The organism is Streptomyces sp. NPDC041713, from assembly GCF_055591085.1.
Genome location: NZ_JBVIZY010000005.1, coordinates 405,373 through 462,862, shown reverse-complemented (window position 1 = coordinate 462,862; position 57,490 = coordinate 405,373). Strand labels below are relative to the sequence as shown.

Genomic DNA, 57,490 nt, shown 5'->3' with positions numbered 1-57,490 from the left:
ACGCCTCCAACTACCGCCGGATCCCCGCCGCGGTGGTCGCCCCGCGCGACGCGGATGACGTGGCGGCGGCCCTCGCGGTCTGCCGGGAGCACGACGTGCCGCTCGTGCCGCGCGGCGCCGGCACATCGATCGCCGGGCAGGCCACCGGCACCGGCGTCGTCCTCGACTGCACCCGGCACCTGAACCGCATCGCGTCCCTCGACCCCGAGGCGCGCACGGCCGTCGTCCAGCCGGGCGTCGTCCTGGACGACCTGCGCGCGGCCGCCGCCCCGCACGGCCTCACCTTCGGCCCCGACCCCTCCACCCACAGCCGCTGCACCCTCGGCGGCATGATCGGCAACAACTCCTGCGGCTCGCACTCGGTGGCCTGGGGCACGACCGCCGACAACGTCCACTCCCTCACCGTGACGGACGGCCGCGGCACGCCCCGCCGCCTCGCCCGAGGCTGGGACGGCGCCCCCGACGGCCTGCGGGCGCTGGTCGACGCCGACCTGGCGCTGCTGCGCACCGGCTTCCCCCAACTCCCGCGCCGCATCTCCGGATACGCGCTCGACGCGCTGCTCCCCGAACGCGGCCCCGACCTCGCCCGCGCCTTCTGCGGCTCCGAGGGCACCCTCGGCGTCCTCACCGAAGCCGTCGTACGACTCGTCGAGGCTCCCCGCGCCCGCGCGCTCGCCGTGCTCGGGTACGCCGACGAGAGCGCGGCGGCCGAGGCCGCGGCCGGACTGCTCCCGTACGGGCCGCTCACCGTCGAGGGCATGGCGGCCGACCTGGTCAAGGGCGCGAACGGGCTGCCCAGGGGCGGCGCCTGGCTGTTCGCCGAGACCGGCGGCGCGAGCCAGGCCGAGGCCCGCGCGCACGCCGAAACCCTGGTGCGGGCCGCCGCCGGGGAGACGGTGGACGCACTGGTCGTGGACGACCCGGCGGGGCAGCGGGCGCTGTGGCGGGTGCGCGAGGACGCCAGCGGTACGGCGACCCGGATGCCGGACGGCTCGGAGGCCTGGCCCGGCTGGGAGGACTGCGCGGTGCCGCCGGCCCGACTGGGCGGCTACCTCAGGGACTTCAGGGCGCTGCTCGCCGACCACGGTCTGCGGGGCACCCCGTACGGGCACTTCGGGGACGGCTGCATCCACGTCCGCATCGACTTCGACCTGCTCACCGGCGACGGCATCGCCCGCTTCCGCCGCTTCTCCGAGGAGCTCGCCGACGTCGTCGTCGCGCACGGCGGCTCCCTCTCCGGCGAGCACGGCGACGGGCAGGCCCGCGCGGAACTCCTGCCGAAGATGTACGGGCCCGAACTCGTCGGCCTCTTCGAGCGCGTGAAGGACCTTTGGGACCCGGCGGGCCTGCTCAACCCGGGCATACTGGTGCGGCCCGCCCCGCTCGACGCGAACCTGCGCTTCGCCCCGCTGCCCCGCGAGCCGGTCGACGTCGCCTTCGGCTATCCGCACGACGGCGGCGACTTCTCGGCGGCGGTCCGCAGATGTGTGGGCGTTGCCAAGTGCCGTACCGCCACGCCCACTTCACCCACGGCCGTGATGTGCCCGTCCTTCCGCGTCACCGGCGAGGAGGCGCACTCCACGCGGGGGCGGGCCCGGCTGCTGCACGAGATGCTCGCCGGCGAGGTGGTCACGGACGGCTGGCGCTCCACGGAGGTCAAGGACGCGCTCGACCTCTGCCTCTCCTGCAAGGGCTGCCGCTCGGACTGCCCGGTGGGCGTCGACATGGCCACGTACAAGGCGGAGTTCCTGCACCACCACTACCGGGGCCGCCGCAGGCCTGCCGCGCACTACGCCATGGGGTGGCTGCCGCGCTGGCTGCGGGCGGTGGCGGCGACGCGCACGGCCCGCCTCGTGAACGCCCTGGCCCGGGTGGGCCCGTTGGCCGCCCTCGGCAAGCGGATCGGGGGGATCGCCCCGGAGCGTGCGGTCCCGGAGGTGGCGCCGCGCACGTTCCGCCGGTGGTGGCGCGGAAGGGCGCGCGCGGGGGGCCCGGGCGCCGGGGGCCCGCCCGATGTCGTGCTCTGGCCCGACACCTTCACGGACCACCTCTCGCCGTCGGTGGGCAGGGCCGCGGTGGCGGTCCTGGAGGCCGCCGGACTCACGGTGACGGTGCCGCAGGGCCGGGTGTGCTGCGGCCTGACGTACATCTCGACGGGCCAACTCGACCGAGCCCGTACGGTCCTCGGCGCCACCCTGGACCGCATGGAACCGCTCCTGGACGCCGGTACGCCGGTCGTCGTCCTGGAGCCGAGCTGCGCCGCGACCCTGCGTTCGGACCTGGCGGAACTTCTCGGCGACGACCCGCGGGCGGCCCGCCTCGCGGCCTCCGTCCGCACCTTCGCCGAGGCCCTGGAGGAACTGGCCCCCGACTGGCAGCCACCGCACATCGACCGCCCCGCGACCGGCCAGACCCACTGCCACCAGCACGCGGTACTGGGCGACGCGGCGGAGCGCCGACTGCGCGAAAAGGCGGGCTTGACAGGGGAGTTAGCGGGAGGCTGCTGCGGCTTGGCGGGCAACTTCGGCTTCGAAACCGGCCACTACGAGGTATCGAAGGCGTGCGCGGAGGAACAACTGCTGCCGTCGGTGAGGTCGGCGTCCGCCGAGGACACGGTAATCCTGGCCGACGGCTTCTCCTGCCGCACCCAACTCCACCAACTGGCCGGAGTACGGGGCCGCCACCTGGCAGAGGTACTGGCGGAGGCGCTGGAACGGTAGGGACGTGGCCGGCTGAGCCACGGGTGCGTCAGGCCCGCGGGAACGCGGGGAGGGTCCAGGCGTCCCACCCAGGGGCGCGGGGAACCGCGCAATCACCCCGGCTCCGGTGAGCGACGCGGGGGAGCGTCCAGGTGTCTGACTCAGGGGCGCGGGGAACTGCGCAAACACCCCGGTTCCGGAGGCCGACGCGGGGAAGATCCAGGTGTCCCACCCCAGGGGCGCGGGGAACTGCGCAATCGCCCCGGTTCCGGTGAGCGACGAGGGGAAGGTCCGGGTGGCCCACTCCAGGGGCGCGGGGAACTGCGCGAACGCCCCGGTTCCGGTGAGCGACGCGGGGAACGTCCAGATGGCCCACCCCCAGGGGCGCGGGGAACTGCGCAATCCCCCCGGGTTCCCGAGCCGGACGGGGGGCGGTCCGTCACATGCCGCCCGTCTCCGACATGACCTCGTGGGCCAGCGCCACCAGCGCCCCCGCCGCCGGATGGCGCGCGGAGACATCACGCCAGGCCAGAACCACCGGCAGGGGTGGCGCGTCAAGGAGAGGCCGATAGGCGACCGCAGGGTGCGGGTGCATGCCGGGGGTCGCCGTCGTCGTGACACCCACCGCACGGTCCGCGGCGATCGCGGCCAGCCAGTCGTCGGTATTGGCGACGGTGATCGTGGACGTGGGCCGCGCGTCCACGGGCCACAGCTCCAGCGTGGTCGTGCCGGAGACCGCGTTGAGCGCGATGGTGTGCGGCGCCAGGTCCGCGAGGACCAAGGTCGTACGTTCCGCGAGCGGACCGTCGGCCGGGACCGCCGCCACCCGGTGCTCGACGTGCAGCAGCTCGGTGACCAGCCCCGGCACGTCCACCGGACCACGCAGCAGCGCCACGTCGACCGCGCCGCGGGCCAGCCCGGCGGTGCGGTCGTCGATGCGCAGGAGCTCCAGCGGTACGTCGGGGTGCGCCGCGCGCCAGCGCCGCAGCAGCGGAGTGGTGGCGGGCCCCGCCGCCGCCCACGCGTGCCCGAGCCGCAGCGGCCGCCGCACCGAGCGCCCCGCGTCCAGCGCGTCCTCGAACGCGGCGACGGCGACCGCCGCCCGGTCCCGGAAGGCGTGCCCCGCAGCGGTGAGCGTGAGGTGGTGCGTGGAGCGGTCCACGAGCCGCGTGCCCAGCGCGTCCTCCAGGGCGGCGAGGGTGCGGGACGCGGCGGGCTGGGTGATGCGCAGCCGCGCGGCGGCCCGGGTGACGCTGCCCTCCTCGGCGACGGCGAGGAAGCACCGCAGGTGGCGCAGTTCGACGGGTGGATCAGTCATGTCCGCGGAGCATAACGACAGCGCAATCGGCATTTCACAAGCCGTGCCGGGCGCCGTAGCTTCGATATGTGGACGTGGGTTGCGTACAGCAGTGAACGGGCCCCACAATCCTGTCTTAGTGCACTGTCATGGACGGTGCAGTCCAGGAAACTGAACCCTTGACCCCGGCTCCTCCGGCTCCTCCCGGGAACCCGGGAAGTGCGGACCCGCACACGCACACCAGGAAAGGCTCGCCCGTGAACGTCTCCCGCAGCGACCAGGCAGCACCCGTCGCGGCATCCGCGGAAGCACCCGCGGCAGCCCCTGTGGCGGCGGCGGCCGAGAGCGGGCTGCGCGGCCGGCTGGGTCACCTCGGACCCGTCGGGCTCGTCCTCGCGGGCGGGATCTCCGTCCAGTTCGGCGGCGCCGTCGCCGTGAGCGTGATGCCGAGGGTCGGCGCGATCGGCATCGTCACGCTGCGCCTCGTCTTCGCCGCGCTCGTGCTGCTCGTCGTGTGCCGCCCCAAGGTCCGCGGCCACTCGCGCGCCGACTGGGGCACGGTCGTCGCGTTCGGCGTCGCCATGGCCGGCATGAACGGCCTCTTCTACCAGGCCGTCGCCCGTATCCCCATGGGCCCTGCGGTCACGCTCGAAGTCCTCGGCCCGCTCGCGCTCTCCGTCCTCGCCTCGCGCCGCGCGGTGAACCTGATCTGGGCCGGACTCGCCCTCGGCGGCGTCTTCCTGCTCGGCGGCGGGGGCGGCCTCGACGGTCTGGATCCGGCCGGCATCGCCTACGCCCTCGGCGCGGGCGCGATGTGGGCGACGTACATCCTCTTCAGCGCCCGCACCGGACGCCGCTTCCCGCAGGCCGACGGTCTGGCCCTGGCGATGGCGGTCGCGGCGGTGCTGTTCCTGCCGCTCGGGATCGTCGAGACCGGCTCGCGGCTGGTCCGGCCGGACGCGCTGGCGCTGGGCGCGGCCGTCGCGGTGATGTCGTCCGTGCTGCCGTACACCCTCGAACTCCTCGCGCTGCGGCGGCTGCCCGCGCACACCTTCGCCATCCTGATGAGCCTGGAACCGGCCATCGCGTCCGTCGCCGGGTTCCTCGTCCTGAGCCAGGCCCTGTCCGTCACGGAGGCCCTCGCCATCGCCCTGGTCATCGCGGCGAGCATGGGTGCGGTGCGGACGCAGGTGGGGCGGCGCGGGGCGGAGGTGGCGGGATCGGTGGCCGCAGGGCCTGCGGCGGTGGACGTCGGCGCACACGCGGAGGCCCGCACGGAACCCCTCCCGGAGCCGTCCGAGCGCCTTCCGTAGCGGTCCGAGCCCCTCCCCGAGGGGGCCCGAACCCCTCCCCCGAGCCGTCCGAAAAGTAATGCAAGCACGCTTGATTGTTTCTTCGCGCGCTGCCATGCTCCCAGGCATATCGCCCTGCCCCGAGGGGAGCGTTCCGTGCCCGATGCCCTGTCCGTGCTCGACGACCTGCGCGGCGAGAGCGAGGAACTCGACCGCCTGGTAGCGGAGTTGAGCCGGGAGCGCTGGTCCCTCGCGACCCCCGCGCCCGGCTGGACCGTCGCCCACCAGATCGCGCATCTGGCCTGGACGGACCGGGCGGCCGTGCTCGCCGCCACCGACCCGGACGCCTTCGCCGTGGAGGTCGAGAAGGCGGCGGCCGCCCCCGGCTCGTTCGTGGACGAGGGCGCCGAGGAGGGCGCCGCGCTGCCGCCCGCCGAGCTGCTCGCGCGCTGGCGCGCGGGGCGCGAGGAACTGTCGCGGATCCTGCGTGCGGCGCCCGCCGGCACCCGCCTTCCCTGGTACGGGCCGCCGATGGCCGTGCCGTCCATGGCGAGCGCGCGGCTCATGGAGACCTGGGCGCACGGCCAGGACGTGGCCGACGCGCTCGGCGTGCGGCGGCCCGCGACCGACCGGCTCCGGCACGTGGCGCGGATCGGGGTGCGCACCCGCGACTTCTCCTTCGCGGTACGGGGGCTGAGCGCGCCCGGCGAGGAGTTCCGGGTCGAGCTGACCGCGCCGGAGTCGGGGGAGGTGTGGGCGTACGGGCCCGAGGGCGCCGCCCAGCGGGTGACCGGGCCCGGACTCGACTTCTGCCTGCTCGTGACGCAGCGCGCCCACCGCGCCGACCTCGCCCTGCGGGCGGAGGGGCCGGACGCGGACCGGTGGCTGGACATCGCGCAGGCGTTCGCGGGGCCGGCGGGCGCGGGGCGCGCCCCTGCCCGTACCCCTGAGGGGGACGCCCGGTGACCCCGCCCGCGAGTGCCACCCCGACCCCGACCCCGGGTGTGAACCCGACCCCGACCCCGAGTGCGACCCCGCCCCCGGGTGCGACCCCGCCCCCGGGTGCGACCCCGAGCCCGGGTGCGAGCCCGAGCCCGACCCCGAGTGTGAACCCCAGCCCGGCCCCGACCCCGACCCCACCCCCGCGCCCCGCCCCGCCCCTGCGCATCGGCAACGCATCCGGCTTCTACGGTGACCGGTTCGGCGCCATGCGCGAGATGCTCACCGGTGGCCCGCTCGACGTCCTCACCGGTGACTATCTCGCCGAGCTGACCCTGCTCATCCTCGGCCGCGACCGGCTCAAGGACCCCGCCCGCGGCTACGCCAAGACCTTCCTGCGCCAACTGGAGGAGTGCCTCGGGCTCGCCCGGGAGCGGGGCGTGCGCATCGTCGCCAACGCGGGCGGGCTCAACCCGGCCGGACTCGCCGACGCCGTACGGGAGTTGGCCCGCCGGCTCGGGCTCGGCGAGGTGCGGGTCGCGCACGTCGAGGGCGACGACCTCGGGGCCCGCTTCCCCGGCGCCCTCACCGCCAACGCCTACCTCGGCGGCGCCGGCATCGCCGCCTGCCTGGAGGCCGGGGCCGACGTCGTCGTCACCGGCCGCGTCACCGACGCCGCCCTGGTCACCGGGCCCGCCGCCGCGCACTTCGGGTGGGGCCCGACGGAGTACGACAAGCTCGCGGGCGCCGTCGTCGCCGGGCATGTCCTGGAGTGCGGCGCGCAGGCCACCGGCGGCAACTACGCCTTCTTCGCCGAGCACGAGAAGGGTCTGGACGCCCTGCGCCACCCCGGCTTCCCGCTCGCCGAGATCCACGAGGACGGCTCGTCCGTCATCACCAAGCACGACGGCACCGGCGGCTTCGTCGACGTCGGCACCGTCACCGCGCAGCTCCTCTACGAGACCCAAGGCGCCCGGTACCTCGGCCCGGACGTCACCGCCCGCCTCGACACGGTCGCGCTCACCCAGGACGGACCCGACCGCGTCCGCGTCGACGGCGTGCGCGGCGAGGCGCCGCCCCCCACGCTCAAGGCGGGCCTCAACCGGCTCGGCGGCTTCCGCAACGAGGTCGTCTTCGTCCTCACCGGCCTCGACATCGACGCCAAGGCCGGCCTCGTCCGCGCCCAGCTGGAGGACGCCCTCGACCGCGCCCCGGCCCGCCCCGCCGACGTGCGCTGGGAGCTGGCCCGCACCGACCGCCCCGACGCGCCCACCGAGGAGGGCGCCAGCGCCCTGCTGCGCCTCGTCGTACGGGACGCCGACGCGGACACCGTGGGCCGCACCCTCAGCGGCGCCGCCATCGAGCTGGCCCTCGCCGGCTACCCCGGCTTCCACGTGACGGCGCCGCCCGGGAAGGGCTCCCCGTACGGGGTCTTCGAGGCGGCGTACGTCGAGCGCGCCCGCGTCGACCACGTCGCCGTCCTGCCCGGCGGCAAGCGCGTCGCCGTCCCGCCGGGCGACGACACCCGCGTACCGGAGGACCTCCCGGCACCCCCGCTGCCCGCACCGCTCCCGCCGGGACCCACCCGCCGCGCCCCCCTCGGCCTGGTCGCCGGGGCCCGCAGCGGCGACAAGGGCGGCGACGCCAACGTCGGCGTGTGGGCGCGCACGGACGACGCGTGGCGCTGGCTCGCCCACGAACTGACCGTCGACCGCTTCCGCCAACTCCTTCCGGAAACCGCGGACTTGACCGTCGTACGCCATGACCTGCCGAACCTGCGCGCCCTGAACTTCGTCGTCGAGGGACTGCTCGGCGAGGGCGTCGCCGCCCAGGCCCGCTTCGACCCGCAGGCCAAGGGCCTCGGCGAGTGGCTGCGCGCCCGCCACCTGGACATACCGGAGGTACTGCTGTGACCGTCCTCGCCTCCGCGCTCGACCCCGCGAGCGCCGAGTACGCCGAGCACCGCAGGGCCATGCTGGACCGGCTCGCCGCGCTCGACACCGAGCAGGCCAAGGCGCTCGAAGGGGGCGGCGAGAAGTACGTCCAACGGCACCGCGAACGCGGCAAGTTGCTCGCCCGGGAGCGGATCGAACTGCTCCTCGACCCGGACACGCCCTTCCTCGAACTGTCGCCGCTCGCCGCCTGGGGCAGCGACTACCCCGTCGGCGCCTCCATGGTCACCGGCATCGGCGTCGTCGAGGGCGTCGAGTGCCTGATCACCGCCAACGACCCGACGGTCAGGGGCGGCGCGTCCAACCCCTGGACGCTGAAGAAGGCCTTCCGCGCCCACGAGATCGGGCACGCCAACCGGCTGCCGTCGATCCATCTGGTGGAGTCGGGCGGCGCGGACCTCCCGTCCCAGAAGGAGATCTTCATCCCGGGCGGCGCCCTCTTCAAGCACCTCACGCAGTCCTCCGCGGCCGGGATCCCCACCATCGCCGTCGTCTTCGGCAACTCCACGGCGGGCGGCGCCTACGTCCCCGGCATGAGCGACCACGTCATCATGGTCAAGGAGCGCGCGAAGGTCTTCCTCGGCGGCCCGCCCCTGGTGAAGATGGCGACCGGCGAGGAGAGCGACGACGAGTCGCTCGGCGGCGCCGAGATGCACGCCCGCACCTCGGGTCTCGCCGACCACCTCGCCGAGGACGAGCGCGACGCGCTCAGGCAGGCCAGGCGGGTCGTGAAGCGGCTCAACTGGCGCAAGGCGTACGCCGATCCGGACCCGGCCGCCGTCGAGCCGCCCCGGTACGACGAGGACGAGCTCCTCGGCGTCGTCCCCGACGACCTGAAGAAGCCCTTCGACCCGCGCGAGGTCATCGCCCGCGTCGTCGACGGCTCCGACTTCGACGAGTTCAAGCCGCTGTACGGGAGTTCGCTCGTCACCGGGTGGGCCACCCTGCACGGCTACCCGGTCGGCATCCTCGCCAACGCGCAGGGCGTGCTGTTCAGTGCGGAGTCCCAGAAGGCCGCCCAGTTCATCCAGCTGGCCAATCAGCGCGACATCCCGCTGCTCTTCCTGCACAACACCACCGGCTACATGGTCGGCAAGGAGTACGAGCAGGGCGGCATCATCAAACACGGCGCGATGATGATCAACGCCGTCTCCAACTCGCGGGTGCCGCACCTCAGCGTCCTGATGGGCGCCTCGTACGGCGCCGGGCACTACGGCATGTGCGGGCGCGCCTACGACCCCCGCTTCCTCTTCGCCTGGCCCAGCGCCAAGTCCGCGGTCATGGGCCCGCAGCAGCTCGCGGGCGTCCTGTCGATCGTCGCCCGTGCCTCCGCCGCGGCGAAGGGGCAGCCCTACGACGACGAGGCGGACGCCGGGCTGCGCGCCATGGTCGAGCAGCAGATCGAGTCCGAGTCGCTGCCGATGTTCCTGTCCGGGCGGCTCTACGACGACGGGGTCATCGACCCGCGCGACACCCGCACCGTCCTCGGCCTCTGCCTCTCCGCGATCCACACCGCCCCCTACGAGGGCGCGCGCGGCGGCTTCGGCGTCTTCCGGATGTGAGGAAACCCTTCATGATCAGCTCCATCCTTGTGGCCAACCGCGGCGAGATCGCCTGCCGCGTCTTCCGCACCTGCCGCGAGCTCGGCATCGCCACCGTCGCCGTGCACTCCGACGCCGACACGGACGCCCTGCACGTACGCGAGGCCGACACGGCGGTACGGCTGCCGGGTGCGGCGCCCTCCGACACGTATCTGCGCGGCGACCTCGTCGTGAAGGCCGCGCTCGCCGCGGGCGCGGACGCGATCCACCCCGGCTACGGCTTCCTCTCCGAGAACGCCGGCTTCGCGCGCGCCGTCCTGGACGCGGGCCTGGTCTGGATCGGGCCGCCCCCCGAGGCGATCGAGGCGATGGCGTCCAAGACCCGCGCCAAGGAGCTGATGGGCGTCGCACCGCTCGGCGAGGTCACCGAGGCCGACCTGCCCGTCCTGGTGAAGGCGGCGGCCGGGGGCGGCGGGCGCGGCATGCGCGTCGTACGAGAACTGGCTTCGCTGGACGGCGAGTTGGCGGCCGCGCGGGCCGAGGCGGCGAGCGCCTTCGGCGACGGGGAGGTGTTCGTCGAGCCGTACCTGGCGGCGGGGCGGCACGTCGAGGTGCAGATCATGGCGGACGCGCACGGCACCGTGTGGCCGCTCGGCACCCGCGACTGCTCACTGCAGCGCCGCCACCAGAAGGTCGTCGAGGAGGCCCCGGCACCCGGGCTCGCCCCGGAACTCGTCGCCGACCTGCACGCGCAGGCCGTGCGCGCCGCCCGCGTCACCGACTACCGGGGCGCCGGCACCGTCGAGTTCCTGGTGGCCGACGGGCGGGCGCACTTCCTGGAGATGAACACCCGCCTCCAGGTCGAACACCCCGTCACCGAGGCCGTGTTCGGCATCGACCTCGTGGCCCTGCAGATCCGGATCGCCGAGGGCCACGCCCTGGCGGAGGACCCGCCGGCCGCGCACGGCCACGCCGTCGAGGCCCGCCTCTACGCCGAGGACCCGGCGGCCGGCTGGGCGCCGCAGACCGGCACCCTGCACCGCCTCGACGTGCCCGGCGACGTCCGTCTGGACACCGGCTACACCGCGGGCGACACCATCGGCGTGCACTACGACGCGATGCTCGCCAAAGCCATCGCCCACGCCCCCACCCGCGCCGAGGCCGTGCGGAAACTGGCCGGGGCCCTGGAGCGAGCCGCCGTGCACGGCCCGGTCACCAACCGCGACCTGCTCGTACGCTCCCTGCGCCACCCCGAGTTCACCGCCGCCCGGATGGACACCGGCTTCTACGACCGGCACGCCGCAACCCTCACCGCGCCCGCCCCCGACCCACACGCCCCGCTGGCCGCCGCGCTCGCCGACGCGCACGGCCGCTCCCGCTTCGGCCTCGGCGGCTGGCGCAACCTGCGCTCCCAGCCCCACCTCAAGCGCTACCGCACCGAGCCCGACGGCACCGAGCACGAGGTCCGTTACGACCATACCCGGCAGGGCCCGGCCGCCGACGGCGTGAGCGTCGTGAGCGTGACCGCAGGGCGCGTCGTGCTCGAAGCCGAGGGCGTGCGCCACACGTACACGGTCGCGCGGTACGGCGGCCGCGTGCACGTCACCACCCCCCGGGGCGACACCGCCCTCACCCCGCTGCCCCTGCTGCCCGAACCCGCCGCCCACCGCGCGCCCGGCTCGCTGCTCGCCCCGATGCCCGGCACCGTCGTGCGCGTCGCCGAGGGCGTCACCGAGGGGGCGCCGGTCACGGCCGGGCAGCCCCTCGTCTGGCTGGAGGCCATGAAGATGGAGCACCGCATCTGTGCTCCCGCCTCCGGCACGCTCACCGCCCTGCACGCCGTACCCGGCCGCCAGGTCGAGGTCGGCGCCCTGCTCGCAGTCGTACAAGAGGGAGAGCCGTCATGAGCACCGTCCTCGAAACCGAAGAGCACCAGGCCCTGCGCGCCGCCGTCGCCGCCCTCGGCCGCCGGTACGGCCGCGACTACCTCGCCCGCGTCGCCGCCGACGGCGGCCACCCCGACGAGCTGTGGGCGGACGCCGCCAAGCTCGGCTACCTGGGCGTGAACCTGCCCGAGGAGTACGGGGGAGGGGGCGGCGGGATGGCCGAACTCTCCATCGTGCTCGAAGAGTTGGGCGCGGCCGGCTGCCCCCTGCTCATGATGGTCGTCTCGCCCGCGATCTGCGGCACGGTCATCGCCCGCTTCGGCACCGAGGAGCAGAAGCGGGCCTGGCTGCCCGGTCTCGCCGACGGCTCGCGCACCATGGCCTTCGGGATCACCGAACCCGACGCGGGCTCCAACTCCCACCGCATCACCACCACCGCCCGCCGCGACCCGGACTCCGACTCCGGCGGCTGGCTGCTGAGCGGCCGCAAGGTCTTCATCTCCGGCGTCGACATCGCCGACGCGACGCTCGTCGTCGGCCGCACGTCCGACGCGCGCACCGGCAACCTCAAGCCGTGCCTGTTCATCGTCCCGCGCGACGCCCCGGGCTTCGAGCGGCGGCAGATCGACATGGAACTCCAGGCGGCCGAGAAGCAGTTCGAGCTCGTCCTCGACGACGTACGGCTGCCCGCCGACGCGTTGGTCGGCGACCAGGACGCGGGCCTCCTCCAGCTCTTCGCCGGCCTCAACCCCGAACGCATCATGACGGCCGCGTTCGCGCTCGGCATGGGCCGGTACGCGCTGTCCCGCGCCGTCGAGTACGCCAAGGAACGCAGCGTGTGGAAGGCCCCGATCGGCGCCCACCAGGCCATCGCACACCCGCTGGCCCAGTCACACGTCGAGATCGAACTGGCCCGCCTGATGATGCAGAAGGCCGCCCGCCTCTACGACGAGGGCGACGACATCGGCGCCGGGGAGGCCGCCAACATGGCCAAGCTCGCCGCCGCCGACGCGTGCGTGAAGGCCGTCGACCAGTCCGTGCACACCCTCGGCGGCAACGGCCTCACCAAGGAGTTCGGCCTCGCCTCGCTGATCGTCGCGTCCCGCGTGGCCCGGATCGCCCCCGTCAGCCGGGAGATGATCCTCAACTACGTCTCCCACCAGACGCTGGGCCTGCCCAAGTCCTACTAGCCCGAGGAGCGACCTTCCCATGAGCCTCGTCGTCTCCGCACCGGACCGCGGCGTCACCACCGTCACCCTGGACTTCCCCGATCGCCGCAACGCGCTCTCCGCGGAGCTGGTCGGCGCCCTCGCCCAGGCGCTCGACAGCCTCGGCAAGGACCCCGACGCCCGGGCGGTGCTGCTCACCCACCCCGGCACGACGTTCTGCTCGGGCGCCGACCTGAAGGCGCCGCCGGACCCGCTCGACTTCGTACGGCTGCTGCGTCAACTCGTCGAGCTCCCCAAGCCGGTCCTCGCCCGGGTGGACGGGCACGTACGGGCGGGCGGCCTCGGGCTGCTCGGCGCCTGCGACCTGGCGGTGGCGGGCCCGGCCGCGTCCTTCGCGTTCACCGAGGTGCACATCGGCGTGGCGCCCGCGGTGATCTCGCTGCCCCTGCTGCCCCGCCTCGACCCGAGCGCGGCGTCGCGCTACTACCTCACCGGGGAGCGGTTCGACGCGGCGGAGGCGGCACGGATCGGCCTGATCACGGCGTACGGGCAGGACGTGGACGTGGTCCTCGCGCCGCTGCTCGACGGGGTCAGGGCGGCGGCGCCGGGTGCCCTGGCCGAGACGAAGAAGCTGCTCACGGCTAGGGTGCTCGACGCATTCGACGACCACTCGGACGCTCTGACCGCCCTGTCCGCCCGCCTCTTCGCCTCCGCGGAGGCGCGCGAGGGCATGACGGCGTTCCTCGAACGACGGGAGCGCCCATGGGTGCTGTGACCGCCGCGGACCGGGGCGTTCCGGCCCGCTCGCCCAAGCAGGACCGCAGCCGCGTGACCCGCCAGAAACTCCTGGAGGCCGCGGTGTCCTGCCTCGCCGAACACGGCTGGGCGGGGTCGACGGTCTCGGTGGTCGCCGAGCGGGCGGGTGTCTCGCGGGGCGCGGCGCAGCACCACTTCCCGACGCGGGAGGACCTCTTCACGGCGGCCGTCGAGTACGTCGCCGAGCAACGCTCCACCGCGCTGCGCGCCCTCCCGGCGCAGGACCGCGCCTCGGTGGTCGCGGCCCTGGTCGACCTCTACACGGGCCCGCTGTTCCGCGCGGCGCTGCACCTGTGGGTCGCCGCGTCGAACGAGCCGCAGCTGGGCTCCCGCGTCACGGAACTGGAGTCCCGAGTGGGCCGCGAGACCCACCGCATCGCGGTGGAACTCCTGAACGCGGACGAGTCCCGCCCCGGCACCCGCGAAACGATCCAGGGCCTCCTGGACATGGCGCGCGGCCTGGGCCTGGCGAATCTCCTGACGGATGACGGGGGGAGGCGGGAGCGGGTGGTGGCGCAGTGGACGGTACTGGTGGAGGGGGCGCTGGGTTAGGGGGCGAGGTCTTTTCTTTCCCTCGGCACCTCCGGCGGCCCGGCGCCTTCGATTCGTACCGGGGCCGCCCGGGGTTTTGCGGAGTGTGGCGGCTCCGGACCGGAAGTAAAGGGCGCCCTTCGGGCGTCGGCTCCGCCGATTCCGCTCCGCTCCACCCTTGACTCCCGCCCCTCCACCGCGACGTGACCTTTGACCCGGACGGCCAGGGGTGAGGCGGCGGACGACGCTGGGATGGGTCATCACCTATCGCTGCCGGGTGCGGACCGGCCCATCGTGCGTCGACGCCCCGGTGCGGGCTCGGCCAGCCGCCCGGCATCGCCGCTCGGGCCATCACCTTTCGCTGCCGGGTGCGGCCCGGCTCATCGTGCGCGGGCGCCACTGTGCGCGCTCGGCCAGCCCGGCGGTCTCGCCGCTCGGGTCATCGCCTCGCGCTGCCGGGTGCGGTCCGGCCCATCGTCGGCAGGTGTCACCTTCGAGGCGCTGCCCGGGAACAGGGGGCTGGGCTCTGGGGGTCGGGCACCTACTTTGGGAAAGTTGCGAATGAATATGCCGCACGCCCCCCGTGCCACACCCCAAGCGCCCCCGGAATCGTCCAGTCGGCTGAGGGGGATGGGGCGGATGGGTGCCCTGCGGGAGGTGGGGTTAGTGGGACGGGCGGGATCTGATGCCGCACGAGACCCATGGGACGAATGAGTTCAGTGGGGCCACCAGGCACGGCGGAGAGGCAGAACCCACTCACCGGCCACCCGCCGGACGGCGCGCGGGGCGTGGCAGGGGGGCGCGCGAGGATCCAATTCGCAACTTTCCCAAAGTAGGTAAGCGAGGGGGAGGGACGGGATGGAGACGGGCCTGACGCCAGAGGACGGGCTTACGTCGCCGGGGCGCATCCGATCTGGCGAGGGGGGCGCGGCGTCTCAATTCGCAACTTTGCCGAAGTAGGTGCCCGACCGCGAGAGCCGACGCCCCGACCGGGAAGACGGCATCGGCCCACGATGAACCGGACCGCACCCGGCAGCGCGGACCAAGCACCCGAGCAGCGAAGCCGGCCGGCAGGCCGAGCCCAGCCCCCCCTGGCACCCACCCACGATGATCCGGACCGCACCCGGCCACGCGAGCCGATGCCCCGAGCGTCGAAGCCCCCGCGCTGGCCGAGCGCGCACCGTGGCGCCCGTCCACAAGGGGTCGGTCCGCACTCGGCGTCGAGAGGTGATGGCTCGAGCGTCGAGGCCGCCGGGCTGGCCGAGCGCGCACCGTGGCATCGGCCCACGATGGACCGGACCGCACTTGGCAGCGCGGACCGAGGGCCCGAGCAGTGAAGCCGGGCGGCAGGCCGAGCCCAGCCCGGGGCACCCGCCCACGATGGGCCGGACCGCACCCGGCCACGCGAGCCGATGCCCCGAGCGTCGAGGCCCCCGCGCTGGCCGAGCCCGCACCGTGGCGTCGGCGCACGATGGACCGGTCCGCACCCGGCAGCGAAAGCCGATGACCCAGGCAACGAGGTCGCGCGGCGGGCCCGCACCGTGGCATCAGCTCACGATGGGCCGCTCCCGCACCCGGCCACGCGAGCGGGGATGACCCGACCGGGCGGGTCGTGGGCCGAGCGCGCACCGTGGCCCGTACCCGCGATGGGCCGGTCCGCACCCGGCCATGAAAGCCGATGACCCGGCCAGACCGGCCGTGGGCCGAGCCCGCACCGTGGCGTCGGCCCACGATGGGCCGGGCCGCACCCGGCAGCGAAAGCCGATGAACCATCCCAGCAGAGCCCGCCGCCTCAACCCCTGGCCGTCCGGGTCGAAGGTCAACGTGCGGTGGAGGGGCGGGAGTCAAGGGTGGAGCGGAGCGGAATCGGCGAAGCCGACGCGTAGCGCAGCGGAGCGCCCTTTACTGCCGGCCCGGAACCGCCACACTCCGCAAAACCCCGGGCGGCCCCGGCCACCGGCAAAGGCGCCGGTCCAGCGAAGGGTGACCTCCGGGCCGAGCCCTGACCGTGGCCCCCGCCCACGATGGGCCGGTCCGCGCTCGGCAGCGCGAGGGGATGACCCGAGCGTCGAGGCCGCCGGGGTGGCCGAGCGCGCACCGGGGCTTCGGCCCACGATGGGCCGGGCCGCACCCGGCGGTGAAAGGTGATGACCCATCCCAGCGTCGCCCGTCGGCCCCACCTCTGGCCGTCCGGGTCGGAGGTCACGTCGCGGTGGAGGGGCGGGAGTCAAGGGTGGAGCGGAGCGGAATCGGCGGAGCCGACGCCCGTAGGGCGCCCTTTACTGCCGGCCCGGAGGCGCCACACTCCGCTCACACCCGGGCGGCCCCGGTAGGAATCGAAGGCACCGGCCCACCGAAGCGTGACCTCCGGACCGAGCCCCGGCCCCGCGCGCAGTGCGTCCCGGCGCCGGGTCGCCGAAGTCCCCGTATCGGAGACTCTCAGCCCGCGAGCTCCCCGTACCCGCTGATCTCCTGAGGAGAGCGGCTCGGAGGGCCCACGTAGCGGGCCGAGGGGCGGACCAGCCGCCCCGTCCGCTTCTGTTCGAGAATGTGCGCCGACCACCCCGCCGTCCTCGCACACGTGAACATCGACGTGAACATGTGCGCCGGCACCTCCGCGAAGTCCAGGACGATCGCCGCCCAGAACTCCACGTTCGTGGCGAGCACCCGGTCCGGGCGGCGGGCGTGCAGCTCGTCGAGGGCCGCCTTCTCCAGCGCCTCCGCGACCTCGAAGCGCGGCGCGCCGAGCTCCCGCGCCGTGCGCCGCAGCACCCGCGCGCGCGGGTCCTCGGCCCGGTACACCCGGTGCCCGAAGCCCATCAGCCGCTCACCCTTGTCCAGCGCCTGCTTCACGTACGCGACCGCGTCACCCGTCCGCTCGATCTCCTCGATCATGCCGAGGACCCGGGACGGGGCGCCGCCGTGCAGCGGACCGGACATCGCGCCCACCGCGCCGCTGAGCGCCGCCGCCACATCCGCGCCGGTGGAGGCGATGACCCGCGCCGTGAACGTGGACGCGTTCATGCCGTGCTCGGCGGCCGACGTCCAGTACGCGTCGACGGCCTGGACGTGCTTGGGGTCCGGCTCGCCGCGCCACCGCTTCATGAACCGCTCGACGACCGTCTCGGCCGTGTCGATCTCCCGCTGCGGCACCATCGGCAGGCCCTGCCCACGGGCCGACTGGGCGACGTAGGAGAGGGCCATGACGGCGGCGCGCGCCAGATCCTCGCGGGCCCGCTCCTCGCTGATGTCGAGCAGCGGCCGCAGGCCCCAGACGGGGGCGAGCATGGCCAGCGCGGACTGGACGTCGACGCGGATGTCGCCGGAGTGCACCGGGATCGGGAAGGGCTCGGCGGGCGGAAGGCCGGGATCGAAGGCGCCGTCGACGAGCAGGCCCCACACGTTCCCGAAGGAGACGTGGCCGACCAGGTCCTCGATGTCGACGCCGCGGTAGCGCAGCGCGCCACCTTCCTTGTCCGGTTCGGCGATCTCCGTCTCGAACGCGACGACTCCTTCGAGACCAGGTACGAAGTCGGACATCAGGCGGCTCCTCGTGATGGGTTCGACATGATGGTTGTCGAGTGCGGCAAGCGATCAGCTCATGACCATCGGTCAAACTCGTGACCATCGGTCAAAACTGGGCGAACACGGTCCGGTTACGCGGTCCAATCCGCCCAAGTGTGGCGAATACGTCGACTCGCGGTCCGGAACGTTCTTCCCGGTGATGCCCAGTGGGGCACGCGGTCACCCCACCGATCCGGCAGCAGGACGATATCCCTTGGTGCCACCTTTCGCGATGCCATGCGGCACTCAGTGCCACACGTCACCCCCGCGTTCCCGCGCTCCACCCCTCCGGCGTGCGGCATACGGCAGGATGACTGTGTGACCGACGCCAGCGCCGCCTTTCCCGAACCCCCGCCCGAGCCGGCCGCCATGCGGGAGCAGTACGTCACTCGGGGGCTCGCCGAGGACGAGCTGCCCGCGGACCCGATGGACCAGTTCGCGCTCTGGTTCAAGGAGGCGGCCGCCGACCGGGACGCCGTCCACGAACCGAACGCCATGGTCGTCTCCACGGCCGACGCCACGGGCCGCCCCAGCTCCCGCACGGTGCTCCTGAAGGGCTTCGACGAGCGCGGCTTCGTCTTCTTCACCAACTACGGCTCCCGCAAGGCCCGCGAGCTCGCCGCCACCCCGTACGTCTCGCTGCTGTTCCCCTGGCACGCGGTGGCCCGCCAGGTGATCGTCTCCGGTCTCGCGGAGCGCGTCGGCCGCGAGGAGACGGTGGCCTACTTCCGCACCCGCCCGCACGGCTCCCAGCTCGGCGCCTGGGCGAGCGCCCAGTCCTCCGTGCTCGCCTCGCGCGCGGAACTGGACCGCGCGTACGCCGACTTGGCGGCCCGCTACCCCGAGGGCGAACAGGTCCCGGTCCCCCCGGACTGGGGCGGCTTCCGGGTGCGCCCGCTGACGGTGGAGTTCTGGCAGGGCAGAGCGGACCGTTTGCACGACCGCCTGCGGTACGTACGCCCGGAAGCCCCTGAAGCGGGGGCCGCGTGGCGAGTGGAACGCCTGAGCCCGTGAGTGAGACCGGTGCGGCGGAGCGGCCCGCATGGGCGGGATTCAGCCCGTCCGGCGCTTGAGGACGAGTAGGCCGAAGGCCACGACAAACGGCGCCCGACGTCCCGCGGGGCCACCCCTCACCCCGTCAGGACCCCGTCCAGAAACGGTTCGATCGCGGCCCGCCACGCCGCCGGCTGGTCGTAGTGCACGAGGTGCCCCGCGTCGGCCACCTCCGCGTACTCCCCGCGCGGCAGGACGCGGACCATCTCCTGGGACTCCGCCCGGCCGAGCTCGCCGTCCTGGCCGCGCACGACCAGCGCGGGGCAGCGGACCTGGATCAGCTCCTCCCAGTGCGCGTCGTGCACCCACGTCTCGCGGGACTCCAGCATCTGGGCGCGGTCGAAGACGGGCCGCCAGCCGTCCGTGCCCTCCCGCATCACCTCGGCGAAGAACTCGCCGCGCGCCGGGTTGGGCCGCTCCACCCAGGGGTCGTCCTCGCCGAACCACTTGCGGACGTCGGCGAGCGTCGCGAACGGCACCGGCCAGGACTTGAACCAGTCCTCCCACTCGCGCTGCGAGGCCGCCCCGAGCGCGGAGGCCCGCATGTCACAGATGATCAGGCCCCGGACCAGGTCGGGGCGGCGCGCGGCGAGCTGCCAGGCGGTGAGGGCGCCCATGGAGTGGCCGATGAGGACGGCTGGCGCGAGGCCCAGCTGGACCAGGGCGGCCTCGGCGTCGTCCACGTAGGCGTCCCGGCTGAAGGGGCCCGCGGCGGGCTTCTCGCTCCTGCCGTGGCCGCGCTGGTCGAGGGCGACGGCGCGGTGCCGCTCGGCCAGCCAGCGCGCGGTGCCCGCCCAGTGCGAGGCGCGGCCCATCAGGCCGTGCAGCAACAGCACCCCGCCCGGCGCCGCCTCGGCCTCCCGCAGCTTGGGAGGGTCGGCGTACTCCCAGGCGGCGAGGCGTACGCCGTCCGTTCCCGTCACGTCGATGCGCCGCACCATGATTGCTGGCACCCCCCTGGGTTTCACTCGGGATCCACGCCTGGCCCTGCTCCACGCCCCCGCACGCTATCGAACCCTCGTTCGAAAGCGGCCGCTTCGCCGATAACACCCCTCATTCGAGTGACCGCACTCAAGGATTGACCGGCGCGGCCGAGGGGAGATCTTCAACGGGAGGCGGACCGCTCGGGGAAACCGGTCCGAGGGGAATGACCCTGAGAGCTCGGGGCTCCGGGTCAGCACAGGGGAGGACAGGCCCCGGCGCTTCAGGGCGCCGGGGCCCTCGCCGTGTCCTCGCCGGCGGCGGGGCGCGCGCAGGCGCTCGCCGGGCGGGCGTTCGCGCTCACCAGACGGGCACATCTACAGCCCCCTCTCCGGCCGTGCGGCCAGACCCGGCGCCGACACGGTCAAGAGCCCTCAGGTCATATGCCTCTCGCGACAGCCTTGCACGCAAAACGCTCGGGCGCTGCGATTCCGCACACTGAATCTTGGACTCCACAAGATCTCGTGGAGATCGTGGAGCCCGGTCAACCACCCCTTCGGCAACGGGAGTTGACCACAGGCCTCCGGCGGAACCCGCATGCCCCCACCGGCGGACCCGCATGCCCCGGCGAGACCGCCGGAGCGCGGCGTCAGTGCTTACGGCGCCGACGCCCGGCCTCGCGGCGTCAGCGCTTGGCGACGAAGACGTGCGAGGCGACCTCCGCGGTGAGCTCCGCGGCCTCGCCGCTGCTGCCCACCAGGACACCGCCCGCCGACTCCGTCACGCTCACCACGGAGCCCGGCTGCACGCCGGCCCGCCGCAGCGTGTACATCAGCTGGGCGTCCGTCTGGATCGGCTCGCCGATGCGGCGCACCACGACCGTCTTGCCCTCGGAGCCCGGGTCGAGCTCCGTCAGGGAGACCATGCCTTCGTCCAGGAACGGGTCCGCGCCGTCCTTCTCGCCGAGCTCCTCGAGGCCCGGGATCGGGTTGCCGTACGGAGACTCGGTGGGGTGGCGGAGCAGCTCGAGGACGCGGCGCTCCACCGCCTCGCTCATCACGTGCTCCCAGCGGCACGCCTCGGCGTGCACCTGCTCCCATTCGAGCCCGATCACGTCGACGAGCAGGCACTCCGCGAGGCGGTGCTTGCGCATCACGCGGGTCGCCAGACGGCGGCCCTCCTCGGTGAGCTCCAGGTGCCGGTCGCTGGCGACCGCCACCAGGCCGTCGCGCTCCATGCGCGCCACGGTCTGGCTCACCGTCGGCCCGCTCTGGTCGAGCCGCTCGGCGATCCGGGCGCGCATGGGGACGACACCTTCCTCCTCGAGCTCGAGGATGGTGCGCAAATACATCTCAGTGGTGTCAATCAGCCCCGACATGGGTGCCCCTCAGAATTCGCTCGTGCGCTGGCCCTGCCCTCAATTCTGACGCATACCACTGACAACCGTGCCGCGCCGGTGGAATTCCCGCCCGTGACCGGGCAGGACGGGCCTGCGACGGTGTTGACACGGTGCTGGTCCAGACCGCAACGTGATGCGAATGAGCTCGAAGAGCGAGGGCAAGATGGCAGGTCAGTATTTCGACGCCGCGATCGACCTGCTGCGGCGGGTCCGCGACGAGGAGTCCGGGAACGTCGCGGAGGCGGGCACGCTGCTCGCCGACGCGGTCGAGGCCGGCGGCCGCCTCTTCGCCTTCGGCGCCGGGCACTCCTCCCTCGCCGCGCAGGACGTCGTCTACCGCGCGGGCGGCCTCGCCGTGGTCAACCTCCTCGCCGTCCCCGGAGTGGTCGGCATCGACGTCATGCCGGCCACGCTGGGCTCCGCCCTGGAGCGGGTCGACGGGCTCGCGGGCGCCGTCCTCGACTCCTCGCCGGCCCGCCCCGGCGACGTCCTCGTGATCATCTCGCTCTCCGGGCGGAACTCCCTGCCGGTGGAGATGGCCATGAACGCCCGCGCCCTGGGCCTCAAGGTCATCGGCGTGACCTCGGTGGCGTACGCGAGCGAGACCAGGTCCCGGCACGTGTCCGGCACCTTCCTGAAGGACCACTGCGACGTGGTGGTCGACTCCAAGATCGCGGTCGGCGACGCCGAGCTCACCCTCGACGGCGTCGACGCGCCCTTCGGGCCCGCCTCCAGCGTCGTCACGAACGCGCTGATGCAGGCCATGGTCGCCTCCGCCGTCGAGCGGCTCGCCGCGCGCGGCATCCAGCCGCCGCTGCTGCGTTCGGGGAACGTGGACGGCGGACACGACTGGAACGGGCGGGTCCTCCAGGAGTACGGCGACCGGATCTTCTACCGGCACTGAAGCTCTTGCCGGCACTGAACCGCTGCCGGCACTGAATCCTCTGGCGGCACCGAATCCGCTGCCGGTACCGACCTCACCGGCTCCGCTCCGCCCCGGTCGCGAACCGCACCCGTACCGTCAGCCCGCCGCCCGTCCCGTTCGCCTCCGCCGTGACCTCCGCGTCGTGCGCCCGCGCGATCGCCGCCACGATGGACAACCCGAGCCCGGCGCCCTCCCCGCGCGCGTGCGTGCGCTCGTGCAGTCGCCGGAAGGGCTCGAAGAGGTGCGGGACGGTGTCCGGCGGTACCTCGGGCCCCGTATTCGCCACCTCCAGCGCGCCGTAGCCGTCACCGTCACCGCCGCCGTTACCGCCGACCACGACGTCCACCCGGCCCCCGGGTGCGTTGTACCGCACCGCGTTCGCCACCAGGTTGTGGACGAGCCGGTCCAGCAGGACGCCGTCGCCCTCCACGGTCAGCGGGTCCGCGCGTACGGACACCGTGACGTCCCGCGCGGCCGCCTCCTCGCCCAGCCCCTCCGCCACGGCGTGCGCGAGCACGTCCACCGCGACCGGCTCACGCCGCTCCAGACCCTGCTCCGACGCGGCGAGCAGCAGCAGGCCCTCGATGAGGTGCTCGCTGTCGTCGGCGACCGAGATGAGCTTCGTACGGATCCTCGCCACCCGCTCCGGATCCGGCTCCCCGGCGAGACCGATCTCCGCCGCCGCCCGCTGCACCGCCAGCGGGGTGCGCAGCTCGTGCGCCGCGTTGGCCGCGAACCGCTGTTGCGCCCCGACCAGGCGTTCTATCCGGTCCAGCATCTCGTCGAAGGTGTCGGCGAGGTGCTTCAGCTCGCCCTGCGGCGCGTCCAGCGCGATCCGCTCGTGCAGATTGGCCGCCGAGAGCCGCCGCGCGGTCCCGGCGATCACCGACACCGGGCGGAGCACCCGGCCCGCCATCCACCAGGCCAGGGCGATCGACAGGACCGCGTACACGGTGAGGACGATCACCGAGACCGTCAGGAGCCGGTTGAGCGCCGCCTCCCCGGCGAGGTCGCTGATCTGCGTGACGGCGAGGCCCTTGTCGGTGTCGACCGGCGTCCCCTCGACCCGCCGGGCGGGCGCCGCGGACGCCATCGTCGTCGGCACGGTGTTCCACGGCGGGACCGGCCCGCGCGGCACGGCCGTCGTCACCGCCGTACTGATCGACGTGTACAGGCCCTGCTGCACCAGCAGGTACACCAGGCCCGTCAGCAGCGCCCCGGCCAGCACCAGGAGCCCCCCGTACAGCGCGGTCAGTCGGGACCTCTCGCTGCTCATCCGTACCCGTACGAGCGGTCGGCGGGCCCGCGCCGCGAACGCCCCGCGGGCCTTCACAGCGAGCGCCCCGTGATCCGGTACCCGGCGCCCGGCACCGTCTCCACCACCGGCGGTTCGCCCAGCTTGGCGCGGAGCTTGGAGAGGGTGACCCGGACCGCGTTGGTGCGGTAGCTGGTGTCCTCCTCCCACACCTGCTCGATCAGGTCCTCGCCGCTGACCACCGCGCCGTCCGCCCGCAGCAGCGCCTCCAGGACCGCGAACTCCTTGCGGGACAGCGACAGATGGCGCCCGTCCCTGCTGGCCTGGCGCCGCGCGGTGTCCAGGACCAGACCCGCCCGTTCGATCACCGGTGGCAGCGCGGGCCGGGCCCGGCGGCCGAGCGCCAGCACGCGGGCGAGCAGCTCGTCGTACGCGAACGGCTTGGTGAGGTAGTCGTCCGCGCCGAGCCCCAGACCGGCCACCCGGTCACGCACCGTGCCCGACGCCGTCAGCATCAGGACCCGGGTCAGCAGCCGCTGCTCGACGACGCGGCGGCACACCTCGTCGCCGTGCACGCCCGGCAGGTCGCGGTCGAGGATCAGCACGTCGTACTCGCCGAGCTGCAGTTTTCGCAGCGCGCTCAGTCCGTCGGCCGCGACGTCGACGGCGAGCGCGGCACGGCGCAGCCCGTCGGCGATCATCTCGGCCAGGAATTCCTCGTCCTCCACCAGCAGTACGCGCATGGGGCCCTGTGTACCCGAGAGTGACCTTTCGCCGGTGTAAGCGTCCCCGTTGAGAGAAACGAAACCCCGCTCCCCGCCAGCCTGTGCGCGTCAGTCACGCCACATGTAAGGGGAAGCCGCATGAGGACCGCCCGCACCGTCCGTACCACTCGTACCGGCCGTACCGGCCGTACCGCCCGTACCCGCTCGGTGGCCGCCGCGTCGGCCTTCGCCGCACTCGCCCTGTTCGCCGGGGCCTGCTCGAACGACTCCGGCTCCGGTTCCGGCTCCGACAAGGGCTCGTCCGACAGCGCCGACGGCGGCAAGGGCGCCGACGCCGACAAGGCGTTCAAGGAGCGCGAGTGCCTGCGCAAGCACGGTCTGAAGGTCGCCGAGCCCAAGTCCGGCGAGGACGTCCGCGGCATCACCATCGGCGGCGACATGAGCAAGGAGAAGATGCAGAAGGCCATGAAGGACTGCGGCATGGGCGGCGGTTCCAAGGGCGGCGGCATCTCGCAGGCCGACAAGGACAAGATGCTCAAGTACGCGCAGTGCATGCGCAAGAACGGCTTCAACATGCCCGCCCCGAAATTCGACGGCGGCGCGATGCAGGCCCAGCCCATGCCCAAGGGCGCCGAGGCCAAGAAGATGGAGAAGGCCGCGGACGCGTGCAAGGGCATCGTCGGATGAGGCGCCGCACCGCGGTCGTCGCCACCGTCGTCGCCTTCCTCGCCATCACCGGCGGCGGGGTGGCCGTCACCGCCCTCGCCGACGGCGGCGGCAAGGAGGACTCCGGTCACCGCGCGGCCGGCCTGCCGCCCGCCACCGCGGCCGTCGAGAAGGGCGACCTCAGCAGCGGCACCCAGGTCGACGGCACCCTCGGCTACGCCAAGGAACGCAAGGTCAACGCGGGCACCACCGGCACTCTGACGTGGCGCGCCGACACCGGCTCCACCATCGGACGCGACGGGCGGCTGTACGAGGTGAACGGCGCCCCCGTCCGCCTGATGTACGGCACCGAGCCCATGTACCGCACCCTGAAGAGCGGCGACAAGGGCAACGACGTGCGCCAGCTGGAGCAGAACCTGGTGGCCCTCGGCTACGGTTCCGGGCTCGCCGTCGACGACACGTACACCGACGGCACGGCGGCCACCGTCAAGCGCTGGCAGAAGGCCCACGACCGCAAGCAGACCGGCCGCGTCGGGCCCGAGCAGATCTCCTTCCAGCCGTCCGCGCTCCGCGTGAAGTCCGCCGGATCGACCGTCGGCGACCAGGTCGCGCCCGGCAAGCCGGTGCTCTCCACGACCGGCTCCGAACGGGTCGTACGGGTCGAACTCGACGTCGCTGAGGGCGACTCGGCGAAGAAGGGCACCAAGGTCACGGTGTCGTTGCCGGACGGCAGCACGGTCAAGGGCAAGGTCGCCTCCGTCGGCAAGACCGCCAAGCCCGGGGACGACCCCAGCGACAAGACCCCCAAGATCCCGGTGACCGTCACCTTCGACGACCCCGGCAAGGTCGACGGCTTCGACCAGTCGCCGGTCACCGTCAACCTCACCGGTGAGACCCGCGAGGACGTCCTCTCCGTGCCCGTCAACGCGCTTCTCGCGCTGCCCGGCGGCGGGTTCGGCGTCCAGCTCGTCGAGGGCGGCCGCACCCGGGACGTCAAGGTCGAGCTCGGCATGTTCGGGCAGGGCCGGGTCGAGGTGAGCGGCGGGGGGCTGCGGGCCGGCATGAAGGTGGGGGTGCCGAAGGTATGAACGACCACCGGGACACCCCTGCCGTCATGGGCCAGGACACTCCTGCCGTCATGGGCCAGGACAGCCCCACCGTCGTGGAGCTGGCGGGCGTCACCAAGGAGTACCCGGGCGGGGTCGCCGCCCTGCGCGGCGTCGACCTGAGCGTCGGCGCCGGTGAACTCCTCGCCATCGTCGGCCCGTCCGGCTCCGGCAAGTCCACCCTCCTGCACATCGTCGGCACCCTCGACCGGCCCACCGCGGGCTCCGTCGCCATCGCCGGACACGACGTCGCCGCGCTGACCGACCGCAGCCTGTCCGCGCTGCGCGCCCGGCACATCGGTTTCGTCTTCCAGGCGTTCCACCTCGTGCCCGGCATCAGCGCCCGCGACAACGTCGCCGAGGGCCTGCTCTACTCCGGTCTCTCCCGCGCGGAACGGCGCCGCAGGGCCGCGTACGCCCTGGAGCGCGTCGGCCTCGCCGACCGCATGCGGCACCGCCCGCACGAACTGTCCGGCGGCCAGAAACAGCGCGTCGCCATCGCCCGCGCGGTCGTCGGCGAACCCGACCTGCTCCTCGCCGACGAGCCCACCGGCGCGCTGGACTCCGCGTCCGGCGAGGCCGTCATGGCCCTGCTGCACGACCTCAACGCGGAGGGCGCGACCATCGCCGTCATCACCCACGACACGGAGATCGCCGACCGGCTGCCGCGGCAGGTGCGGATCAGGGACGGGCAGGTCGTCGCGGACACGCGGGGCGCGGAGGTCGCCGCGTGAGGGCCCGCAACCGTGACCGTACGAAGGCGCGCCGCGGGGCCCTCAGGGCGGCGCGGCTGAGCCCGCGCGACGTCCTGCACGTCGGCTCCGCGGGGCTGCGCAGCCGGCCCGTACGGGTCGTGCTCTCCGCGCTCGGCATCGCCATCGGCATCGCGACGATGGTCGCCGTGGTGGGCATCTCGTCCTCCAGTAAGGCCCAACTGATGGAGGAACTGGACTCGTTGGGCACGAACATGCTCATCGCCTCGCCGGGTGAGGCGATGTTCTCCGGCGAGACGGTGAACCTGCCGAAGGACGCGGCGGGGCGGGTCGGACGGGTCGACGGCGTCGAGGACGTCGGGGCGACCGGCGATCTCGAACGCTCGGTGCGGCGCAGCGAGAAGATCCCGGAGGACGAGACCGGCGGGATCTCCGTGAAGGCTTCCACGGAGGGGCTGTTGAAGGTGCTGCGCGGCAAGATGGCGCACGGCAGCTGGTTCAACGCGGCGAACAGCCGCTATCCGTCGGTGGTCCTCGGCCACGTCGCGGCGAAGCGGCTCGGCATCACGTCGCCGGGTCAGCAGGTGTGGATCGACGACCGGTACTTCACCGTGATCGGCATCCTCGACCCGCTGCCGCTGGCGTCCGACATCGAACGCTCGGCCCTGACCGGCTGGGACGCGTCGCGCAAGCTGCTCGGCTTCGACGGCCACCCGACGTCGGTGTACGAACGCTCCACCGACGCGACCGTCGGCGACGTACGGCGGCTCCTCGCCCCGTCCATCGACCCGGAGAACCCGCGCAACGTCCAGGTCACCGACCCGTCGTCGGCGCTCCAGGCGAAGGCGGCGACGGAGGGCGCGTTCTCCACGCTGCTGCTCGGGCTGGGCGGGATCGCGCTGCTGGTGGGCGGGGTCGGGGTGGCCAACACCATGATCATCTCAGTGTTGGAACGGCGCTACGAGATCGGCCTGCGCAGGTCGCTCGGGGCGACGCGGGGCCAGATCCGCGTCCAGTTCGTGACGGAGTCGCTGATGCTGTCGGGCCTGGGCGGCATGGCGGGCGTGGCGCTGGGCGCGGCGGCGACGGCGGCGTACGCGGTCTCGGGCGACCTGCCGTGGGTGGTCCCACCGTGGGCGATGGCGGGCGGCTTCGGGGCGACGCTGGCGATCGGGACGGTGGCGGGTCTGTATCCGGCGGTGCGGGCGGCGCGGTTGTCTCCGACGTTGGCGCTGCACGCGGTGTGAGGGGCTGGGTTCGTTCGCCCGGCACCTTTGCCGGCGGCCACGGTCGGGGCTCGGTCCGGAGGTGACCCTCCGGTGGGCCGGTGCCTTCGATTCCTACCGGGGCCGCCCGGGGTTTTGCGGAGTGTGGCGCCTCCGGGCCGGCAGTAAAGGGCGCTCCGCTGCGCTACGCGTCGGCTCCGCCGATTCCGCTCCGCTCCACCCTTGACTCCCGCCCCTCCACCGCGACTTGACCTCCGACCCGGACGGCCAGGGGTGAGGCGGCGGGCAACGCTGGGTGGGGTCATCGGCTTTCGCGGCCGGGTGCGGACCGGCTCATCGTGGGCGGACGCCACGGTGCGGGCTCGGGCCCACGGCCGGTGTGGTCGGGTCATCGGCTTTCGCCGCCGGGTGCGGGCCGGTCCATCGTGGGCGGGGGCCACGGTGCGGGCCCGCCGCGCGACCTCGCTGCCCGGGTCATCAGCTTTCGCCGCCGGGTGCGGACCGGTCCATCGAGCGCCGAAGCCACGGTGCGCGCTCGGCCAGCCCGGCGGCCTCGACGCTCGGGGCATCGGCTCGCGTGGCCGGGTGCGGTCCGGATCATCGTGGGTGGGTGCCAGGGGGGCTGGGCTCGGCCTGCCGGCCGGCTTCGCTGCTCGGGTGCTTGGTCCGCGCTGCCGGGTGCGGTCCGGTTCATCGTGGGCCGATGCCGTCTTCCCGGTCGGGGCGTCGGCTCTCGCGGTTCAGCACCTACTTCGGCAAAGTTGCGAATTGAGACGCCGCGCGCCCCCTCGCCAGATCGGATGCGCCCCGGCGACGTAAGCCCGTCCTCTGGCGTCAGGCCCGTCTCCATCCCGTCCCTCCCCCTCGCTTACCTACTTTGGGAACGTTGCGAATTGGATCCTCGCGCACCCCCCTGCCACGCCCCGCGCGCCGTCCGGCGGGTGGCCGGTGGGTGGGTTCTGCCTCTCCGCCGTGCCTGGTGGCCCCACTGAACTCATTCGTCCCATGGGTCTCGTGCGGCATCAGATCCCGCCCGTCCCACTAACCCCACCTCCCGCAGGGCACCCATCCGCCCCATCCCCCTTGGCGGAGTGGTTGGTTCCGGGGGCGCTTGGGGTGTGGCACGGGGGGCGTGCGGCATATTCATTCGCAACTTTCCCAAAGTAGGTGCCCGACCCCCAGAGCCCAGCCCCCTGTTCCCGGGCAGCGCCTCGAAGGTGACACCTGCCGACGATGGGCCGGACCGCACCCGGCAGCGCGAGGCGATGACCCGAGCGGCGTGGCCGGGTGGTTGCCCGCGCTCGCACCGTGGCGTCGGCGCACGATGGACCGGTCCGCACCCGGCCACGCGAGGTATTGGCCCAACCCAGCGTCGCCCGCCGCCTCACCCCTGGCCGTCCGGGTCGAAGGTCACGTCGCGGTGGAGGGGCGGGAGTCAAGGGTGGAGCGGAGCGGAATCGGCGGAGCCGACGCCCGTAGGGCGCCCTTTACTGCCGGCCCGGAGGCGCCACACTCCGCAAAACCCCGGGCGGCCCCGCCCACCATCCAAAGGCACCGGCCCACCGAAGTCCCCACCCGGCCAGCCCACCTCGCTCAGGCCCCGCGCCCAGCGGACCCTCACCGGCCCACCCCCAACACCTCCGCCAAATCGAGCGACGCCGCCACCCGAGACGCCACACTCTCCGCGTACGCCGCGTCACCCCCGTCGAACTGCCCCCGCCCCGACCCCCGCAAGAACGTCACCACGCCCAGCGTCCGCCCCCGGCTGCGCAGCACCACGCACAGGGCGTGCACCGAGTCCTCGGGCCACTGCCGGGCCGCCGACCACTCCCGTATCCGTTCCGGTGAGGCCGCCGGCCCCGCGCTGGCCCGCACCGAACCGGTGCGCTCCACGCACTGGGGAGCCGGATGCCCCTCGGGGTAGCGGACCGGGATGCCCGCCGTCGCGACCGGCAGGCAGGGCCCCGGCGGCCCCGCGGGCGTCTCGGCGACCCGCACCAGCCGCACCGGGCCCTCGCCCGCGAGCAGGTCCACCAGCGCGTGGTCGGCGAAGCCGGCGAGCGCGAAGTCCAGCTGAACGGTGGCCGCCTCCGTGGGGTCCTCGCACTCCGCGACGGCCCGCGCCGCCCGATGCAGCTGCTGGGAGCGGAAGCGGAGCTGCGAGGCCACCTGCTCGGTCTGCTTCGCCTCCGTCACGTCCAGGAAGAGCCAGCCCACCCCCAACGGCACCGGCTCCTCCGCGAGCGGCGACGCGAGCCGCAGGAATCCGCTGCGCCAGCAGCGCCGCTCCGCCTGCTCCTCCTGGCCCGCCCCGGCCCGTACCGACACCCACAGCTCGGCCGGCGCCGGCGGCGTGCCCTCGGCCAGTACGTGGGTCAGCGCGCTCTCCAGCTCCTCGACGCCCTGCCCGAGCAGATCGGCGAGCGGGCGTCCCAGGACGGCGGTGCGGCCGATGCCGAAGGCGCGGGCGGCGTGTTCGTTGACCACGGCGGGGCGCAGGTCCGCGTCGACCAGCACCACCCCCCACGAGGCGTTCTCGAAGAGCGCCTCGCTCAGGGCGATGGACCGCTCCAGGTCGATCTGGGCGTGGACCTCGCTGAAGGCGCAGTACATCCCTGCCGTCTTGCCGTCACCACCCCGCACGGCCGCCGACTGCATCCGTACGAGCACCCGCCCGCCGTCCTTGGTCACCAGCGCGAACTCGTGCACCTGCCGCCCCGGCGCGTCCATCGCGGCCATCAGCCGCCCCTCGACGTCCCCGGCGTCCGCGGCCCGCACCGCCCACCCGGTGAACCCCCGCCGCCCGACGGCCTCCGCCGCCGACCACCCGAGGATCCGCTCCGCCTCACGGTTCCAGTGCGTCACCACACCGTCGGCGTCGAACGCGCACAACGCGGCGTCCATCCCGTCCAACAGCGCCGCGAGCAACTCGGCACCCCCGGGCTCGGGTTCGTCAGGACCCAGTTCGTCAGTAGTTCCGCTCTGCCGCGAAGCACTCACCTGGAACCCCCTACGCTGCGCGATCTCCCTGTATCGCACGTCAGATCATTCAACTGGAACGTGACCCACCCCACAGGTAGTTCCCGGAAGTCGCTGAGAAAACGTTGTGCGCGAAATTCGGTTGTGCGGCGCGTGGGGCGGTTCCTAGGGTGGTGTGCACACGAGAAGGGAGGTGGTTCGGCCGATGTATGGAAACCGGACGCGTGAGGTGACTGCGGGCTAGCGGTCCGTCGTCGCAACTCGAATTCGGCGCCGGACCAGCATGTGTGTTGTGCGTGCAGCCGGCCCTATTCCCAAGCAGTCACCCGACCCGCGAGCCGCCGGTACGTCCGGCCGGCTTCCTTCGCCCGGATGCATACGGTGCGGCAGGGACCACGGCTCGCGGGTCGTCTGCGTTCAGGGCTCTTCAGGGCTCTTCAAGGCCCTCAGCCCCGGCTCACCGCCGTGAGGATCTCCGGGAGCCGGCCCGCCAGGCGCGGGGCCGCCAGGTGGAGGCCCAGCTCCGTGATCACCGCCCCGTACACCGCGCCCACCGGCAGCAGGAGCCAGCTCCACGACGCCGCGCCCGACGCGTGCAGCCAGATCGTGAGGGCGAGGGCCGGCGCGCACAGCAGGGCCGCCGCGACCATGCCGCCGAAGATGGAGATCCAGGCGAGCCCGGCCTGGCCGGGGGCCACGTTCTTGTAGCCCTCCTGCGGGATCGAGTACGGGAAGCGTGTCGAGGACCACGCGCCCGTGGCCAGCATCGCGCCGAGCAGCGCGAAGGAGAGGCCCAGGATCTCCGGCAGGGTCGGCCACTCGCCGAGCACCGCCACCGTCACGACGGTCACAAGCACCGCGTACGGGACGGTGATGAGCAGCAGCGCCAGGGCCCGGCCGCGCAGCTCCACGTACGCGTCGCGCGTCGCGGAGATCGTCGTCGCCACCATCCAGAACGCCGACGTGTCCTGGCCGAACTGGTTGTACATGAGGATGCCGAGCATGCCCGCCGCGAAGCAGGCGAAGTAGCCGGACCCGGTGCCCTGCAGGGCGTTGAACAGCGGCACGATCAGGCCGATGGCCAGGGACGTCACCCAGGCCGCCTTGGTCTTCGGGTCGCGCCAGACGTAGCGCAGGCTGCGCTCCATGACGGTGCCGGTGCGGCCCGCGGGGAGCAGCCCGCCGAGGGCGCCCGAGGCGCGTGACGTGCCCTTGTCCGGTTCCGCCGCCGTGAGCGTGGAGCCGTCCGGCGCCGTCATCAGGCGGGTCAGGCTGCGCCGCCAGAGCGCGAGCAGTCCGGCCAGGGCCGCGCACGCGACGACGAGCTGCGCCGCGCCGGTGGCGTAAGCGCCGTCGCTCACCGAGTCGACCGCGCCGAGCGCCGCGGCCGGCGGGATCCAGCGGACGACGTCCGCCGCCGGGTCGAGGGTGGACAGGCCGGACGAACCGAGCCGCTGCGCCCCGAAGTTGACGACCTGCGCGCCGACCGCGATGACGAGCCCGCTCAGTACGGCAAGGTCGCGCCCCTTGCGGCTGGTGAGGAGGCGGGTGTTGGCGGCGGCGACCGCGCGGGCCAGCGCCACGCAGATCAGCACGGTGAGGGCGACCGCGACGACGCCGGTGACGGCCGCGGCGGCCCCGTGGGCCAGGGCGATCGCCGAGCCGACGGCGAGGCAGAGCGTGAACAGCGGGCCGATGCCGACGAGGGAGGCGACGAGCAGCGCCCGTACGAGGGGGCGGGGGCGCAGCGGCAGCATCACCAGGCGCGTCGGGTCGAGGGTCTCGTCGCCGCTCGCGAAGAACAGCGGCATGACGGCCCAGCCGAGGGCGAGCACCGCGCTGAGCAGGACGCACACGGTGGCGGCGTGGGCGTTGCCGCGCAGTGCGACGAGGCCGAGGAGTTGGAGCGCGGCGACGAGGAGCGCGGCGACGACGGACGCGATGTAGGCGGCGCGGCGGCCCGCGGACTGGCGCAGGCCGTTGCGCAGCAGGGACAGCTTCAGGCGGACGAAGACCGGGGTGATCGCCGGGTGGGCGGCTCCGGTGCGGGCGTCGGCGGCGGCGGTTCTGGTGCGGGGCGCGGTCATCGGCTGCCGCCGCCCAGCCAGTCGAGGTCGGAGCCCGTGTCGCGGCCCCCGGCCCCGACGAGTTCGAGGAATGCCTGCTGCAGCGAGGGCGCCGCGCCGCGCACCTCGGCGAGGGTGCCGTGGGCGCGGATGCGGCCGGCGGCCATGACGGCGACCCAGTCGCAGAGCGACTCGACGAGTTCCATGACGTGGGAGGAGAAGACGACGGTGGCGCCGGAGGCGGTGTAGCGCTCCAGGACGCCGCGGATGGTCTGCGCGGAGACGGGGTCGACGCCCTCGAACGGCTCGTCGAGGAAGAGGACTTCGGGGTTGTGGAGCAGCGCCGCGGCGAGCCCGATCTTCTTGCGCATGCCGGTCGAGTAGTCGACGACGAGTTTGTGCTGGGCGCCCGCGAGGTCGAGCACGTCGAGGAGCTGGGTGGCGCGCTTGTCGACCTCGGCGCCGGGCAGACCGCGCAGCCGGCCGGTGTACGCGAGGAGTTCGCGGCCGGAGAGCCGTTCGAAGAGGCGCAGGCCCTCGGGCAGGACGCCGATGCGGGCCTTGACCTCGACGGGGTCGCGCCACACGTCGTGCCCGACCACCTCGACGGTGCCGTGGTCGGGACGGAGCAGGCCGGTGACCATGGAGAGGGTGGTGGTCTTGCCGGCGCCGTTGGGGCCGACGAGGCCGATGAACTGACCCGCGGGCAGGCTCAGATCGATGCCCGCCACCGCGATCTGTTCGCCGAACCGCTTCCAGAGCCCCTGGATCCGTACCGCCGCCGCTTCGGTCACCGTGCCGCCCTTCGCCGCTTCCGCCGTGCCCGCACGATACGTCGGCGGCGTGCCGGGCCGGGTCGTTGTCAGCGGGTCAGCGGGTCAGCGGGCCAGCGGGTCACCGGGTCAGCGCCGCGCTTCCCTGCCGCACGCGTACGCCAGCGGCGAGATGATCTCCTCGGCGTCCGGCAGCCACCGGTTGGCGGCGGTGGGGCGGCAGGCCCACTGGACGGAGCCGGTGGCGCCGTAGCGGGTGGGGGGCGCGGCGACGTAGGTGCCCTCGCCGTGGCAGACCAGGTCGATGGCGGCGGGCGGCCAGCCCAGGGTGCGCACGAGGTCGGGCACCTTGGCGGCGGCGCCGGGGAGCACGAAGAACTGCATGCGGCGGTCGGGGGTGCACGTCACGGGGCCGAGCGTGAGCTCCATGCGCTCCATGCGGGCGAGCGCGAGGAATCCGGCGGTCTCGGGCACGTCGATGGCGTCGAAGGTACGTCCGGTGGGGAGCAGGATCGAGGCGGTCGGCTGCTTCTGCCAGAGCCTGCGGGCCACGGTCGCGCTGCCGGTGGCCTGGGTCGCCCAGTCCTCCCTCGCGGCGTGCGCGCCGGGCGCGTCGCACGCGGTGTCCCCGCACGAGCACCGCTCGACGCCGTCGACCGACTCGAGCCAGGTGCCGGGGAACACGTCCCAGTGCCGCTCCTCCGCGTACCGGACGGCCGTGTCCAGCAAGCCTTCTCCGCGCTGCTTCGGGATCTGCGCGGCTGACGTGACTCCGATGGTCTCTTCCACGCAGTTCTCAACTCCCGGTGCCACCTCGGGTTACGGGTCGGGACACGGGCGCACGCGTGGGCGGGGGAGGAGCATCGATCCTGCGCTCGGGGCGCATGGGTGCATGGGTGGGGGCGCGCGGGGGGATTGGCTGCCGGGTGCGGGTAGCCAGGTCACGGGCAAGCAGAGGACGCCTCGGAGGAAGCCCGGGGACCGACAGGTCCGTACAGATCGGCACTTGTGGTACTTCATGGCTTCTTTTGCTTCTTCTGTGGCGCATCTTCGCCTTGCCTCAAGGGCATTGATCATCGTGTGACGGTCCACCGCGGCCGTCCGGTTCCGATGGTCCACGGTGCACTCAGGGGGTTACGCCATGGCCGCCAGGCCGCTCGTCGCGCGACAGCCCAACGAAAGGCTGCAGGCGCTCATCCAGGAAGCCGGCTGTTCCAACGCCGGACTGGCCCGCAGGGTCAACATGTGCGGCGCGGAGCACGGTCTCGATCTGCGCTACGACAAGACGTCGGTGGCCCGTTGGCTGCGCGGGCAGCAGCCGCGCGGGCGGGCGCCGGGCATCATCGCGGAGGCGCTCGGCCGCAAGCTGGGCCGCACCGTCACGATCGACGAGATCGGCATGGCGAACGGCAAGAACCTCGCCTCCGGCGTGGGCCTGCAGTTCTCGCCGACCGTCCTCGGCGCCATCGAGCAGGTCTGCGAGCTGTGGCGCAGCGACGTGGGCCGCCGCGACTTCCTCTCCGGCTCGTCCGTGGCGGCCTCCGCGCTCGTGGAGCCCAGCCGCGACTGGCTGATCTCCTCGCCGGACTCGCAGGTCGGCAGGAGCGCGGGGCCGCGCGTCGGGATGTCGGACGTGGAGGCGGTCAAGGCGATGACGGAGGCGCTGACCAAGCTGGACCACCAGTTCGGCAGCGGCCATGTGCGGCCGGTCGTCGTGCACTACCTCAACTCCGTGGTCTCCGGGCTGCTCGCGGGCTCCTACCGGGAGGCGGTCGGGCGTGAACTCTTCGCCGCCGTCGCGCGGTTGACGGAACTCGCCGGGTACATGGCGGTCGACACGGGGCAGCCGGGCCTCGCCCAGCGCTACTACATCCAGGCGCTCCGGCTGGCCCAGGCGGCGGGCGACCGGGGATACGGCGGGTATGTGCTGGCCGCGTCCATGAGCCACCTCGCGGCGCAGCTCGGGAACCCGCGCGAGATCGCGCAGTTGGCGCGGGCCGCGCAGGAGGGCACCCGCGGCAGGGTCACGCCCCGCGCGCAGGCGATGTTCTACGCGGCCGAGGCGCGCGGGCACGCGCTGCTCGGTGACGCGCGGGCCACGCAGGTCGTGGCGGGGCGCGCGGTCGAGGCGATGGACCGGGCGTCCGGCGAGGCCGACTCCGGTGACGACCCGGTGTGGATCCAGCACTTCGACCACGCGTATCTGGCCGATGAAATGGCGCATTGTCACCGGGACTTGGGGCAGGCCGAGGCGGCGGCCCGCAGCGCCCAGGAGTCCCTCGACGGGCACCCCGAGACGCGGGCGCGGCGCCGGGCGATCGGCCTGGTCCTGCTGGCGACGGCGCAGGTGCAGCGGCGCGAGGTGGAACAGGCCTGTCACACGGGCATGAAGGCCGTCGAGCTGCTCGGCACGCTGCGCTCCAACCGCGGCGCGGAGTACCTGGAGGACCTCCAGGACCGCCTGGAGCCGTACCGGGACGAGCCGGTGGTACGGGAGTTCGGGGCGCGCGTCGACGTCCAGGCGGCGTGAGGAGCGCGTGAACGTACCCCGGAACAGCGCCCGGGCGGAAGGTTTTGTTACTTCCGCCCGTCGGCGGAGGGCGGCGGTCCGAGCTGCGTGGCAGAGGGATGTGGGGACCCGGTAGCGTGACCCGACGGTTCCGTAGGTCCCCCATATGTAGGAGTCCCGGTGACGCAGCAGAGCGGTCAGGGCGCTGCTTCCTCCGATCCGCAGCAGCCCGCGGCCCGGCCCGCCCACGAGGGCGTCGTGCTGCCCGCGGACGGCAGTGAGCCGCTCTTCCCCAGCGCCGCGGGCCGGCACAGCGCCCCGGCGGGCGGCGACCCGTGGGGGCAGCCCTGGGGGCCCGAGACGGCGGGCCCGCCGCCCGGCCAGGGCCAGGAGTGGGGCACGCCGGTCCACCAGCCCACGGCCCAGCCCCTCCCCCCGGAGGGCCCGACCAGCCAGCCCGCCGGCCCGTACGGCACGCAGCAGGGTTACGGCGGCGAGAGCTACGGGGGCCAGGGGTACGGCACCCAGGGCTACGGCGCGGCTCAGCAGCCGGGGTACGGCGCGGGGCACCAGGACCCGCAGGGTTACGCGGGCCAGCAGGGTTACGGGGCTCAGCAAGGTCAGCCGAACCAGTACGGCGAGCAGGCCCCGCAGGGATACGCGCCCCAGGCCGGCCAGCCGGGCCAGCCGAGCCACCCTGGCCGGCCGACGCACCCGAGCCCGTCGGAGCCGCAGGCCTACCCGGGCCAACCCGCCCCCACCGGACGGCACGGGCAGCAGGACCCGTCCTCGTACCCGGGCCAGAACGACCCCTCCTACGGGGCACAGCCCACCGGCTCGTACGGTGCCCATGCCGCCCAGCCCCGGCCGGGCGGCACCGACCCCTACGGCACCCCGCAGGGCGACCGCGCCCCGCAGGGCGACCGCACCCCGCAGGGTGAGGGCGCGCACGGGGCGCACCAGGCGCACGGCGCCCACGCTGCACCGCAGCAGGGCCACGGCGCCCACGCCGCGCCGCCCGCGAGACCGGGCGCGCACGCCGCGCCACCGGCCGGACAGCCCCAGCCCGGCGGCCGGGGCGCCCAGCCCCTGCCCCCCGCGGCCTCGGAGCGGCAGGCACAGCTGCCCTCGGCCACGCCCTCGTCCACGCCCTCGGTGACGCGCCCGGCGAGCATGCCGCTGCCGCCCGTCGCCGCGCCCGGCGCGTCCCCCGACAGCGAGGCCACCCAGTACATCGCCCCCGTGCCCGCGAGTCCGGGCGGCGACGAGGGGGCCACGCAGTACATACCCCCGGTGGGACCCGGCGCCCTGCCGCCCGAGGCTCCCACCGCCCCCGCTCCCGCCGCCGACGCCACACAGTTCCTGGGCCGCACCCCCGCGTCGGGCCCCGCGCCCGCCCCCGCGTCCGACAGCGAGCCCACCCAGTTCATCGCCCCCGTCCCCGGCGCGGCCCCCGCCCCCGCCCCCACCGGCCACGGCGCGCCGCCCGAGCCGTCCGGTTCCCCGTACGGGATCCGTCCGGGCGCGCCCGGCGACCGGCAGCCGCCCGCCGAGTTCGACAGTCTCTTCCGTACCGAGCCGGAGGCCGAAGGCCCCGCCTCCACGCAGCAGATGCCCCGCGTCCAGGCGCCGGGCGGCGTGCCCGCCCCCGAGCCCGCGGGCGGCGGCCGAGGCGGGCCCCGGCGCGGTGAGCGCACCGGCCGCACCGGACGCGCCGGCCGCACCGGCTCCAAGGTGCCGCTGATCGCCGCCGCGGGCATCGGCATCGCGGTGCTCGGCATCGGCGCCGGCGCGCTGCTCAGCGGGGGCGGCGGTGACGACGACGAGGCGAAGGACGACGGCAAGGCGGTCTCCGCGTCCGCGGACCCCGACGAGCGGCCCTCGCCCGCCGCCGACCCGGCCAAGGCGCAGGCCGTCGCCCTCGACCGGCTCCTGGCCGACAGCAACAACAGCCGTGACACGGTCATCGCCTCCGTACGCAACGTGGGCAAGTGCCAGAACCTCGGCCAAGCCGCGAAGGATCTGCGCGGCGCGGCCAAGCAGCGCAATGGACTGGTCACCCGGCTCGCCGCGCTGAAGGTCGACAAGCTCCCGGCCAACGACCAGCTGACCGCCGCCCTCAACAAGGCGTGGAAGGCGTCGGCCGCCGCCGACAACCACTACGCGGCGTGGGCGGACCAGGTGGCGGGCAAGAAGGGCTGTCACAAGGGCCGCGCCCGCAACACCCCGCAGGCCGCCGCGGGCAACCGCGAGAGCAGCACCGCGACGACCGCCAAGCAGCAGGCCAGCGGCCACTGGAACGCGATCGCCCGCAAGTACGAGCTGACGGAGCGCAACAGGACCCAGCTCTGACCGGGTCCCGCCCGCGCCCGGGGAGGAGCGGCGGCTAGGCCGTCTGCTCCAGCGTCTTCTGCACGTTCACGAACCCTTCGCGGGCCGGGACGAGGCGGCCGTCCCGCACCACCTGGAACGTGACGGCCGAGTTGATCAGGCGCGGGAACTCGCTGGCGGCGAGCAGGTCCTCGAACCGCCAGCTCAGCGTGGGCGTGAGGCCGCCCGTGCCGACGCGCAGGCCGCCGTCCAGGGCGCGGCGCAGGGTGCGCGAGGACACCTCGCCGCCGTCGAGCGACTCGACGACCTGCTTCAGGACGGTGTACGCGATCCACGTCGTCTGCACGCCCGCGTCGGCCGGGTCGACCCGGTTGTCGCCGAACGCGTGCTCGCGGATGACGTCGCGCATCCGGTCCCACCGGGCGTCGGTCGTCGCCGGGTACCAGCCGGTGACGTACGCGCCCTCGTACGGGCCGCTCGCGCCGCCGGTGCGGTCGACGAGGGACTGGTCGACGCTGCCGAGCACCGAGGAGATGCGGACCGGCGGATAGGCGTCCCTGGTGCGGCGGAAGGAGTCGTAGAAGGTGTCCGTGCGCGCGCCGAGCGCCGCGGTCACGCAGCCCTTCGGGGTGCCCGCGGACTTCAGCGCCTGCTCGGCCTGCGGGGTGAGGTCGGTGCCGTCCTCGGGGGCGCGGATGTCGGCGACGGGGCGGTGGTGGCCGTCGGCGAGGCCCTGGTTGAGGAGCTTGGGCAGCTCGTCGCCGGCGAGGGTGTCGGGGCGGACCAGGGAGACGCGGTCGCAGCGGGCGGCGAGCTGGCGGCCGTTGCCCGCGAGGAGGGCGGGCTCGCCGCCGTTGACGGGGTAGGAGAGCGGGCTGCTGAACTCGTCGTCGGTGATGCCGTAGCCGCCGATGTAGGGGATGCCCGCGCCCTCCAGCGGGGCGAGGAAGGAGCTGCCGTGCTGGCTGTACGCGCCGACGACCGCCGCCACGTCGTTGTCGACCGCCTCCCGCGCGCAGGCGGCGGCACCCACCGTGTCGTTGTGGTCGTTGCAGGTAAGGACCTTCAGCTCGTGGCCGTCGAGGCCGCCGTGCGCGTTGACCCAGCGGGCGTAGGCCTGCGCCATGGCGGGCATGCCGGGCTTGTTGGTCGCCTTGGTCTTCTCGGGCGCCCAGGTCATGACGGTGATGGGGTCGTCCCTGGAACCCCCCGTGGTGCCAGGGATGACCCCGCAACCGGATATCAGGGACGTACACGCCGCCACGGCGGCCGCGGAGAGCAGAGCGGTGCGGGTGGGGCGGGGGAGGAAGGTGCGTCGCCGGCCGGTCATGTCCCTGCACGATGCCGTGGCGCGGCCAACCGCGGCGTGACTCGCCCTCAACGGACAGTGACAGGAAGGTGAACGGGCGGGGCCCGGTTCGCGCGCCCGGGGCGGGAACGTACGATCCATGACCGTGCAAGGTTCGGAGAACACTTCCCGTCGCGGCCGTCGCTCCAGCACCATGGGGGGCATGCCGACCAACGACATGCCGTGGTGGCGCTGGCGCAGCAACGTGCGCTCGGCGCTGCACATGCTCTCCGACCCCGGGTTCCAGCGGGAGTGCTGGCTCGCGGGGCGCGAGGAGTACGGGGACGTGACCGACGCCGTGTACCGGCTCGTCGAGGACACGTGGCTCGACAACTGGTCCGCGGAGAAGTACGTGGGGACCATCTTCCGCGATTCCCAGGAGGCGGCCCTCGTCGACACGGCCGTGCTGCGGGTCCTGCGGATCATGCACGAGGTGGGGCCGGACGCGCTGGTCTCCGTCTATCTGGAGCACCCGGGGTGGCCCGAGGCGGTCCGCGCCGCACGCGACGCGCACGTACGCCTCGCGGCGGGCGACGGGGAGGACCCGGACGTGGAGCCGAAGACCCTGGAAGTGCTGCGGATCCTGACCCGCTCGGCCTGAGTCCGCCGCGCGGAAGGCCCGCGCACGGCGGCCGTCACGTGTGGGAACCTAGGCTCCATGAACGAGCAGTCCACCGCCGCCGCCCCCGCTGAGCAGTACGTCCTCACCCTCTCCTGCCCCGACAAGCAGGGCATCGTGCACGCCGTGTCGAGCTACCTCTTCATGACCGGCTGCAACATCGAGGACAGTCAGCAGTTCGGCGACCACGACACCGGACTGTTCTTCATGCGCGTCCACTTCTCGGCCGAGTCCCCGGTGACCGTCGAGAAGCTGCGGGCGAGCTTCGCCGCGATCGGCGACTCCTTCCACATGGACTGGCAGATCCACCGCGCCGAGGACAGGATGCGGGTCGTCCTGCTGGTGTCCAAGTTCGGGCACTGCCTGAACGACCTGCTGTTCCGCTCCCGGATCGGCGCGCTGCCGGTGGAGATCGCCGCGGTCGTCTCCAACCACACGGACTTCGCCGAGCTCGTCGCCTCGTACGACATCCCCTTCCACCACATTCCGGTGAACCGGGAGAACAAGCCGGAGGCCGAGGCCAGGCTCCTGGAGATCGTCCGCGAGGAGGACGTGGAGCTGGTCGTCCTCGCCCGCTACATGCAGGTGCTCTCGGACGACCTGTGCAAGGCGCTCAGCGGGCGGATCATCAACATCCACCACTCCTTCCTGCCGAGCTTCAAGGGCGCGAAGCCCTACCACCAGGCGCACGCGCGCGGGGTGAAGCTGATCGGCGCGACCGCGCACTACGTGACGGCCGACCTCGACGAGGGCCCGATCATCGAGCAGGAGGTCGAGCGGGTGGGCCACGGCGTCACCCCCGACCAGCTGGTGGCGATCGGCCGCGACGTGGAGTGCCAGGCGCTGGCGCGGGCCGTGAAGTGGCACGCGGAGCGCCGGATCCTGCTGAACGGCCGCCGCACGGTCGTCTTCGCGTAGACCCTGCCCGGAGGGCACGCAGTCCGTGCCCGCAGGGTTACATCCGGCTCAGTGAGGCCGCCGAGAACAGCACGTCGCGGATGGCCTCGCGGTCGCCGTCCTGCCCGGCGGCCGCCTCCTCCGGCGAGACGTGGCCCGCGGCGAGCCGGCAGAACTCGACGCCGTCCAGCGCCACATGGGCCACCTCGTGGTCCCGGGACGCGGTCGCCGCGGGCGAGTCGAGCGGGATCAGCCACTCGCCGCCGCCGTGCCCCTCGATCTCAAGACGCAGGCTGCGGCCCGGCGCGCCCGCCGCGACCAGGCCGCGGGAGGGGGTGGCGAGCCCGGAGCGGCGCCGCCCGGCGAGCGTCCCCGGCAGCAGGCGCACGGCGAGGTCGATCATGTGGTGGAGGTGCCGGGGCGCGGGCGGCGCGTACGGATAGTCGACGGCGTGGGCGATGTCGCCCGCGTGGATCCAGCACTCGAAGGCGCGGTCCGTCATCGCGTCGCGCAGCGGCAGTTCGACCGCCCGAGCCTCGGGCCCCGCGCCGTCCCCGGCGGCGGGCACCGGCCCGTACGGCACCGGGAGGCGGCCCGAGCCGTCGCCGGCGAACGAGACGGTGCGGATCAGTTCGTGCGTCTGCTCGCGCCAGGGGGTGCGCACCGCGCGAGTGGGCGGGAAGTACGAGGCGCGCCAGTACGCCTCGGTGCGGTGGCCGGGGTCGCGCGGGACCCCGACCTCGGCGCCGAGCGGGTCGTCGAGGCCGAGGGCGAGCCCGACCATGCCGTCGACGGCGATGAGGTGCGCGATGACCCCGGCGACGGTGGTCTTCCTGCTGACCGGTCCTTCGTCGTCGAACCAGCGCAGCCGCACCGGGGCGTGCCACTCCGCGTCGCCGATGTCCTTCAGGAGGGCGTCGAGGCGGGCGGTCTCCGCGTCGTACGGAACGGCCCACTCGGGCACCGGGATGCGGGGCGGGCGGCGGCCGAGGCAGCTCTCCAGGACGCGGGTGCGCAGGCCCGGGTCGAGGTCGAGGCTCTCCTCGGGGCGCAGCAGACCGACGGCGTCGCGCAGCCGCAGCGCCTCCTCGGCGCAGGGGCCGCAGTCGCCCAGGTGCTCCTCGACGGCGAGGGCCTCCTCCGCGGAGCAGGCGGAGAGCGCCCACGCGCCGAGGAGGGACTTCAGGACGGCGTGGTCGAGGACGAGCGGCGGGCCGGCGGGCGCGGCCTCCGCGGGCGGGCCGGGCACGGGCAGGCCGGGCACGGGCAGGCCGGTGTCCTCGACGGAGGCGCGCGGCATCGGTATCCGCGGTCCGGCACCGCTCCCGTACGCCTCGCCGCCGAAGCCGCTGGAGCGGTCCGTACCGCCCGTGCGGTCCGGCTCGTCGTGCGGTTCGGGGCGGTCGGCGCCGGTCACCGCGCGGTCCCGGGGCCGGGCGAGGCGCCGGGGCGGGCGCCCCGGCGCGGGTCGGCGGACGGATCGGCGGCGAGGTCGTTGGCCGTGGAGAGCAGCTGCAGGCCGAGGCGGAGCCTGCGGCGGGCCTCGTCCTCGGTGACGCCGAGGTCGGCGGCGGTCTGGCGGTAGTCGCGGCGCTGGAAGTACGCGAGCTCCAGGGCGGCCCGCAACGGGGTCGGCATGGCCGTGACGATGTAGTCCGCGCGGGCCGCCACGGAGGCGCGGCGCACCTTGCGCTCCAGGTCCTCCCTGGTGCCCGCGCCGCCGCGGGCGAGGGCTGCGGACTCGGTCTGGCGCAGCCTGCGGACGGCCTGCCGGTGGGTGAGCGTGGCGAGCCAGGAGCGCAGCGGGCCCTGCCGGGGGTCATAGGCGTCGGGGTTCTCCCAGACGTGGGTGAAGACCTCGCGCGTGACACGGTCGGCGGCCGGCTCGTCGCCGAGGACGCGGTGGGCGAGGTGGTGCACGAGCGAGGCGAACTTGTCGTAGAGCTCCGCGAGTGCGGCCGCTTCCCCGTGCGCGAGCCGTTGCTGCATCCGGCGGTCCCAGCGCCGCGGCGCGTCCTTCGGCATGCGGCCCCCTCGTGCGCTTGCCCTGTGCTGCCTTCTGGTTCTGCCTTCTCTTGCTGCGTGTCGTGCTGCTCATCCGACCGTACTTCCCGTACGGCGGTTCGTGTTCCTGACGTCCCCTCGAATGTAGTCGGGGCCACTGACAACGCACTTCGGTTTGCGGCAAAGCGCACTGCTTGCCGGAGACCGGATGATATTGCCGCGCGTCCCCTGGTGTTTCATGGGGTACGGGTGGGGCAGCCGAAGCAGAACGAAACGTAGGGACTGCTTCCGGATCGCTCCGGAACCACGGACGGCTACGACGGACAGCAGGGCGAGCGAGAGGCGTGACGCGTGACGCTCAAGGTGACGGTGGGCGAGCAGGCAGGCTGGGCCGTGCTGTGCGTGTCCGGCGAGATGGACCTGCTGACGTCGCCCGTGGTGCGCCAGCGCGTGCACGACGCCGTGGCCGACGGCCGCAGGCGCATCGTCCTGGACCTCTCCGAAGTGCTGTTCTGCGACTCCAGCGGGGTCGGCGTGCTGATCGCCACGCGTCGGCTGATCCGCTCGTTCCAGGGCAGGTTGCGGCTCATACTGCCCGCCAAGGGCGCCGAGGACGGCTCACACGTGAACCGCGTCCTCGCGGCGCTCGGCGTGCGCAGGCTCTTCGAGGTCTTCCCCGACGTGCCGGCCGCGCTGGACGACGAGGCGACCCCGCTGTCCGCCTAGAGCCCCGCTCACGCGCCCGGCAGGAAGAGGCAGAACGGGTGGCCGTGCGGGTCGAGCAGTACGCGTACGTCCTTCTGCGGCTGATGCTCCGCCACCGTCGCGCCCAGGGCGCGGGCCCGCTCGGTCTCCGCCGCCAGGTCGTCGACCTCCAGGTCCAGGTGTGCCTGCATCTGCTGGGTGTCCGGGCCCTGCGGCCACACCGGGGGCGTGTGGTCGGTCTCCAACTGGAAGCTGAGGCAGGGGCGGTCCTGTCCCGGGGCGCGCAGCCGGACCCACTCCGGGTCGCGCTCGGCCTCTTCCCAGCCCAGCAGGGCGCGGTAGAAGTCGGCCAGCGCCGGGGGGTCGGGGGTGCCGAGGACGAAGGCACCGAGCGTGGTCGTCATGCCGTCCCTGTGCCCCCGATCGGCACACCCACACCTCCGCCGTCCTTCCGCCCGCGGCGGCTCACTCGACGTGCCGTTTGGCCACGCGTACGAAGGAGTTGATGGCCGCCCGCGAGGTGCGCCGGCGCACGGCCATCTCCTCGCGGTCGTCGGTCCTGTGCACCTCGCCGACCTGGTCGAGGACCTCCCACGCGAGCCGGATCAGCTCGTCGTCGTGGGTGAGCAACTGCACCCGGAACAGCGCCTCCTGGGCCTCGGACCGCATCTCGTAGGACCGGAAGCGCGACTCCTCGCTCTCCTCGTGTCGGCCCTCCGAGCGCCGGAACCAGCGGTCGACGACGACCCGTTGGTAGTTGACCAGGGCGCCCGCGTACGCGCTGTACGCGTCGATCCGCTCCTGCCGCAGCCGCTCGCCCCGGGTGAACCGCTCCGTCCGCTCGATCGCCCTCCGCTGGAAGGAATGGGTCAGCCCCGCACCCAGCAGGGTCCCCAACACCGCTATGACACTCGCCGCGACCGCTTCCACGCGGGACAGTGCAGCACATCACGGCCGTGGCACGCCCTTGTTGCGGAATTCCCCCGGTCCTGACACAAGCATCGCTTTCCCGTCTCCGGGCACTCGTCACGTCGTACGCTCACAGCCGGGGAGACACTCCCCCGAGCAAGCACCCCAACCGCGGAAGTGAGGCGGCCCGAAGATCATGGACAGTGCCGAGTACGAGCGTAGGATCGCGGCCCGGTTCGCCACCTTCGACCAGGACGGCAACGGCTACATCTCCCGTGAGGACTTCAGTACGGCGGCGGCCGCCCTGTGCTCCGCGTTCGGCGCGACGGCGCGGTCCGAGCAGGGGCAGGCCCTCTACATCGGGGCCGAGGCGTTCTGGCAGGGCATGGCCGGGATCGCGGACCGCGACGGCGACCAGCGGATCACCCGGGACGAGTTCGTGGGCGGTGCGGTCAAGCGGCTGCGGGACAACCCCGCGCGGTTCGCGGAGATCGCCCGGCCGTTCCTGCACGCGGTGATCGGCGTCGCAGGCGCCGCCGGGGACGGCACCGCGACCCCCGAGGAGGCCGGGCGCGCGCTGCGGGCCCTCGGCGTGCCCGACGACATCGCTTCGGGCGCGGCCGCCGCACTGGACGCGGACGGCGACGGCCGGGTCACCGAGGACGAGATCGTGACCGCGTTCGCGCAGTACTTCACGGTTCCTGAGTAGGGCGGCCCCCGAGGGGGAGACCGTAGCGATCCGTCAGTCGGAGAAGCGCTCGCGCAGCTTGTACTTGAGTACCTTGCGCAGCGTCTCGTTGCGCGGCAGGGCCTCGACCACCTCCAGCTGCTCCGGCAGCTTGTAGGTGGCGAGGCCTTCCGCCCGCAGGTACGAGGCGACCTCCTCCAGCGTCAACTCGCCGGTGTCCGCGCGCTGTTCGACCACCGCGCAGACCCGCTCCCCGCGCTCGGGGTCGGTCAGGCCGACGACGGCGGCCTCGCCCACGGCCGGGTGCCGGTGGAGCAGGTCCTCGATCTCCTTGGCGGAGATGTTCTCGCCCTTGCGGATGATGATGTCCTTCGCCCGGCCGGTGAGAACGAGATGGCCGCTCTCCCGCAGGTGCCCGAGGTCCCCGGTGACCAGGAACCCGTCGGCGTCGAAGACGTCCGCGCTCTGCGCCGGGTCCAGATAGCCCCGGCAGACGGCCTCGCCGCGCAGCCGTACCTCGCCGTCCACCCCGGCCGGCAGCTGCTTGCCGTCGGCGTCGGTGACGCGGATCTCCATGCCCTCGGGGGGCAGACCCTCGGTGGTCGCGAGGTGCTCCGCGGTGTCGTCCGGGGCGCCCATGGTGATCATCGGCACCTCCGTCATGCCGTATCCGTGGGTGAGCTGACAGCCCATCTCGCGCACCACGGCGTGGTAGACCTCGGGCGGCTTGGGCGCACCGCCGCCCGCGAGCAGCCGCAGCGTCGGGATGACCTTCTCCCCGTCCGGCAGCCGGCGCTGCTCGGCGAGGAACATCGAGTAGAACGCCGTCGACCCGCCAGCCACGGTCACCCCGTGCCGCCGGTAGCCGTCGAGCGCGGCGGGCAGCGCGAAGTGCTCGAACATGACCGCGGGGAAGCCGTAGAGCAGCAGCATCACGGTGTAGTCGGGGCCCGCGATGTGCGCGTAGGGGAACGCCATCGAGCCGACGTCCGCCGCCGTCAGGTGCAGGGCGTGCGCCAGGCACGAGCCGCCCGCGATCAGTGAACGGTCCGTGTGGAGCACGCCCTTGGGGTCGGAGGTGGTGCCCGACGTCCAGTAGATCCAGCGCACCGCCGTGCCGTCGGAGGGCGGCGGGGGCAGGACGGCCGGGTCGCCGTCGGGCAGCGCGTCGTACGCCTCGAAGACCCGCAGCGCCGTCCCCGCGCCGAGCCGGTGCGCCATCTCCGTGTGGTCGAAGCCGCGCCAGGTGCCGGGCACGGCGAAGAACTCCGCCTTCGACTCCCGCAGTGCGTAGCCGACTTCGCGGTCCCGGTGGAAGGGGATGAGCGGCGACTGGACGGCGCCGATGCGGGCGAGCGCGAAGGAGAGCAGCGCGGTCTCGATACGGGTGGGCAGCTGCCAGGCGACGACGGTGCCGGGCCGCACCCCCATGCCGTACAGGCCCGCGGCGACGCGCTCGGCGCGGTCCCTGAGCCCGCCGAAGGTGAGCGCGCGGTCGTCGGCGGGGTCGGCCGCGGCCTGCAGGAGGACGGGGCGGTCGGGGGTGAGGCCGGCGCGGCGCGCGACCAGCTCCCAGAGTGTGCGGGATTCACCCAGTGCGTACGCGGTCTCGTTGCGCGCGGGCCTCATGAGATCCCCTCCCGGTCCCACGACGGGAACTGACGGCCAGTCAGATCCTGTCCGTGAGCGTAAGCCCCGGCGCCTTGTCGGTCCAGAGGTGCGGGGCTAGCCTGCGTTCTGACGACCCGTCAGATACAGGGACCCGTAGGAGCCGCATGGACCTCACGTACACCGACGAGGAGGAAGCCTTCCGGGCCGCGCTGCGCGACTGGCTCGCCGCGGTGCTGCCGAAACTCCCCGCCAAGCCGTCCCCCAAGGACTGGCCGGGACGCCGCGCCTACGACACGGCGTGGCAGCGCCTGCTGTACGACGCCGGATACGGGGAGGTCCACTGGGACGCCTCCCCGACCCAGCGGCTGATCTTCCTGGAGGAGACCGAGAAGGCGGGCGCCCCCTACGTGGGCGCCAACTTCGTGGGCCTGCTGCACGCGGGCCCGACCATCGCCTCCGAGGGCACCGCCGCACAACGCGCCCGGTGGCTGCCGCCCGTCCTGCGCGGCGACGAGGTGTGGTGCCAGGGCTTCAGCGAGCCCGACGCGGGGTCCGACCTGGCGTCGCTGCGCACCCGCGCGCGGCGCGAGGGCGACCACTACGTGGTGAGCGGCTCCAAGATCTGGACCTCGCACGCGGAGGTCGCCGACTGGTGCGAGCTCCTGGTGCGCACGACACCGGTCAGTGAGGCCGTGCCCAAGCACCGCGGGATCACCTGGCTCGCGATGCCGATGGACGCCCCCGGCATCACCGTGCGGCCGCTGCGCACCCTCGCGGGGTCCACGGAGTTCGCGGAGATGTTCCTCGACGACGTGCGGGTCCCGGTGGCGAACCGCGTCGGCGCGGAGGACGACGGCTGGCGCGTGACGATGGTGACGCTCTCCTACGAGCGGGGCACCGCCTTCGTGGGGGAGGTGGTGGCCTGCCGGCGGGTCCTCGGCGAGCTGGCCCGCGAGGCCCGCGGCAACGGCCGCTGGGACGATCCGGGGCTGCGCCGCAGGCTGGGGCGGCTGAGCGCCGAGTTCGGGGCGCTGTGGCGGCTCACGCAGTGGAACGTGAGCGAGGCGCAGCGCACCGGCGGGGTGCCGGGGGTGGGCGGCTCCGTCTTCAAGCTGCGGTACTCGCACGCCCGCCAGGAGCTGTACGACGCCGCCGCCGAGGTCCTCGGCGCGGGCGCCCTCGACCTCGACCAGGAGTGGGTGCTCGACCGCCTCTCCTCGCTCTCGTACACGATCGCCGCGGGGACCTCGCAGATCCAGCAGAACATCGTGGCCGAGCGGATCCTCGGCCTCCCGAAGGACCGGTGAGGACCCGGATGGACTTCCAACTGACCGAAGATCACACAGCGTTGCGGTCCGGCATGCGGCAGCTCCTGGAGGGCCGGTTCACGCTGCGTGACGCCACGGACCGCGTCGACCGTGCGCTCTGGCGCGAACTGGGGGACGCGGGGTTCTTCTCGCTGGCGCTGCCCGAGGCCGAGGGCGGGGTCGGACTGGGGCTCCCGGAGGCCGTGTTGATCTTCGAGGAGGTGGGGCGCGCGCTGTTGCCGGGGCCGGCGGTGGCGTCGTTCCTGGCGGCGGGGGTGGTGCCGGGCGCCGCGACCGGGGAGGTGGTGGTGACCGCGGTCGACGGTGCCCTGGTGCCGTGGCTGGCGGAGGCGGACGTGGTCCAGGGGGACGTGACCGGCGCGGTGCCGCTGCGGTCCGTGGACCCGCTGACGCCGCTGCACCGGGTGCCCGACTCCGGCGGCCTCACCCGGGGCGCCCTGCTCTACGCCGCGGAACAGCTCGGCAGCGCGTCGCGCACCTGCGAGGCGGCCGTCCAACACGCCCGTCGGCGCGAGCAGTTCGGCCGCCCGATCGGCGCGTTCCAGGCGGTCAAGCACCTGTGTGCGCAGATGCTGGTGCGGGCCGAGCTCGCCCGTGCGGCGGTCTACGCGGCGGCCGTGACCGGCGACGTCCTCGACGCCCGCGCGGCCAAGCTGCTGGCCGACGACGCGGCCGTGCGCAACGCCCGTGACTGTCTGCAGGTGCACGGCGGCATGGGGTTCACCTGGGAGTCCGACGTGCATCTGCACCTCAAGCGGGCCTGGGTGCGGGCCGAGCTGGGATGCACGGCGCGGGACGCCGAGGAAGAGCTCGCGGCGGTGCTCTGAGGGGGCGGAAATCGGGGGTTCCCAAAAAATTGGTCTGCCCGATATCTTGCGCTTTGTCCGTTGTTTCGTAGATCGAAGTGCCTCTGCACGAAGGCTACTGAGCGTCGATATCGGGTTGTGTCCTACGCGTGACTCGTCACGGCATGGAGTCGGCGCCCGGCTCGGGTACCTTGTGTGGGATGCGAGTGGTTCAGAGGTGGAGCCATGCCGGTGTTGCCCAGGTGGCGGCGCCGGACCCGGCAATGCGTGCCGCTCGCAGCGCAGGACGGGGTTTCGCCCCCGCCTGTTCGACCCCCTGCGGCGTGCGTCGCACAGTATGCAGTACGCGTACTCCTTCGCGCTGGAATATGCCCGAAGCGCTTGTTGGGGTGACTGAACGTCAATCATGCTGTCTCCCAAGGGGATCACGTTCGGTGACCCTGTGGAGTCGCGAGGCGATGTGTCCGCCGGTTCGGATGGTGTGAGCGGTGCAGGTGCTTCAAGTTCAGCTGGAGGTCGGGGCTGACCCCGCCGAGGTGGGACGGGCCAGGCGGTGGGCCCGCTCACGACTCGCGGGCTCGGGCATAGAGGCCGACGAGCCGGTTGCCGAGACGCTGATCCTGTTGATCTCGGAGCTCGTGACCAACGCGGTCGTGCACACCGGCTGCCCGGCCGTGCTGCGCATGCTGCTGCCCGGCGTCCCCGCGGACGTACCGGGGACGGTCCGGGTCGAGGTGGCCGACAGCAGCGCCCGCCCGCCCGCCCAGCGGCACGCGGACGGCGACGACACCAACGGCCGCGGCCTGGAGCTCGTCGACGGTCTCGCCGACCGCTGGGGCTGGCAGCCCGAGGGTTCGGGCAAGAGCATCTGGTGCGAGGTCGACCGGTGCGACGCCGGTGTCGCGGCCGCCACCTTCGAGGGCACCACCCACGACGGCTCGGCCTGTGACATCGCGGCCTACGAGACGGCGGCCTGCGAGGCGTCCGGCCACGAGGGGCCCGCCTACGGGGGACCGGCCTGCGGGGAGCCTGCCTACGGGGAGTCGCTCTACGGCGCGACGGTCCACGAGGCGACCCCCCGCGGCATCACGGCGTGCGACGGCGCGGCCTACGGAGGCGCGGCCCACCTGGGCGCGGCCTCCCGGCGCGCGGCCGGAGCGGCCAGGGCGGCCTTCAACCGGACGGCCTACGGCGACGCGGACGTCGCCTACGAGGCGGTCTGAGCGTCCACGCGACGCCCCGCCCCCTCCCGGGGAGCGGGGCGGTGCCCCCGACTCCGTATGCGCCCTCGCGTGCCCCGGTGCGCGCACACATGCGCGGGCGGGGCGAGCGGGGGAGAGCCGGGCATCGCTCACCAATCCCCGAGTGGGTGTTGACGTGCCGTGTCCGGTTGATCACGCTGGGATGCAGCGATTCGCCGCGAGGGGACGTCGAGGGCGCTCGGTGACGGGAGCCGCAGGTCCTTGACGAGGTGTGGGTCGCGATTCGGCGCGGGCCCCTTCGTGGCCGCACGGACAGGGGCGAGCGCCGGAGCCGGACGGTGGCGTGTGCGGCGGCGCGCTCGGGGCGAACGCCGAGGCGCCGCCGTCCGGCGCGGAGACGGCCGGCCTGACCGTCGGCTTCAGCGGAGGCGATCGGCCTCAGAGGACGGCGACCGGCGCCACCGGGGTGCCCGTGCCGCCGACGAAGGGCTCCGGCATCGCGGAGAGCAGGAACGCGTACCGGGAAACTTCTGCACAGGCTGTGGACAAGTTCTCCAGATTCCAGTTCTGGCCCTGCAGCATCCCCATCTCGACCAGATCGAGGGCGTGCACGGGCAGCCACAGGTTCTCGACCTCCGGCGGGAAGATCTCGAAGGTGAGGGTGTCGTTGGCGACGGCGGCCACGTCCCGGGCGTGGAACCACTCGGGCGTACGCAGCGAGAGGCCGGGCGAGGGGTAGGCGTACGCGTGCTTGTCGCCGGCGAGGTAGACCTGGAGCTGCCCCGTGCGGACCAGCACGATGTCACCGGCGCGGACGGTGACGCCGCCGAACTCCGCTGCCTCGTCGAGGTCTTCGGGGGTGACGGCGTGGTCGCCGGGCAGCCGGTCGAGCCCCTTGGCGCGCGCGACGTCGAGCAGGACGCCGCGCGAGACGATGGGTGGCGCCTTGTCGATGCCGCTGAAGCGCGCGCCGGCGTGGGCCGTGATCGTGTCCGCGGGGCGGCCGTTGTAGATCTTCCCCGAGTGCGACACATGGGTGAGGGCGTCCCAGTGGGTGGCCGTCTGCAGTCCCATCGTCACCGCGTCGTCGCTGGTGGCGACGGTGCCGGGGCCGAACAGCTCCTGGTTGATCTGCACCATGGTGTGCAGCGGGTTCACCCGGCCGGGGATCATGCCCGTCTGGACGCCGTCCTCCTTGAGTGGCAGCGCGAGCGGCACGCGGCGCCCCGAGCGGACCTCGCGGGACGCCGCGCGGACCACCTCGTCGGTGACGAGGTTGAGCGTGCCGATCTCGTCGTCGCTCCCCCAACGACCCCAGTTGTTCACGCGTTTGGCGATGTCGTGGAACTCCGCCGGCAGAGCGTCCGGACGTGACATGAGTCCTCCGCGGGGCTTGTCTTTCGGTATCTGACGGGTCATAGAATCTAACGGTCCGTCAGAAACCGCGGGAAGGGGCCGGACGTGGGGAACTTCTTGGCAGGCAAGGTGGTCGCCGTGACCGGCGCCGGGCGCGGCATCGGCAGGGCCGTCGCGCTCGCCGCGGCGGCCGAGGGGGCGAAGGTCGTCGTCAACGACTACGGCGTCTCCATGGCGGGCGCCGAGCCGAGCAGCGAGATAGCCGACGCCGTGGTCAAGGAGATCCAGGCGGCGGGCGGCGAGGCCGTCGCGGTGGCCGACGACGTCTCCACCATGGAGGGTGGCCGGCGGATCGTCGACGTCGCGCTCGCCGAGTACGGGCGGATCGACGGGGTCGTGTGCGTCGCCGGGATCCTGCGCGAACGGATGCTGTTCAACATGTCCGAGGAGGAGTGGGACCCGGTCGTCGCCACCCACCTGAAGGGCACGTTCACCGTCTTCCGCGCGGCCTCGGCGGTGATGCGCAAGCAGGGCACGGGCACGCTGATCGGCTTCACCAGCGGCAACCACCAGGGCTCCGTGGCGCAGGCCAACTACAGCGCGGCGAAGGGCGGGATCATCTCGCTGGTACGGAGCGCCGCACTGGGCCTGCACAAGTACGGGGTGACCGCCAACGCGGTGGCGCCCGTCGCCCGTACGCGGATGTCCGCCAACGTGCCGATGCAGCTGACGGAGATCGGCGAGCCGGAGGACGTCGCCGCGCTCGTCACGTATCTGCTGAGCGAGCGGGCCCGCGCGCAGCAGATCACCGGCCAGGTCTACACGATCGCGGGCCCCAAGATCGCGGTCTGGGCCCAGCCGCGCGAACTGCGCGCCGGGTACGCGGACGGGGCCTGGACGCCCGAGAGGATCGCGGACTTCCTGCCGGGGACGGTGGGGACGGACCCGATGCCGATGCTGGCGCAGCTGGAGGCGATGGCGAAGGCGGCGGCGGAGGGGGAGCGGCCCAACGCGTAGCCCCGGGGGCGGGGCGGCGAGGACGGGTGAGCGGGGACGGGGACGGGTGAGTGGGGACGGGTCAGGGGAGTCGGCGGAGGAGGAGGGGCGGGCGTGGATTTCGGGTTCGGGGTCGAGGACGAGGCGTTCCGTGCCGAGGCGCGGGCCTGGCTCGGTGAGCACCTCACCGGTGAGTTCACGGCGGCGGTGGGGCGGGGCGGGCCGGGCAGCGAACACGAGGGCGGGGCCGTCCGGCGCGCCTGGGAGCGGGAGTTGGGGCGCGGCGGGTGGATCGGGCTCGGCTGGGACACGGACGCCTTCGGCAACCGGCGCGCCTCGCTGGCCCAGCAGGTCGTCTGGGCCGAGGAGTACGCGCGGGCCAGGGCGCCCGGCCGGTACGGGCACATCGGCGAGAACCTCCTCGCGCCGACGCTGCTCGCCTACGGCAGCCAGGAGCAGCGGGACGAGTTCCTGCCGCCGATCGCGCGGGGCGAGGTGCTGTGGTGCCAGGGGTACAGCGAGCCGGGCGCCGGGTCCGATCTGGCCGGGGTGCGGACGCGGGCGGTGCGGGACGGTCCTGACTGCTTCCGGGTCACCGGGCAGAAGGTGTGGACCTCGCTGGCGCGGGAGGCGGACTGGTGTTTCGTGCTGGCGCGTACGGGGGGTGGGGCGGGGCCCGGTGCGGGTCCCGGTGCGGGGGATGGGGCGGGGCGGCCGCATGAAGGGTTGTCCCTGTTGCTGGTGCCGATGGACCAGCCCGGGTGTGTGGAGGTGCGGCCCATACGGCAGTTGACCGGGACCAGTGAGTTCAACGAGGTCTTCTTCGACGGTGCACGCGCGCGTGCGGCGCATGTGGTGGGCGGCGTCGGCAACGGGTGGCGGGTCGCCATGGGGCTGCTCGGATTCGAACGGGGCGTCTCCACGCTGGTCCAGCAGATCGGCTTCGCGGAGGAGCTGGCGGAGGTGGTGCGGCAGGCGGTCGCGTCGGGGGCGGCGGGGGATCCCGTGGTGCGGGAGCGGCTGGTGCGGCAGTGGGCCGAGTTGCGGGTGATGCGGTGGAACGCGTTGCGGACGTTGGGGGGTGGGGGCGGAGGTAAGGGCGGGGGCTCGGGTGTGGGTTCTGGGGTGGGCTCGGGTGTTGGCTCCGGTGCGGGTTCTGGGGCGGGTGTGGGGGCTGACGTTGGGGCGCCCAGTGTCGCCAAGTTGTTGTGGGGGCGGTGGCATCAGCGGCTCGGGGAGCTGGGCATGGCCGTGCGGGGCGCGTCCGCGGCGGTGGGGCCGGGGGACTGGGAGGCTGCGTCCCCGTACGAACTCGACGCCCTGCAGAGGCTCTTCCTCTTCAGCCGTGCCGACACCCTCTACGGCGGCTCGGACGAGGTGCAGCGGAACATCATCGCCGAGCGGGTGCTCGGTCTGCCGAGAGAGGCCAGGGGGCCTCGGTGAAGGGGTGGGTGTGATGCGGGGTGTCGTGTTCGACGGTACGCGGGCCGAGGTGGTCGACGACCTGGAGATACGGGAGCCGGGGCCGGGGGAGGTGCTGGTCGCGGTCGCCGCGGCGGGGCTGTGCCACAGCGACCTGTCGGTGATCGACGGGACGATTCCGTTTCCGCCGCCGGTGGTGCTGGGGCACGAGGGGGCGGGGGTCGTGGAGGCGGTGGGGGCGGGGGTCACGCATGTGGTGCCCGGGGATCACGTGGCGCTGTCCACGATCGCCAGCTGTGGGGCGTGCGCGGACTGTGGGCGGGGGCGGCCGACGATGTGCCGGAAGGCGATCGGGGCGCCGGACCAGCCGTTCTCGCGGGGCGGCAAGCCGGTGTACCAGTTCGCGGCGAACTCCGCGTTCGCGGAACGGACGATCGTGCGGGCGGTGCAGGCCGTGAAGATCGCGGACGACATTCCGTTCGCGTCGGCGGCGTTGATCGGGTGTGCCGTGGTGACGGGGGTGGGGGCCGCGCTGAACCGGGCGGAGGTGGGGCTCGGGGACTCCGTGGTGGTGATCGGTACGGGTGGGATCGGGCTCAATGTGCTGCAGGGGGCGCGGATCGCGGGGGCCGGGACGATCGTGGCGGTCGACGCGAACGCGGCGAAGGAGGGGGTGGCGCGGCGCTTCGGGGCGACACACTTTTTCGGGGCGACGGAGGCGGTGCGGGGGGTGCTGCCGCACGGGGCGGACCACGTGTTCGAGTGTGTGGGGCGGGTGGAGCTGGTGCGGGAGGCGGTGGAGCTGCTGGACCGGCGGGGGCAGGCGGTGCTGCTCGGGATGCCGGGGGCGACGGCTGAGGCGTCGTTCGTGGTGGCGTCGATGTTCCTGGACAAGTCGATTCTGGGCTGCCGGTACGGGAGTTCGCGCCCGCAGCGGGATTTCGCGCTGTACGCCGAGCTGTACCGGAGCGGGCGGTTGCTGCTGGACGAGCTGGTGACGAGGACGTACCCGGTGGAGGACTTCGGGGCGGCGGTGGAGGACGCGAGGGCGGGGAGGGTGGCGAGGGGGGTGTTGACGTTCTGAGGGGGGAGGGGGGTGTTGACGTTCTGAGGGGGGAGGGCGGAGGCGTGTGGGGGCTGGGGTCTGCGCCTATGGCCCGTCTGTGGGTGCGGGGCCGCGGGGGTATGTGCGTACTCGCCATCCACTGTTCGCCACGCCTCACGAACAACATTGCTACAGCGCGCTCGGTGCTCCGTGCGCACATACCCCCACGTCCCCTCCCGAGCGTTTGCGCCTGCGGCCCGGTGGGGCAGCAGACACGCCCCCCATCCGCCCGCCCGGCTCGTACGGCATGTCGCGTGGTGCCCCCACCGGCCCGCCCGGCACCACGGCACGTCACGGGGCGCCCACCCGCCCACCCGGCCCCCACCGCACGTCGCAGGGTGGACCCCACCCACCCCTACGCCGACCGCACGCCGCAGGTTCACCCACCCGCCCCTGCCCCGCGGGCACACCCACCCACCCCAACTCCCGCCGCACGCCTGGGGCGCACCCACCCACCCGCCCCTACTCCCGCCCTGCGTCGCGGGGTAAACGGGTGGGTGGGTGGGGAGCATCCGCCGCGGAGCGGCGGGACTGTTTGGGCCCGCAGGGGGAAGCGGGGGCCCCGCCCCCAGCCGAGCCGCCCGTCGCCGGGTAAGTCACCCGCCCCACCCGAGCCCCACCTCACGGGCCACGCCCCGTCACCCGTCCCGCGAAGCGCTCACGCTGACGCGGAACGTGCGGCGGTACCTCGTAGGGGTGACCCCCACCGCGGTCAGGAGATGTTGCCGCATCGACTGGGCCGTGCCGAAGCCCGCGTCCCGGGCCACCTGGTCCACGGACAGGTCCGTGGACTCCAGCAAGTGCCGCGCGCGCTCCACGCGTTGCTGCGTCAGCCACTGGCCGGGGCTGACGCCCACCTCCTCGCGGAACCTACGGGTGAACGTGCGGACCGACATCGACTCCTGCTCGGCCATGTCCCGCAGCTGCAGCGGCTGGTCGAGCCGTCCGAGCGCCCAGGCCCGTGCCGCACGCGTCGTCGCCAACTGCGGTTCGGGAAGCGGGCGGTGGATGTACTGGGCCTGGCCGCCGTCCCGGTGCGGCGGCACCACCGTGCGGCGGGCCACCTCGTTGGCGACCGCGGTGCCGTGGTCCCGTCGTACGACATGGATGCAGAGGTCGATGCCCGCGGCCACCCCCGCCGACGTCAGGATGTCGCCGTCGTCGATGAACAGCACGTCCGCGTCCACCCGTACCCGCGGGAAGAGCCGTTGGAAGTGCTCGGCCGACGACCAGTGCGTGGTCGCCGGGCGGCCGTCGAGGAGGCCGGCGGCGGCCAGCACGTACCCGCCCGTGCAGATGGCGACGAGCCGCGTCCCCGGCCTGATCCGGGCGAGCGCCGAGGCCAGTTCGGGGGTGAGGCGGCCCTCCTCGTGCACCGGCCCCAGCTCGTACGAGGCCGGGATGACCACCGTGTCGGCCGTGGCCAGCGCCTCGGGGCCGTGCTCGACGAGGATCGCGAAGTCGGCGTCCGTGCGGACCGGCCCCGGCGGGCGGACCGAGCAGGTCACGACCTCGTACAGGGGGTGCCTCTCGGGGGTGCGCGCGCCGTTGAAGATGCGCTGCGGGATGCCCAGTTCGAAGGGGATCACGCCGTCCAGGGCGAGGACGACGATGCGGTGCCGGTCGGGTGCGGTCGCGCGCTCGCGGGAGGCCATGGCCCGATCCTAGCGAATGCTGTCCCTCGGGCCACTCGTCCGGTACGGACCATTTCTCGATGCTGGGTGACGTGAACCAGACAACCGAGATGCCTGAGACGCCCGGGACGCCCGAGGCGCCGGAGACAGTCGACGCGCACGTGGCGGTCGAGGCCGCCGAGGCACCCGTACGGAGCTCCGCGCGTGCGGGCGAGGGCGAGCGGCGCCGTACTCCCCGTATCCACCGCGCATGGTTCGTCGCCGCCGTCACCTTCGTCACGATCATCGGCGCCGCCGCCTTCCGCTCGCTGCCCGGTCTCCTCTTCGACCCGCTGAAGGAGGACTTCGGCTGGTCGCGCGGCACCGTCGGGCTCGCGGTCTCCATCAACCTCACGCTGTACGGGCTCACCGCGCCGTTCGCCGCCGCGCTCATGGACCGCTACGGCATCCGCAAGGTCGTCGCGGTCGCGCTGGTCGTGATCGCCGCCGGCTCCGGCCTGACGGTGTGGATGCAGTCCGCCTGGCAG

45 protein-coding genes and 1 pseudogene (2 of these 46 running past the window's edge) are annotated in these 57,490 nt (G+C 73.5%); 28 read left to right on the top strand and 18 right to left on the bottom strand.

Annotated features, from left to right (window positions below; translation table 11 throughout):
- Positions 1-2,720, top strand: the 3' portion of a protein-coding gene (locus ACZ6CV_RS18460) for an FAD-binding and (Fe-S)-binding domain-containing protein (protein WP_469251817.1). 115 nt of this gene lie to the left of the window's left edge; the window shows 2,720 of its 2,835 coding nt (coding positions 116-2,835); its start codon lies off the left edge, out of view; it ends in the stop codon at positions 2,718-2,720.
- A 418-nt stretch (positions 2,721-3,138) separates the two neighbouring features.
- Here ACZ6CV_RS18460 and ACZ6CV_RS18455 read toward each other — a convergent pair whose 3' ends face one another.
- Positions 3,139-4,017: a LysR family transcriptional regulator gene (locus ACZ6CV_RS18455; RefSeq protein WP_469251816.1), complete on the bottom strand. Its 879-nt coding sequence runs from the start codon at positions 4,015-4,017 to the stop codon at positions 3,139-3,141.
- Positions 4,018-4,253: 236 nt separating this feature from the next.
- Here ACZ6CV_RS18455 and ACZ6CV_RS18450 point away from each other — a divergent pair, with 236 nt between their 5' ends.
- The 8 genes from ACZ6CV_RS18450 (at position 4,254) to ACZ6CV_RS18415 (ending at position 14,143) form a co-directional block, all read left to right on the top strand.
- On the top strand, positions 4,254-5,309 hold the full coding sequence (locus ACZ6CV_RS18450; RefSeq protein ID WP_469251815.1) for an EamA family transporter: 1,056 nt from the start codon (positions 4,254-4,256) through the stop codon (positions 5,307-5,309).
- 135 nt (positions 5,310-5,444) lie between these two features.
- Positions 5,445-6,254, top strand: a complete 810-nt coding sequence (locus ACZ6CV_RS18445; RefSeq protein WP_469251814.1) for a TIGR03084 family metal-binding protein — start codon at positions 5,445-5,447, stop codon at positions 6,252-6,254.
- Between the two features lie 140 nt (positions 6,255-6,394).
- Positions 6,395-8,140, top strand: a complete 1,746-nt coding sequence (locus ACZ6CV_RS18440; protein ID WP_469251813.1) for an acyclic terpene utilization AtuA family protein — start codon at positions 6,395-6,397, stop codon at positions 8,138-8,140.
- Positions 8,137-9,741: an acyl-CoA carboxylase subunit beta gene (locus ACZ6CV_RS18435; RefSeq protein WP_469251812.1), complete on the top strand. Its 1,605-nt coding sequence runs from the start codon at positions 8,137-8,139 to the stop codon at positions 9,739-9,741. The genes ACZ6CV_RS18440 and ACZ6CV_RS18435 overlap by 4 nt, the downstream gene beginning before the upstream one ends.
- A gap of 11 nt (positions 9,742-9,752) precedes the next feature.
- On the top strand, positions 9,753-11,627 hold the full coding sequence (locus tag ACZ6CV_RS18430) for an acetyl/propionyl/methylcrotonyl-CoA carboxylase subunit alpha (protein ID WP_469251811.1): 1,875 nt from the start codon (positions 9,753-9,755) through the stop codon (positions 11,625-11,627).
- On the top strand, positions 11,624-12,796 hold the full coding sequence (locus ACZ6CV_RS18425; RefSeq protein WP_469251810.1) for an acyl-CoA dehydrogenase family protein: 1,173 nt from the start codon (positions 11,624-11,626) through the stop codon (positions 12,794-12,796). The genes ACZ6CV_RS18430 and ACZ6CV_RS18425 overlap by 4 nt, the downstream gene beginning before the upstream one ends.
- Positions 12,797-12,815: 19 nt before the next feature.
- Positions 12,816-13,550 carry an enoyl-CoA hydratase family protein gene (locus tag ACZ6CV_RS18420; protein ID WP_469251809.1) on the top strand — a complete coding sequence of 245 codons (735 nt, stop codon included), beginning with the start codon at positions 12,816-12,818 and terminating at the stop codon, positions 13,548-13,550.
- On the top strand, positions 13,538-14,143 hold the full coding sequence (locus ACZ6CV_RS18415; protein ID WP_469251808.1) for a TetR/AcrR family transcriptional regulator: 606 nt from the start codon (positions 13,538-13,540) through the stop codon (positions 14,141-14,143). The genes ACZ6CV_RS18420 and ACZ6CV_RS18415 overlap by 13 nt, the downstream gene beginning before the upstream one ends.
- A 2,418-nt stretch (positions 14,144-16,561) precedes the next feature.
- On the opposite strand, the gene ACZ6CV_RS18410 is transcribed toward ACZ6CV_RS18415, so the two are convergent.
- The gene (locus ACZ6CV_RS18410; RefSeq protein WP_469251807.1) at positions 16,562-17,662 is read right to left on the bottom strand and encodes a citrate synthase 2; all 1,101 of its coding nucleotides are present in this window, start codon (positions 17,660-17,662) and stop codon (positions 16,562-16,564) included.
- A gap of 393 nt (positions 17,663-18,055) precedes the next feature.
- Between ACZ6CV_RS18410 and pdxH the strand changes: the two genes are divergently transcribed.
- Positions 18,056-18,700 carry a pyridoxamine 5'-phosphate oxidase gene (gene pdxH, locus ACZ6CV_RS18405; protein WP_469252018.1) on the top strand — a complete coding sequence of 215 codons (645 nt, stop codon included), beginning with the start codon at positions 18,056-18,058 and terminating at the stop codon, positions 18,698-18,700.
- Positions 18,701-18,816: 116 nt separating this feature from the next.
- Here pdxH and ACZ6CV_RS18400 read toward each other — a convergent pair whose 3' ends face one another.
- Positions 18,817-19,680, bottom strand: coding sequence for an alpha/beta fold hydrolase (locus ACZ6CV_RS18400; RefSeq protein ID WP_355808050.1), 864 nt, complete (start codon positions 19,678-19,680; stop codon positions 18,817-18,819).
- A gap of 665 nt (positions 19,681-20,345) precedes the next feature.
- Entirely contained in the window at positions 20,346-21,038 is a 693-nt protein-coding gene (locus ACZ6CV_RS18395; protein WP_355807864.1) for a metal-dependent transcriptional regulator, read from the bottom strand.
- A gap of 160 nt (positions 21,039-21,198) precedes the next feature.
- Here ACZ6CV_RS18395 and ACZ6CV_RS18390 point away from each other — a divergent pair, with 160 nt between their 5' ends.
- Positions 21,199-21,963, top strand: a complete 765-nt coding sequence (locus ACZ6CV_RS18390) for an SIS domain-containing protein (protein ID WP_469251806.1) — start codon at positions 21,199-21,201, stop codon at positions 21,961-21,963.
- A gap of 73 nt (positions 21,964-22,036) precedes the next feature.
- Here the strand turns inward: ACZ6CV_RS18390 and ACZ6CV_RS18385 are convergent, their stop codons facing one another.
- Both ACZ6CV_RS18385 and ACZ6CV_RS18380 read right to left on the bottom strand, forming a co-directional pair.
- Entirely contained in the window at positions 22,037-23,260 is a 1,224-nt protein-coding gene (locus ACZ6CV_RS18385; protein WP_469251805.1) for a sensor histidine kinase, read from the bottom strand.
- A gap of 53 nt (positions 23,261-23,313) precedes the next feature.
- Positions 23,314-23,982, bottom strand: a complete 669-nt coding sequence (locus tag ACZ6CV_RS18380; protein WP_355807858.1) for a response regulator transcription factor — start codon at positions 23,980-23,982, stop codon at positions 23,314-23,316.
- A 120-nt stretch (positions 23,983-24,102) separates the two neighbouring features.
- On the opposite strand from ACZ6CV_RS18380, the gene ACZ6CV_RS18375 reads away from it, so the two are divergent.
- The 4 genes from ACZ6CV_RS18375 to ACZ6CV_RS18360 are packed head-to-tail and all read left to right on the top strand — an operon-like array spanning position 24,103 to position 27,696.
- Positions 24,103-24,651: a hypothetical protein gene (locus ACZ6CV_RS18375; protein ID WP_469251804.1), complete on the top strand. Its 549-nt coding sequence runs from the start codon at positions 24,103-24,105 to the stop codon at positions 24,649-24,651.
- Positions 24,648-25,718: a peptidoglycan-binding protein gene (locus ACZ6CV_RS18370; RefSeq protein WP_469251803.1), complete on the top strand. Its 1,071-nt coding sequence runs from the start codon at positions 24,648-24,650 to the stop codon at positions 25,716-25,718. The genes ACZ6CV_RS18375 and ACZ6CV_RS18370 overlap by 4 nt, the downstream gene beginning before the upstream one ends.
- Positions 25,719-25,744: 26 nt before the next feature.
- Positions 25,745-26,470: an ABC transporter ATP-binding protein gene (locus tag ACZ6CV_RS18365; protein ID WP_469252017.1), complete on the top strand. Its 726-nt coding sequence runs from the start codon at positions 25,745-25,747 to the stop codon at positions 26,468-26,470.
- On the top strand, positions 26,467-27,696 hold the full coding sequence (locus ACZ6CV_RS18360; RefSeq protein ID WP_469251802.1) for an ABC transporter permease: 1,230 nt from the start codon (positions 26,467-26,469) through the stop codon (positions 27,694-27,696). The genes ACZ6CV_RS18365 and ACZ6CV_RS18360 overlap by 4 nt, the downstream gene beginning before the upstream one ends.
- 1,596 nt (positions 27,697-29,292) lie before the next feature.
- On the opposite strand, the gene ACZ6CV_RS18355 is transcribed toward ACZ6CV_RS18360, so the two are convergent.
- The 4 genes from ACZ6CV_RS18355 to ACZ6CV_RS18340 form a co-directional block, all read right to left on the bottom strand.
- Positions 29,293-30,675: a PAS domain-containing protein gene (locus ACZ6CV_RS18355; RefSeq protein ID WP_469251801.1), complete on the bottom strand. Its 1,383-nt coding sequence runs from the start codon at positions 30,673-30,675 to the stop codon at positions 29,293-29,295.
- A gap of 425 nt (positions 30,676-31,100) precedes the next feature.
- Positions 31,101-32,741, bottom strand: coding sequence for a transporter (locus ACZ6CV_RS18350; RefSeq protein WP_469251800.1), 1,641 nt, complete (start codon positions 32,739-32,741; stop codon positions 31,101-31,103).
- Complete coding sequence (locus ACZ6CV_RS18345) at positions 32,738-33,514, bottom strand: ABC transporter ATP-binding protein (protein WP_362372483.1); 777 nt, start codon at positions 33,512-33,514, stop codon at positions 32,738-32,740. Before ACZ6CV_RS18345 ends, ACZ6CV_RS18350 begins: the two co-directional genes overlap by 4 nt.
- Before the next feature lie 108 nt (positions 33,515-33,622).
- Complete coding sequence (locus ACZ6CV_RS18340) at positions 33,623-34,282, bottom strand: bifunctional DNA primase/polymerase (RefSeq protein WP_362372485.1); 660 nt, start codon at positions 34,280-34,282, stop codon at positions 33,623-33,625.
- Between the two features lie 352 nt (positions 34,283-34,634).
- On the opposite strand from ACZ6CV_RS18340, the gene ACZ6CV_RS18335 reads away from it, so the two are divergent.
- The gene (locus tag ACZ6CV_RS18335; RefSeq protein WP_469251799.1) at positions 34,635-36,023 is read left to right on the top strand and encodes a transcriptional regulator; all 1,389 of its coding nucleotides are present in this window, start codon (positions 34,635-34,637) and stop codon (positions 36,021-36,023) included.
- 159 nt (positions 36,024-36,182) lie between these two features.
- Positions 36,183-38,354 (top strand): hypothetical protein, encoded by a 2,172-nt coding sequence (locus ACZ6CV_RS18330; protein WP_469251798.1) that lies wholly within the window; start codon positions 36,183-36,185, stop codon positions 38,352-38,354.
- A 34-nt stretch (positions 38,355-38,388) separates the two neighbouring features.
- On the opposite strand, the gene ACZ6CV_RS18325 is transcribed toward ACZ6CV_RS18330, so the two are convergent.
- Positions 38,389-39,663 carry an ABC transporter substrate-binding protein gene (locus ACZ6CV_RS18325; RefSeq protein ID WP_469251797.1) on the bottom strand — a complete coding sequence of 425 codons (1,275 nt, stop codon included), beginning with the start codon at positions 39,661-39,663 and terminating at the stop codon, positions 38,389-38,391.
- 118 nt (positions 39,664-39,781) lie between these two features.
- On the opposite strand from ACZ6CV_RS18325, the gene ACZ6CV_RS18320 reads away from it, so the two are divergent.
- The gene (locus ACZ6CV_RS18320; protein ID WP_362372493.1) at positions 39,782-40,282 is read left to right on the top strand and encodes an SCO4402 family protein; all 501 of its coding nucleotides are present in this window, start codon (positions 39,782-39,784) and stop codon (positions 40,280-40,282) included.
- Positions 40,283-40,339: 57 nt separating this feature from the next.
- Complete coding sequence (purU, locus tag ACZ6CV_RS18315; protein ID WP_359325692.1) at positions 40,340-41,218, top strand: formyltetrahydrofolate deformylase; 879 nt, start codon at positions 40,340-40,342, stop codon at positions 41,216-41,218.
- Positions 41,219-41,255: 37 nt separating this feature from the next.
- On the opposite strand, the gene ACZ6CV_RS18310 is transcribed toward purU, so the two are convergent.
- The gene (locus tag ACZ6CV_RS18310) at positions 41,256-42,614 is read right to left on the bottom strand and encodes a zf-HC2 domain-containing protein (protein WP_469251796.1); all 1,359 of its coding nucleotides are present in this window, start codon (positions 42,612-42,614) and stop codon (positions 41,256-41,258) included.
- Positions 42,611-43,222 (bottom strand): sigma-70 family RNA polymerase sigma factor, encoded by a 612-nt coding sequence (locus tag ACZ6CV_RS18305; protein ID WP_469251795.1) that lies wholly within the window; start codon positions 43,220-43,222, stop codon positions 42,611-42,613. The genes ACZ6CV_RS18310 and ACZ6CV_RS18305 overlap by 4 nt, the downstream gene beginning before the upstream one ends.
- A gap of 330 nt (positions 43,223-43,552) precedes the next feature.
- Between ACZ6CV_RS18305 and ACZ6CV_RS18300 the strand changes: the two genes are divergently transcribed.
- On the top strand, positions 43,553-43,927 hold the full coding sequence (locus ACZ6CV_RS18300; protein ID WP_358775049.1) for an STAS domain-containing protein: 375 nt from the start codon (positions 43,553-43,555) through the stop codon (positions 43,925-43,927).
- A gap of 8 nt (positions 43,928-43,935) precedes the next feature.
- Here ACZ6CV_RS18300 and ACZ6CV_RS18295 read toward each other — a convergent pair whose 3' ends face one another.
- Together ACZ6CV_RS18295 and ACZ6CV_RS18290 are read right to left on the bottom strand one after the other, a co-directional pair.
- Positions 43,936-44,310, bottom strand: coding sequence for a VOC family protein (locus ACZ6CV_RS18295; protein ID WP_469251794.1), 375 nt, complete (start codon positions 44,308-44,310; stop codon positions 43,936-43,938).
- 61 nt (positions 44,311-44,371) lie between these two features.
- Positions 44,372-44,836, bottom strand: coding sequence for a hypothetical protein (locus tag ACZ6CV_RS18290; protein WP_469251793.1), 465 nt, complete (start codon positions 44,834-44,836; stop codon positions 44,372-44,374).
- 175 nt (positions 44,837-45,011) lie between these two features.
- On the opposite strand from ACZ6CV_RS18290, the gene ACZ6CV_RS18285 reads away from it, so the two are divergent.
- On the top strand, positions 45,012-45,524 hold the full coding sequence (locus ACZ6CV_RS18285; RefSeq protein WP_469251792.1) for an EF-hand domain-containing protein: 513 nt from the start codon (positions 45,012-45,014) through the stop codon (positions 45,522-45,524).
- A 33-nt stretch (positions 45,525-45,557) separates the two neighbouring features.
- Here ACZ6CV_RS18285 and ACZ6CV_RS18280 read toward each other — a convergent pair whose 3' ends face one another.
- The gene (locus tag ACZ6CV_RS18280) at positions 45,558-47,132 is read right to left on the bottom strand and encodes a class I adenylate-forming enzyme family protein (RefSeq protein ID WP_469251791.1); all 1,575 of its coding nucleotides are present in this window, start codon (positions 47,130-47,132) and stop codon (positions 45,558-45,560) included.
- A 146-nt stretch (positions 47,133-47,278) separates the two neighbouring features.
- On the opposite strand from ACZ6CV_RS18280, the gene ACZ6CV_RS18275 reads away from it, so the two are divergent.
- The 3 genes and pseudogenes from ACZ6CV_RS18275 to ACZ6CV_RS18265 all read left to right on the top strand — a co-directional run.
- Positions 47,279-48,421 (top strand): acyl-CoA dehydrogenase family protein, encoded by a 1,143-nt coding sequence (locus tag ACZ6CV_RS18275; RefSeq protein WP_469251790.1) that lies wholly within the window; start codon positions 47,279-47,281, stop codon positions 48,419-48,421.
- Positions 48,422-48,429: 8 nt separating this feature from the next.
- A complete protein-coding gene (locus tag ACZ6CV_RS18270; RefSeq protein ID WP_469251789.1) occupies positions 48,430-49,269 on the top strand; it encodes an acyl-CoA dehydrogenase family protein in 840 nt (279 codons plus the stop codon).
- Positions 49,270-49,736: 467 nt separating this feature from the next.
- Positions 49,737-50,135 (top strand): annotated as a pseudogene (locus ACZ6CV_RS18265) (ATP-binding protein); the annotation flags it as partial.
- Between the two features lie 753 nt (positions 50,136-50,888).
- On the opposite strand, the gene ACZ6CV_RS18260 reads toward ACZ6CV_RS18265, so the two are convergent.
- Entirely contained in the window at positions 50,889-51,827 is a 939-nt protein-coding gene (locus tag ACZ6CV_RS18260; protein ID WP_469251788.1) for a cyclase family protein, read from the bottom strand.
- An 84-nt stretch (positions 51,828-51,911) separates the two neighbouring features.
- On the opposite strand from ACZ6CV_RS18260, the gene ACZ6CV_RS18255 reads away from it, so the two are divergent.
- From ACZ6CV_RS18255 to ACZ6CV_RS18245, 3 genes are all read left to right on the top strand, one after another.
- Entirely contained in the window at positions 51,912-52,823 is a 912-nt protein-coding gene (locus tag ACZ6CV_RS18255) for an SDR family NAD(P)-dependent oxidoreductase (RefSeq protein ID WP_469251787.1), read from the top strand.
- Between the two features lie 93 nt (positions 52,824-52,916).
- The gene (locus ACZ6CV_RS18250) at positions 52,917-54,245 is read left to right on the top strand and encodes an acyl-CoA dehydrogenase family protein (protein ID WP_469251786.1); all 1,329 of its coding nucleotides are present in this window, start codon (positions 52,917-52,919) and stop codon (positions 54,243-54,245) included.
- A 13-nt stretch (positions 54,246-54,258) separates the two neighbouring features.
- Positions 54,259-55,308, top strand: coding sequence for a Zn-dependent alcohol dehydrogenase (locus tag ACZ6CV_RS18245; protein WP_469251785.1), 1,050 nt, complete (start codon positions 54,259-54,261; stop codon positions 55,306-55,308).
- Positions 55,309-55,967: 659 nt separating this feature from the next.
- Here ACZ6CV_RS18245 and ACZ6CV_RS18240 read toward each other — a convergent pair.
- A complete protein-coding gene (locus tag ACZ6CV_RS18240; protein ID WP_469251784.1) occupies positions 55,968-56,984 on the bottom strand; it encodes a GlxA family transcriptional regulator in 1,017 nt (338 codons plus the stop codon).
- An 89-nt stretch (positions 56,985-57,073) separates the two neighbouring features.
- Between ACZ6CV_RS18240 and ACZ6CV_RS18235 the strand changes: the two genes are divergently transcribed.
- A protein-coding gene (locus ACZ6CV_RS18235) for an MFS transporter (protein ID WP_469252016.1) crosses the window boundary here: on the top strand, positions 57,074-57,490 show its 5' end (the start). It continues 978 nt past the right edge of the window; 417 of the gene's 1,395 nt are visible here — the first part of the coding sequence; its start codon is at positions 57,074-57,076; the stop codon falls past the right edge of the window.

Bases quoted from the DNA above. Each gene is read 5' to 3' on its own strand.
- ACZ6CV_RS18455 (WP_469251816.1), bottom strand. From the start codon at position 4,017: ATGACTGATCCACCCGTCGAACTGCGCCACCTGCGGTGCTTCCTCGCC.
- ACZ6CV_RS18430 (WP_469251811.1), top strand. From the start codon at position 9,753: ATGATCAGCTCCATCCTTGTGGCCAACCGCGGCGAGATCGCCTGCCGC.
- ACZ6CV_RS18425 (WP_469251810.1), top strand. From the start codon at position 11,624: ATGAGCACCGTCCTCGAAACCGAAGAGCACCAGGCCCTGCGCGCCGCC.
- ACZ6CV_RS18420 (WP_469251809.1), top strand. From the start codon at position 12,816: ATGAGCCTCGTCGTCTCCGCACCGGACCGCGGCGTCACCACCGTCACC.
- ACZ6CV_RS18415 (WP_469251808.1), top strand. From the start codon at position 13,538: ATGGGTGCTGTGACCGCCGCGGACCGGGGCGTTCCGGCCCGCTCGCCC.
- ACZ6CV_RS18410 (WP_469251807.1), bottom strand. From the start codon at position 17,662: ATGTCCGACTTCGTACCTGGTCTCGAAGGAGTCGTCGCGTTCGAGACG.
- pdxH (WP_469252018.1), top strand. From the start codon at position 18,056: ATGCGGGAGCAGTACGTCACTCGGGGGCTCGCCGAGGACGAGCTGCCC.
- ACZ6CV_RS18400 (WP_355808050.1), bottom strand. From the start codon at position 19,680: ATGGTGCGGCGCATCGACGTGACGGGAACGGACGGCGTACGCCTCGCC.
- ACZ6CV_RS18395 (WP_355807864.1), bottom strand. From the start codon at position 21,038: ATGTCGGGGCTGATTGACACCACTGAGATGTATTTGCGCACCATCCTC.
- ACZ6CV_RS18390 (WP_469251806.1), top strand. From the start codon at position 21,199: ATGAGCTCGAAGAGCGAGGGCAAGATGGCAGGTCAGTATTTCGACGCC.
- ACZ6CV_RS18385 (WP_469251805.1), bottom strand. From the start codon at position 23,260: ATGAGCAGCGAGAGGTCCCGACTGACCGCGCTGTACGGGGGGCTCCTG.
- ACZ6CV_RS18380 (WP_355807858.1), bottom strand. From the start codon at position 23,982: ATGCGCGTACTGCTGGTGGAGGACGAGGAATTCCTGGCCGAGATGATC.
- ACZ6CV_RS18375 (WP_469251804.1), top strand. From the start codon at position 24,103: ATGAGGACCGCCCGCACCGTCCGTACCACTCGTACCGGCCGTACCGGC.
- ACZ6CV_RS18370 (WP_469251803.1), top strand. From the start codon at position 24,648: ATGAGGCGCCGCACCGCGGTCGTCGCCACCGTCGTCGCCTTCCTCGCC.
- ACZ6CV_RS18365 (WP_469252017.1), top strand. From the start codon at position 25,745: ATGGGCCAGGACACTCCTGCCGTCATGGGCCAGGACAGCCCCACCGTC.
- ACZ6CV_RS18350 (WP_469251800.1), bottom strand. From the start codon at position 32,741: ATGACCGCGCCCCGCACCAGAACCGCCGCCGCCGACGCCCGCACCGGA.
- ACZ6CV_RS18335 (WP_469251799.1), top strand. From the start codon at position 34,635: ATGGCCGCCAGGCCGCTCGTCGCGCGACAGCCCAACGAAAGGCTGCAG.
- ACZ6CV_RS18325 (WP_469251797.1), bottom strand. From the start codon at position 39,663: ATGACCGGCCGGCGACGCACCTTCCTCCCCCGCCCCACCCGCACCGCT.
- ACZ6CV_RS18320 (WP_362372493.1), top strand. From the start codon at position 39,782: ATGACCGTGCAAGGTTCGGAGAACACTTCCCGTCGCGGCCGTCGCTCC.
- purU (WP_359325692.1), top strand. From the start codon at position 40,340: ATGAACGAGCAGTCCACCGCCGCCGCCCCCGCTGAGCAGTACGTCCTC.
- ACZ6CV_RS18305 (WP_469251795.1), bottom strand. From the start codon at position 43,222: ATGCCGAAGGACGCGCCGCGGCGCTGGGACCGCCGGATGCAGCAACGG.
- ACZ6CV_RS18295 (WP_469251794.1), bottom strand. From the start codon at position 44,310: ATGACGACCACGCTCGGTGCCTTCGTCCTCGGCACCCCCGACCCCCCG.
- ACZ6CV_RS18285 (WP_469251792.1), top strand. From the start codon at position 45,012: ATGGACAGTGCCGAGTACGAGCGTAGGATCGCGGCCCGGTTCGCCACC.
- ACZ6CV_RS18280 (WP_469251791.1), bottom strand. From the start codon at position 47,132: ATGAGGCCCGCGCGCAACGAGACCGCGTACGCACTGGGTGAATCCCGC.
- ACZ6CV_RS18275 (WP_469251790.1), top strand. From the start codon at position 47,279: ATGGACCTCACGTACACCGACGAGGAGGAAGCCTTCCGGGCCGCGCTG.
- ACZ6CV_RS18270 (WP_469251789.1), top strand. From the start codon at position 48,430: ATGGACTTCCAACTGACCGAAGATCACACAGCGTTGCGGTCCGGCATG.
- ACZ6CV_RS18260 (WP_469251788.1), bottom strand. From the start codon at position 51,827: ATGTCACGTCCGGACGCTCTGCCGGCGGAGTTCCACGACATCGCCAAA.
- ACZ6CV_RS18245 (WP_469251785.1), top strand. From the start codon at position 54,259: ATGCGGGGTGTCGTGTTCGACGGTACGCGGGCCGAGGTGGTCGACGAC.
- ACZ6CV_RS18240 (WP_469251784.1), bottom strand. From the start codon at position 56,984: ATGGCCTCCCGCGAGCGCGCGACCGCACCCGACCGGCACCGCATCGTC.